Source organism: Actinoallomurus rhizosphaericola (assembly GCF_024055675.1).
GTDB classification, from domain to species: Bacteria; Actinomycetota; Actinomycetes; order Streptosporangiales; family Streptosporangiaceae; genus Actinoallomurus; species Actinoallomurus soli.
Genome location: NZ_JAMXMW010000012.1, coordinates 173,014 through 229,984 on the forward strand (window position 1 = coordinate 173,014; position 56,971 = coordinate 229,984).

50 protein-coding genes (1 of these 50 cut by a window edge) are annotated in these 56,971 nt (G+C 71.9%); 34 read left to right on the forward strand and 16 right to left on the reverse strand.

All coding sequences use genetic code 11. The features are described from left to right. Positions 1 to 14 precede the first annotated feature (14 nt). The 3 genes from NE234_RS25900 to NE234_RS25910 all read left to right on the forward strand — a co-directional run bounded on the left by NE234_RS25900 (position 15) and on the right by NE234_RS25910 (position 4,082). Entirely contained in the window at positions 15 to 467 is a 453-nt protein-coding gene (locus tag NE234_RS25900; RefSeq protein ID WP_252783238.1) for a MarR family winged helix-turn-helix transcriptional regulator, read from the forward strand. 87 nt (positions 468 to 554) lie between these two features. Further along, positions 555 to 2,153: an acyl-CoA carboxylase subunit beta gene (locus NE234_RS25905; protein ID WP_252783239.1), complete on the forward strand. Its 1,599-nt coding sequence runs from the start codon at positions 555 to 557 to the stop codon at positions 2,151 to 2,153. Positions 2,154 to 2,156: 3 nt separating this feature from the next. Next, positions 2,157 to 4,082 (forward strand): acetyl/propionyl/methylcrotonyl-CoA carboxylase subunit alpha, encoded by a 1,926-nt coding sequence (locus tag NE234_RS25910; protein ID WP_252783240.1) that lies wholly within the window; start codon positions 2,157 to 2,159, stop codon positions 4,080 to 4,082. Positions 4,083 to 4,110: 28 nt separating this feature from the next. Here NE234_RS25910 and NE234_RS25915 read toward each other — a convergent pair whose 3' ends face one another. After that, entirely contained in the window at positions 4,111 to 5,025 is a 915-nt protein-coding gene (locus tag NE234_RS25915; RefSeq protein WP_252783241.1) for an NmrA family NAD(P)-binding protein, read from the reverse strand. A gap of 87 nt (positions 5,026 to 5,112) precedes the next feature. Between NE234_RS25915 and NE234_RS25920 the strand changes: the two genes are divergently transcribed. From NE234_RS25920 to NE234_RS25945, 6 genes are all read left to right on the forward strand, one after another. Next, positions 5,113 to 5,883, forward strand: coding sequence for a TetR/AcrR family transcriptional regulator (locus NE234_RS25920; RefSeq protein WP_252783242.1), 771 nt, complete (start codon positions 5,113 to 5,115; stop codon positions 5,881 to 5,883). Positions 5,884 to 6,198: 315 nt separating this feature from the next. Beyond that, the gene (locus NE234_RS25925) at positions 6,199 to 6,951 is read left to right on the forward strand and encodes an enoyl-CoA hydratase-related protein (RefSeq protein ID WP_252783243.1); all 753 of its coding nucleotides are present in this window, start codon (positions 6,199 to 6,201) and stop codon (positions 6,949 to 6,951) included. After that, positions 6,939 to 7,724, forward strand: a complete 786-nt coding sequence (locus tag NE234_RS25930; protein WP_252783244.1) for a CPBP family intramembrane glutamic endopeptidase — start codon at positions 6,939 to 6,941, stop codon at positions 7,722 to 7,724. The genes NE234_RS25925 and NE234_RS25930 overlap by 13 nt, the downstream gene beginning before the upstream one ends. Before the next feature lie 241 nt (positions 7,725 to 7,965). After that, a complete protein-coding gene (locus tag NE234_RS25935) occupies positions 7,966 to 8,991 on the forward strand; it encodes a LacI family DNA-binding transcriptional regulator (protein WP_252783245.1) in 1,026 nt (341 codons plus the stop codon). A gap of 79 nt (positions 8,992 to 9,070) precedes the next feature. After that, complete coding sequence (locus tag NE234_RS25940) at positions 9,071 to 11,992, forward strand: glycoside hydrolase family 48 protein (protein WP_252783246.1); 2,922 nt, start codon at positions 9,071 to 9,073, stop codon at positions 11,990 to 11,992. 151 nt (positions 11,993 to 12,143) lie between these two features. Further along, on the forward strand, positions 12,144 to 13,871 hold the full coding sequence (locus tag NE234_RS25945) for a glycoside hydrolase family 6 protein (RefSeq protein WP_308206931.1): 1,728 nt from the start codon (positions 12,144 to 12,146) through the stop codon (positions 13,869 to 13,871). Positions 13,872 to 14,195: 324 nt separating this feature from the next. Here the strand turns inward: NE234_RS25945 and NE234_RS25950 are convergent, their stop codons facing one another. Further along, entirely contained in the window at positions 14,196 to 14,717 is a 522-nt protein-coding gene (locus NE234_RS25950; protein WP_252783247.1) for an ADP-ribosylglycohydrolase family protein, read from the reverse strand. A 270-nt stretch (positions 14,718 to 14,987) separates the two neighbouring features. Here NE234_RS25950 and NE234_RS25955 point away from each other — a divergent pair, with 270 nt between their 5' ends. From NE234_RS25955 to NE234_RS26000, 10 genes are read left to right on the forward strand one after another with little or no spacing between them, the layout of a single operon-like run. Next, positions 14,988 to 15,995: a LacI family DNA-binding transcriptional regulator gene (locus NE234_RS25955; RefSeq protein WP_252783248.1), complete on the forward strand. Its 1,008-nt coding sequence runs from the start codon at positions 14,988 to 14,990 to the stop codon at positions 15,993 to 15,995. Beyond that, entirely contained in the window at positions 15,992 to 16,939 is a 948-nt protein-coding gene (locus tag NE234_RS45485; RefSeq protein WP_252783249.1) for a carbohydrate ABC transporter permease, read from the forward strand. Before NE234_RS25955 ends, NE234_RS45485 begins: the two co-directional genes overlap by 4 nt. Continuing rightward, on the forward strand, positions 16,936 to 17,754 hold the full coding sequence (locus NE234_RS25965) for a carbohydrate ABC transporter permease (protein ID WP_252783250.1): 819 nt from the start codon (positions 16,936 to 16,938) through the stop codon (positions 17,752 to 17,754). Before NE234_RS45485 ends, NE234_RS25965 begins: the two co-directional genes overlap by 4 nt. 13 nt (positions 17,755 to 17,767) lie before the next feature. Then, positions 17,768 to 19,066 (forward strand): ABC transporter substrate-binding protein, encoded by a 1,299-nt coding sequence (locus NE234_RS25970; protein WP_252783251.1) that lies wholly within the window; start codon positions 17,768 to 17,770, stop codon positions 19,064 to 19,066. Further along, positions 19,063 to 20,052: an ADP-ribosylglycohydrolase family protein gene (locus tag NE234_RS25975; RefSeq protein ID WP_252783252.1), complete on the forward strand. Its 990-nt coding sequence runs from the start codon at positions 19,063 to 19,065 to the stop codon at positions 20,050 to 20,052. Before NE234_RS25970 ends, NE234_RS25975 begins: the two co-directional genes overlap by 4 nt. Before the next feature lie 16 nt (positions 20,053 to 20,068). Beyond that, positions 20,069 to 21,100: an ADP-ribosylglycohydrolase family protein gene (locus NE234_RS25980; RefSeq protein WP_252783253.1), complete on the forward strand. Its 1,032-nt coding sequence runs from the start codon at positions 20,069 to 20,071 to the stop codon at positions 21,098 to 21,100. Beyond that, positions 21,097 to 22,230, forward strand: a complete 1,134-nt coding sequence (locus NE234_RS25985; protein ID WP_252783254.1) for an ADP-ribosylglycohydrolase family protein — start codon at positions 21,097 to 21,099, stop codon at positions 22,228 to 22,230. The genes NE234_RS25980 and NE234_RS25985 overlap by 4 nt, the downstream gene beginning before the upstream one ends. Next, a complete protein-coding gene (locus NE234_RS25990) occupies positions 22,230 to 23,570 on the forward strand; it encodes an ADP-ribosylglycohydrolase family protein (protein ID WP_252783255.1) in 1,341 nt (446 codons plus the stop codon). The genes NE234_RS25985 and NE234_RS25990 overlap by 1 nt, the downstream gene beginning before the upstream one ends. After that, the gene (locus NE234_RS25995) at positions 23,567 to 24,778 is read left to right on the forward strand and encodes a CaiB/BaiF CoA transferase family protein (RefSeq protein WP_252783256.1); all 1,212 of its coding nucleotides are present in this window, start codon (positions 23,567 to 23,569) and stop codon (positions 24,776 to 24,778) included. Before NE234_RS25990 ends, NE234_RS25995 begins: the two co-directional genes overlap by 4 nt. 31 nt (positions 24,779 to 24,809) lie before the next feature. Further along, entirely contained in the window at positions 24,810 to 25,634 is an 825-nt protein-coding gene (locus NE234_RS26000; RefSeq protein ID WP_252783257.1) for an HpcH/HpaI aldolase/citrate lyase family protein, read from the forward strand. A 15-nt stretch (positions 25,635 to 25,649) separates the two neighbouring features. Here NE234_RS26000 and NE234_RS26005 read toward each other — a convergent pair whose 3' ends face one another. The 7 genes from NE234_RS26005 to NE234_RS26035 form a co-directional block, all read right to left on the reverse strand. Then, positions 25,650 to 26,465: an SAM-dependent methyltransferase gene (locus NE234_RS26005; RefSeq protein WP_252783258.1), complete on the reverse strand. Its 816-nt coding sequence runs from the start codon at positions 26,463 to 26,465 to the stop codon at positions 25,650 to 25,652. Between the two features lie 117 nt (positions 26,466 to 26,582). Next, entirely contained in the window at positions 26,583 to 27,608 is a 1,026-nt protein-coding gene (locus tag NE234_RS26010; RefSeq protein WP_252783259.1) for a Gfo/Idh/MocA family protein, read from the reverse strand. A 23-nt stretch (positions 27,609 to 27,631) separates the two neighbouring features. Beyond that, positions 27,632 to 28,762: an NAD(P)/FAD-dependent oxidoreductase gene (locus NE234_RS26015; RefSeq protein ID WP_252783260.1), complete on the reverse strand. Its 1,131-nt coding sequence runs from the start codon at positions 28,760 to 28,762 to the stop codon at positions 27,632 to 27,634. 70 nt (positions 28,763 to 28,832) lie between these two features. Further along, positions 28,833 to 29,933 carry a LacI family DNA-binding transcriptional regulator gene (locus NE234_RS26020; protein ID WP_252783261.1) on the reverse strand — a complete coding sequence of 367 codons (1,101 nt, stop codon included), beginning with the start codon at positions 29,931 to 29,933 and terminating at the stop codon, positions 28,833 to 28,835. Then, positions 29,933 to 30,676 carry an amino acid ABC transporter ATP-binding protein gene (locus NE234_RS26025; protein ID WP_252783262.1) on the reverse strand — a complete coding sequence of 248 codons (744 nt, stop codon included), beginning with the start codon at positions 30,674 to 30,676 and terminating at the stop codon, positions 29,933 to 29,935. Before NE234_RS26025 ends, NE234_RS26020 begins: the two co-directional genes overlap by 1 nt. A gap of 88 nt (positions 30,677 to 30,764) precedes the next feature. After that, positions 30,765 to 31,514 (reverse strand): amino acid ABC transporter permease, encoded by a 750-nt coding sequence (locus tag NE234_RS26030; protein ID WP_252783263.1) that lies wholly within the window; start codon positions 31,512 to 31,514, stop codon positions 30,765 to 30,767. 3 nt (positions 31,515 to 31,517) lie between these two features. Beyond that, positions 31,518 to 32,366: an ABC transporter substrate-binding protein gene (locus tag NE234_RS26035; RefSeq protein WP_252783264.1), complete on the reverse strand. Its 849-nt coding sequence runs from the start codon at positions 32,364 to 32,366 to the stop codon at positions 31,518 to 31,520. Positions 32,367 to 32,754: 388 nt separating this feature from the next. On the opposite strand from NE234_RS26035, the gene NE234_RS26040 reads away from it, so the two are divergent. From NE234_RS26040 to NE234_RS26055, 4 genes are all read left to right on the forward strand, one after another. Beyond that, the gene (locus NE234_RS26040; protein WP_252783265.1) at positions 32,755 to 33,594 is read left to right on the forward strand and encodes a class I SAM-dependent methyltransferase; all 840 of its coding nucleotides are present in this window, start codon (positions 32,755 to 32,757) and stop codon (positions 33,592 to 33,594) included. Between the two features lie 149 nt (positions 33,595 to 33,743). After that, positions 33,744 to 34,370, forward strand: a complete 627-nt coding sequence (locus tag NE234_RS26045) for a TetR/AcrR family transcriptional regulator (protein WP_252783266.1) — start codon at positions 33,744 to 33,746, stop codon at positions 34,368 to 34,370. Between the two features lie 155 nt (positions 34,371 to 34,525). Further along, positions 34,526 to 35,458: a Ppx/GppA phosphatase family protein gene (locus tag NE234_RS26050; protein ID WP_252783267.1), complete on the forward strand. Its 933-nt coding sequence runs from the start codon at positions 34,526 to 34,528 to the stop codon at positions 35,456 to 35,458. A gap of 157 nt (positions 35,459 to 35,615) precedes the next feature. Continuing rightward, entirely contained in the window at positions 35,616 to 37,685 is a 2,070-nt protein-coding gene (locus NE234_RS26055) for a glycoside hydrolase family 31 protein (RefSeq protein WP_252783268.1), read from the forward strand. Positions 37,686 to 37,780: 95 nt separating this feature from the next. Here NE234_RS26055 and NE234_RS26060 read toward each other — a convergent pair whose 3' ends face one another. The 3 genes from NE234_RS26060 to NE234_RS26070 form a co-directional block, all read right to left on the reverse strand. After that, positions 37,781 to 39,034 carry a glycosyl hydrolase family 8 gene (locus NE234_RS26060; RefSeq protein ID WP_252783269.1) on the reverse strand — a complete coding sequence of 418 codons (1,254 nt, stop codon included), beginning with the start codon at positions 39,032 to 39,034 and terminating at the stop codon, positions 37,781 to 37,783. A 186-nt stretch (positions 39,035 to 39,220) separates the two neighbouring features. Continuing rightward, positions 39,221 to 39,379, reverse strand: coding sequence for a hypothetical protein (locus NE234_RS26065; protein WP_252783270.1), 159 nt, complete (start codon positions 39,377 to 39,379; stop codon positions 39,221 to 39,223). Between the two features lie 145 nt (positions 39,380 to 39,524). Next, entirely contained in the window at positions 39,525 to 40,823 is a 1,299-nt protein-coding gene (locus NE234_RS26070) for a helix-turn-helix domain-containing protein (protein WP_256529356.1), read from the reverse strand. Positions 40,824 to 41,266: 443 nt separating this feature from the next. Here NE234_RS26070 and trxA point away from each other — a divergent pair, with 443 nt between their 5' ends. Beyond that, positions 41,267 to 41,626 carry a thioredoxin gene (gene trxA / locus NE234_RS26075; protein ID WP_252783272.1) on the forward strand — a complete coding sequence of 120 codons (360 nt, stop codon included), beginning with the start codon at positions 41,267 to 41,269 and terminating at the stop codon, positions 41,624 to 41,626. Positions 41,627 to 41,684: 58 nt separating this feature from the next. Here the strand turns inward: trxA and NE234_RS26080 are convergent, their stop codons facing one another. After that, entirely contained in the window at positions 41,685 to 42,755 is a 1,071-nt protein-coding gene (locus NE234_RS26080; protein WP_252783273.1) for a sodium:calcium antiporter, read from the reverse strand. Positions 42,756 to 43,039: 284 nt separating this feature from the next. Between NE234_RS26080 and NE234_RS26085 the strand changes: the two genes are divergently transcribed. Together NE234_RS26085 and thrS are read left to right on the forward strand one after the other, a co-directional pair. Beyond that, positions 43,040 to 44,935 carry a PIG-L family deacetylase gene (locus tag NE234_RS26085; RefSeq protein WP_252783274.1) on the forward strand — a complete coding sequence of 632 codons (1,896 nt, stop codon included), beginning with the start codon at positions 43,040 to 43,042 and terminating at the stop codon, positions 44,933 to 44,935. Positions 44,936 to 45,101: 166 nt separating this feature from the next. Further along, complete coding sequence (gene thrS / locus NE234_RS26090; protein ID WP_406567075.1) at positions 45,102 to 47,132, forward strand: threonine--tRNA ligase; 2,031 nt, start codon at positions 45,102 to 45,104, stop codon at positions 47,130 to 47,132. A 71-nt stretch (positions 47,133 to 47,203) separates the two neighbouring features. Here thrS and NE234_RS26095 read toward each other — a convergent pair whose 3' ends face one another. After that, positions 47,204 to 47,467, reverse strand: a complete 264-nt coding sequence (locus NE234_RS26095) for a hypothetical protein (RefSeq protein WP_252783276.1) — start codon at positions 47,465 to 47,467, stop codon at positions 47,204 to 47,206. A 297-nt stretch (positions 47,468 to 47,764) separates the two neighbouring features. Between NE234_RS26095 and NE234_RS26100 the strand changes: the two genes are divergently transcribed. From NE234_RS26100 to NE234_RS26135, 8 genes are all read left to right on the forward strand, one after another. Then, positions 47,765 to 48,316 carry an HIT family protein gene (locus NE234_RS26100; protein ID WP_252783277.1) on the forward strand — a complete coding sequence of 184 codons (552 nt, stop codon included), beginning with the start codon at positions 47,765 to 47,767 and terminating at the stop codon, positions 48,314 to 48,316. Between the two features lie 72 nt (positions 48,317 to 48,388). After that, positions 48,389 to 49,003 (forward strand): RNA polymerase sigma factor, encoded by a 615-nt coding sequence (locus NE234_RS26105; RefSeq protein ID WP_252783278.1) that lies wholly within the window; start codon positions 48,389 to 48,391, stop codon positions 49,001 to 49,003. Then, positions 49,000 to 50,211 (forward strand): beta-propeller domain-containing protein, encoded by a 1,212-nt coding sequence (locus tag NE234_RS26110; RefSeq protein WP_252783279.1) that lies wholly within the window; start codon positions 49,000 to 49,002, stop codon positions 50,209 to 50,211. Before NE234_RS26105 ends, NE234_RS26110 begins: the two co-directional genes overlap by 4 nt. A 110-nt stretch (positions 50,212 to 50,321) precedes the next feature. Next, positions 50,322 to 50,723, forward strand: coding sequence for a thiol-disulfide oxidoreductase DCC family protein (locus NE234_RS26115; RefSeq protein WP_252783280.1), 402 nt, complete (start codon positions 50,322 to 50,324; stop codon positions 50,721 to 50,723). 208 nt (positions 50,724 to 50,931) lie between these two features. Further along, positions 50,932 to 51,879 carry an ABC transporter ATP-binding protein gene (locus tag NE234_RS26120; protein ID WP_252783281.1) on the forward strand — a complete coding sequence of 316 codons (948 nt, stop codon included), beginning with the start codon at positions 50,932 to 50,934 and terminating at the stop codon, positions 51,877 to 51,879. A 32-nt stretch (positions 51,880 to 51,911) separates the two neighbouring features. Beyond that, positions 51,912 to 52,694 carry an ABC transporter permease gene (locus tag NE234_RS26125; RefSeq protein ID WP_252783282.1) on the forward strand — a complete coding sequence of 261 codons (783 nt, stop codon included), beginning with the start codon at positions 51,912 to 51,914 and terminating at the stop codon, positions 52,692 to 52,694. Between the two features lie 21 nt (positions 52,695 to 52,715). Continuing rightward, positions 52,716 to 54,038 (forward strand): sensor histidine kinase, encoded by a 1,323-nt coding sequence (locus NE234_RS26130; protein WP_252783283.1) that lies wholly within the window; start codon positions 52,716 to 52,718, stop codon positions 54,036 to 54,038. Further along, positions 54,035 to 54,697: a response regulator transcription factor gene (locus tag NE234_RS26135; protein ID WP_252783284.1), complete on the forward strand. Its 663-nt coding sequence runs from the start codon at positions 54,035 to 54,037 to the stop codon at positions 54,695 to 54,697. The genes NE234_RS26130 and NE234_RS26135 overlap by 4 nt, the downstream gene beginning before the upstream one ends. Positions 54,698 to 54,725: 28 nt before the next feature. Here NE234_RS26135 and NE234_RS26140 read toward each other — a convergent pair whose 3' ends face one another. Continuing rightward, positions 54,726 to 55,553, reverse strand: a complete 828-nt coding sequence (locus NE234_RS26140; RefSeq protein ID WP_252783285.1) for a polysaccharide deacetylase family protein — start codon at positions 55,551 to 55,553, stop codon at positions 54,726 to 54,728. Positions 55,554 to 55,679: 126 nt separating this feature from the next. After that, positions 55,680 to 56,971: the 3' portion of an elongation factor G-like protein EF-G2 gene (locus NE234_RS26145; protein ID WP_252783286.1), read on the reverse strand. The gene runs 853 nt beyond the window's last position; 1,292 of the gene's 2,145 nt are visible here — the last part of the coding sequence; the start codon falls outside the window, past its right edge; its stop codon occupies positions 55,680 to 55,682.

Consider the following 56,971-nt stretch of genomic DNA (forward strand, 5'->3'; position numbering starts at 1 on the left):
TGTATGATCCGGTCATGGGCATGCCGCTGGACGAACGCCTTGGAATGGACCTCAAGCGGGTCGAACAGGAGCTCATGGCGGCCAAGCACGCCGCCGTGAAGGTCGCCGGGCTGACCGTGCCGCAGTACGCCGCGCTCTACGGCCTCGCCGACGCTCCCGGGATCTCGGGCGCCGCCCTCGCCCGCGCCTGCATGGTCACCCCCCAGGCGATGACGGGCGTGCTGAAGAACCTCGAGGAGCGGGGGCTGGTCGAGCGCACCCCGCATCCCTGGCATCGCAACGTGCTGGAGACCCGCCTCACCGACCAGGGCCGTGCCGCGCTCGAGAAGGCCGACGCGCGGGCGTCCGCGATCGAGCGTCGCATCTTCGAGGAGTTCACTCCGGAGGAGCGGGACGCCCTTCGCGCCCTGTTGGCCCGGGTCGGCAAGGCCGTTCGGGCGCAGGCGGCGGAGCAGGCGACCGAATGAGATTCGACTCACGCGGCCGGTGATCTTCCGTCGCGCCACCGCGGTTGGACATACTCGACGCACGGCTCACGGTGACGGAGGGACGGGATGACGGTTCTCACCAGCGCGCTGGACACCGCCGGGCCGGACTATGCCGCCCGGCGGGCGGCGATGCTGGCCAGACTGGCGGAGCTGGACGCCGAGCACGCCAAGGCGGTCGCGGGCGGCGGGCCCAAGTACGTCGAGCGTCACCGCAAGCGCGGCAAGCTGCTGGCCCGCGAGCGGATCGAGCTGCTCCTCGACCCGGACTCACCGTTCCTCGAGCTGTCGCCGCTGGCCGCCTGGGGCACGGACTTCACCGTCGGGGCCAGCGTGGTCACCGGCATCGGCGTGGTCGAGGGCGTCGAATGCCTGATCTCCGCCAGCGACCCGACCGTACGGGGCGGCTCCAGCAACCCGTGGACGATGCGCAAGTCGTTCCGCGCCGCCGAGATCGCGCTGCGGAACCGCCTGCCGGTGATCAACCTGGTGGAGTCCGGCGGCGCGGACCTGCCGACGCAGAAGGAGATCTTCATCCCGGGCGGCCGTACGTTCCGCGACCTGACCCGGCTGTCCGCCGCCGGCATCCCGACGATCGCGCTGGTCTTCGGCAACTCCACCGCCGGCGGCGCGTACCTGCCCGGCATGAGCGACTACGTGGTCATGGTGAAGGACCGCGCCAAGGTCTTCCTCGGCGGACCGCCCCTGGTCAAGATGGCCACCGGTGAGGAGTCCGACGACGAGAGCCTCGGCGGCGCCGAGATGCACGCCCGCACCAGCGGCCTGGCCGACTACATGGCCGCCGACGAGTACGACGCGCTGCGCATCGGCCGCCGCATCGTCGCCCGGCTGAACTGGCGCAAGCAGGGCCGCGAGCCGCTTCCCGCGCGCCCGCCCGCGTACGACGAGGACGAGCTGCTCGGCATCGTCCCCGAGGACCTGAAGATCCCCTTCGATCCGCGGGAGGTGATCGCCCGGATCGTCGACGGCTCGGACTTCGACGAGTTCAAGCCGCTGTACGGCGCCAGCCTCGTCACCGGATGGGCGACGTTGCACGGCTACCCGATCGGCATCCTCGCCAACGCGCGCGGCGTGCTGTTCAGCGAGGAGGCGCAGAAGGCCGCGCAGTTCATCCAGCTGGCGAACCAGAGCGGCACGCCGCTGCTGTTCCTGCAGAACACCACCGGCTACATGGTCGGCGCTGAGTACGAGCAGGGCGGCATCATCAAGCACGGCGCGATGATGATCAATGCGGTGTCCAACAGCCGGGTCCCGCACCTGACCGTGGTGATGGGCGCGTCGTACGGCGCGGGCAACTACGGCATGTGCGGCCGGGCGTACGACCCGCGCTTCCTGTTCACCTGGCCGAGCGCCAAGTCGGCGGTGATGGGCCCGGCCCAGCTCGCCGGCGTGCTGTCCATCGTCGGACGCCAGGCCGCCCAGGCCCGCGGCCAGGTCTACGACGAGGAGGCGGACGCCCGGATGCGGGCGATGGTCGAGCAGCAGATCGAGGCCGAGTCGCTGCCGTTCTTCCTGTCCGGGCGGCTGTACGACGACGGCGTCATCGACCCGCGCGACACCCGTACCGTCCTCGGCCTCTGCCTGTCCGCGATCAACAGTGCCCCCGTCGCCGAGCGCCCGGAGGGCTTCGGCGTGTTCAGGATGTAGGCGATGATCTCTCGACTGCTCGTCGCGAACCGTGGCGAGATCGCCCGCCGGGTCTTCCGCACCTGCCGCGATCTCGGCATCACCACGGTCGCCGTCTTCTCCGACCCCGACGCGTCCCTGCCGCACGTCGGCGAGGCCGACCTGGCCGTACGCCTGCCGGGCGCGGCCCCCGCCGAGACGTACCTCGACGGGGAGGCGATCGTCGCGGCGGCCAGGGCCGCCGGGGCGGACGCGGTCCACCCCGGCTACGGCTTCCTGTCGGAGAACGCCGCCTTCGCCGAGGCCGTCATCGCCGCCGGGCTGACCTGGGTCGGGCCGCCCCCGGCGGCGATCGCCGCGATGGGCTCGAAGATCGAGGCCAAGCGGCTCATGGGGGAGGCGGGGGTGCCCGTCCTCCCCGAGCTCGACCCCGCGACGGTGAGCGAGTTCCCCGTGCTGGTCAAGGCGTCGGCGGGCGGCGGCGGCCGGGGCATGCGGATCGTCCGCGCCGCCGGGGACCTGCCCGGTGCCGTCGAGGCGGCCCGGCGGGAGGCGGCGTCGGCGTTCGGCGACCCGACGGTGTTCTGCGAGCCGCTGCTGACCGGCGCCCGGCACATCGAGGTGCAGGTGCTCGCGGACTCCCACGGCACGGTGTGGACGCTGGGGGAGCGGGAGTGCTCCATCCAGCGGCGGCACCAGAAGGTCATCGAGGAGGCCCCGTCCCCGGCGGTGGACGCGGCGCTGCGCGAGCGCCTGTCGGAGGCGGCGGCCGCGGCCGCCCGCGCGATCGGCTACACCGGCGCGGGCACCGTGGAGTTCATGCTCACCCCCGGCGGGGAGTTCTTCTTCCTCGAGGTCAACACCCGGCTGCAGGTCGAGCACCCGGTCACCGAGTGCGTGTACGGCGTGGACCTGGTCGCGCTGCAGCTCGAGGTCGCCGAGGGCGCCGCGCTCGGCGACCCGCCCCGGCCGCGCGGCCACGCCATCGAGGCGCGGCTGTACGCCGAGGATCCCGCCGAGGACTACCGCCCGTACAGCGGCCCGCTGCACGCCTTCGAGATCCCGGGCGTGGACGCGGAGTTCGCCGTCCCGCCGGGGCACGGGCTGCGGCTGGACGCCGGCGTCGTCTCCGGCAGCGTCGTCTCGACGCACTACGACCCGATGCTCGCCAAGGTCATCGCCTACGGCCCCACCCGTGCCGCCGCGGTCCGCCGCCTGGCCACCGCCCTGGCCGAAGCCCGCATCCACGGGCTCGTCACCAACCGCGACCAGCTCGTCACCACCCTGCGTCACGACGCCTTCCGCGCGGGCGACACGGACACCGGCTTCCTCGACCGCCACCCGACGACCGCGCCGCTCGCCGGCGAGAAGGCCGTACGCCTGTCGGCGCTCGCCGCCGCCCTCGCCCGCGCCGTCGCGAACCGCCGGTCTGCGCCCGTCCTGCGCGGCCTGCCCAGCGGCTGGCGCAACGTCGTGTCCCAGCCGCAGCGCGCCGTCTTCGAGGAGGCGGAGGTCGCCTACCGTCTCACCCGCGACGGCCTGGCCGCCGACGGCCACCCCGACGTCGCGCTGGTCTCCGCGGAGCCGGACGCGGTGGTCCTCGACCGCGGCGGCGTACGGCTCCGGTTCGCCGTGGCCTGGTACGACCGGCGCGTGCACGTCGAGTCCGTCCTCGGGCCCGTGACCCTCACGCCCGTCGAGCGGCTGCCCGACCCCGCCGAACAGATCGCCCCGGGCACGCTCCTCGCCCCGATGCCCGGCTCGGTCGTCCGGGTCGCGGTGCGCGAGGGCGACACCGTCGAACGCGGGCAGCCGGTGCTGTGGCTCGAGGCGATGAAGATGGAGCACCAGATCCTCGCCCCGGCCACCGGGGTCGTCACGGCCCTGCACGCCGAGGCCGGCCGCCAGGTCGAGACCGGCGCCGTCCTCGCCGTGGTCACGGAGGGCTAGTCAGTACCGCGACGGCGCCGCTTCGGTGTCATGAGGCGGTGAGACGGTCGCGGAGGGCGGTGGCGCCGGACTCGGCGAGCCAGTCGGAGAGGGTGCGCAGGCCGGGGTGGATGACGCGCAGCGCCTCGATGTCGGCGTGCCAGCGGTGACCCGCCTCCCATTGCTTCTTGATTCCGGCGATTCCCGGGCCGAGCGCGGCGGCCTCGTCGTCGGTGAGCTGCTCGTACCGGACCGGGATGCCGGTGGCCTCGGCGATCGCGGCGGCGGCCTCGACCGGCGTCGGTTCGTCGCCGGCCAGTTCCAGGGTCCGTCCGGCGAACCGGGCCGGGTCCGCGAACGCGAGCGCGGCGAACTCGGCGATGTCCTCCAGCGCGATGACCTGCATGGGCTTGTGCGGTGAGAAGAGGTGCCGGTGCACGCCGTGGGAGATGCCGTCGAGGCCGCGAGCTCCGGCGGCAAGATAGTTGGTCATGAACCGGACCGGGCGCAGCACGGTGGGCAGCGCGATGTGGTCGCGCAGGTACTCCTCGATCAGCGCCTTGCCCTTTGAGCCCCACGACCCGGCCGACGCCGAGGCGACGGTGCTGAACACGACCTGCTCGATTCCCGCCGCGGCCGCGGCGTCGATCAGCGCCCGACCGCGGGCCGCTTCGAGGTCTGTTTCGGGTCCGGCCGGCCCGAAGGCCACGGGCGGGATGCCGAACACGGCGACGGCGCCGTCGAACGCGGGACGCAGGCTCGCAGGATCGTCGAAGTCGCCGCGCACGAGTTCGGCGCCCGCGGCGGCCAACTTGACGGCGGCGGGTGCGGTCAGGTCGCGGACCAGGGCCCGCACCGGCCACCCTCCGGCGAGCAATCGCCGGGCGGTGACGCCGCCCTGCTTGCCGGTGGCGCCGGTGACGAGGATGGGGGAGTCGAGGTCGGCCGGGTTCGCGGTGGTCATGGGTGTCCTTTCCGGAGATGGTGCGGGATACTCAAGTGATCCGGAATGCTCCACCCGCTTCAACCTCGTGGACAAGGATTTCGTGACATGACAGCAGGACCGGCGCCGGCACCCGCCGGGCGCGCCGACGCCCGCCGCAACCGAGAGATCGTGCTGCGCACGGCGATGCGCGTGTTCGCCGAGGAGGGGCTGGAGATCTCACTCGGCCGGATCGCGCAGCGCGCCGGGGTCGGCGCCGGGACCGTCTACCGGCACTTCCCGAGCAAGGAGATCCTCATCGAGGCGGTGCTCGCCGAGCACATCGAGGGCCTGGTGGCCGCCGCCGACGGGTGGGCCGCCCGCGCCGCGCCCGGTGACGCGCTGTTCGGCTTCCTCCTGGAAGTGATCGAGAAGTCGGCGGGCCGGCAGCACATCTGCGACGCGCTCACCGCCGACCGGGGCTGGCCGCGCGTCGTGATGGCCGCTGCGGGCCGGCGGTTCCGTGAGGCGCTGGAGCGCCTGCTGCGCGACGCGAAAGAGGCCGGTGCGATACGCGCCGACGTACGGGCCGACGACCTGTCCGCGCTGGCCGTCGGCGGCGCCGCGCTGCGTTCGGCGCACCGGGACCCGGTGCGGGGCACCCTGCTGGTGCGGCTGCTGCTGGACGGACTACGCCCCGGGGCGGTCACGAAATACGATGCGTTCCGTGACTCATCCTCCCTTCCGCGTCACGGAACCGCCGCCGAGAGGCACTGCGTCGAATGCGGCGCTCGGCTGCGCGTCCGTGCCACCGGACGGCCGCCCCGCTACTGCGGCCCGGCCTGCCGCCAGCGCGCCCACCGGCGCCGCCTCGCAGTCCAGCCGCCGTCGCAGTCCTAGAGGGCGCTCCAGGTCGCGCGGGCGTCGAGGAGCGCGGGTCGCCCTCCGGACATCGGATGATTCTGGCGGGCCACTTCGCGTTCGTCGACGAGAGCGAGGATCCGAAGCACCACCGGACCCTGGCCGCGATGACCGCCTGATCGCGGGGCGGCGGGCCCCGCTGCCGGAGGACGGCGGCTGCGTAAGATGTGACCGCGCCGATCACGCGGACGCGTGCGGCGCCTGAAACCGTCACTGTGGGCCGGGACGGATCTTCCTGAGGCCGTGGCCCGGCCATCGGCAGGGGACGCCTCCCGGGTCCGTCCGGGGAGGGCCATGGAACCGCTCGTCCGTCTCACCGCCGAGGCCGGGATCGCGACCGTCACGCTCGACTCGCCGCGCAACCGCAACGCGCTGTCGAGCCGGCTCGTCGCCGAGCTGCGCGAGACGCTCACCGCGGTGACCGCGGACGACTCCGTGCGCGTCATCGTCCTGACGGGCACCGGCCCGGTGTTCTGCGCGGGCGCGGACCTGAAGGAGCAGCGGGCGGGCGGGGCCCCGCCGGACGTCCCCGGCCTGCTGACGCTGATCTGGGAGAGCCCGAAACCCGTCGTCGCGCGGCTCAACGGACCGGCGCGGGCCGGCGGGCTGGGGCTGGTCACCGCCTGCGACATCGCGGTCGGACCGGACACCGCGACGTTCGCGTTCAGCGAGGTGCGGCTCGGCGTGGTGCCGGCCATGATCGCGGTGACCTGCCTCCGCCGCATGGAGCCGCGCGCCGCCGCCGAGTACTTCCTGACGGGGGAGGTCTTCGACGCCCGGCGCGCGCAGGAGATCGGGCTGCTGAACCGCGCCGTGCCGCCGGAGGAGCTGGACGCGACCGTCGCCCACTACACCGGGATGCTCCTGCGGGGCGCTCCGGAGGCCCTCGCCGTCGCCAAGCGGCTGCCGCGCATGGTCCCGGGCGCGTCCGTGGCGGAGGACTTCGCGCGGATGGCCGAGCTGTCCGCGGAGCGGTTCGCGTCGGAGGAGGCACGGGAGGGGATCGCGGCGTTCCTGGAGAAGCGCGATCCGCGGTGGATTCCGTGACCGTGGCCGACGTCCGCGCCGTACCGGCGAGCCGGCGGCTGCTCACCGCCGAGATCTGGGTGGTCTTCGCCGTCTCGCTGGGCGCCAGCGGGGTCCAGGCGCTGCTGCAGCTGATCGCCTCGCTCACCGCGCCGAAGGCGCTGTCGCACCAGCAGGCACTGATCGTCGGGTCCTACGCGCCGGGAAGGCCCTGGATCGACCTGATGTTCCAGCTGTTCGGCATCGTGAACGCCCTGACGCCGGTCGCGCTCGTCGCCTACCTGCTGCTCCGCTCCGGGGAGTCCCTGGCGACGCTCGGCGTGGACCGCCGGGACCCGCTGCGGGACACCCTCCGGGGCGCGGCGCTGGCCGCGGTCGTCGGCGGAGCCGGGCTGGGGTTCTACCTCGCCGCCTACTACTCCGGTGCCAACCTCGCCGTCGTGCCGGCCCGGCTCCCGGACGTGTGGTGGCGCATCCCGGTGCTGCTGCTGTCCGCCGCGCAGAACGGCGTCCTCGAAGAGGTCATCGTCGCCGGCTACCTGCTGCACCGGCTCTCCCAGCTGGAGTGGTCGCCCGGGCGCGCGCTGACGCTCAGCGCGGTGCTGCGCGGGTCGTACCACCTGTACCAGGGGTTCGGCGGGTTCGCCGGCAACGTGATCATGGGCCTGATCTTCGGGCGGCTGTACCAGCGGTGGGGCCGGGCGACGCCGCTCATCGTCGCGCACACACTGATCGACGCCGTGACCTTCGTCGGATACACGCTCCTGCACGGGCACGTCCCCTGGCTGCCCTGAGCGCCACCCCTTTCTTCCTCTTTCATCGATTTTCACCGTCCAGGGCGAGGCGCCTCCGGAGGCCCGGCGGGAAAGCGGCCTGCTCGTGAGCGTGGACGAACGCGCCGCGATCATCACCGTGAAACTCCCCGTTTACATAGGCGATACATTCCCCTTGACAACCCTTTCGCGCGCCTTGGATTGTGGGAGCGCTCCCACACCCCCGCCGCTCGAGCCATAGCGCCCGAAGGGAGTCATTTCCGTGAACGGAAGGGAACTCTCCGCACCCTCCTGCACCATCGAGACGCCGACGCTAGCCCACGTCGCCGCTCTCGCCGGAGTCTCGCCCGCCACCGCCTCGCGTGTGATCAACGGGACCGCACGGGTCAGCCCGCGCGCCCGTTCCCGCGTGGAAGAGGCCGTGCAACGCCTCGGTTACGTGCGACACCGCGCCGCCCCCGCGGACCGTCGCAGTGGATCGATCGCCGCGGTGGTATGCGAGGACGACGCCCGTGTCTTCACCGATCACTTCTTCGCCCGTCTGTTCTCCGGCGTCCGGCGCGAGCTGGGCGACGACCGGGAACTCGTCGTCCTGGTGGTCGGCCGCGCCGGCCGCTGGGGCACCGTCGCGGAGTACCTGCGCGGTGGTCGTGCCGACGGCGTGCTGCTGATCAGCGCGCACGGCGCCCCCGCGATGGCCCTCCGGCAGACGGGCGTCCCCGTCCTGCTGGCCGGGCGGCCGCTGTGGACGACCCCGCTGCCGTACGTCGACGCCGACAACCGCGGCGGCGCGCGTACCGCCGTGGACTACCTGCTCAAGTGCGGGCGCCAGACGATCGGGACGATCGCCGGGCCGCCCGACCGGGCCGTGGGCGTCGACCGCCTGGCGGGCTACCGCGCCGCCGTCGGCGACGCCGGCCTCCCGACCTCCGGTCTGATCACCTACGGTGATCTGCACCAGGCGTCGGGTGAGCACGCGATGAACCGCCTGCTGGACCGCAGGCCCGACATCGACGCCGTGCTGTGCGCCTCCGACCAGATGGCCGTCGGGGCGCTGCGCGCGCTGCGCCGTACCGGGCGCCGGGTCCCCGAGGACGTCGCCGTCGTCGGCTTCGACGACTCACCCATCGCCGGCCGGGTCCGCCCCCGGCTGACGACGGTCCGCCAGCCCATCGAGGACATGGGCGTGCGAATGGCCCGGGAGCTGCTCGGCCGCATTGCCGGGGAGTCGTCCTCCGGGCAGGGCGTCGTGCTGAACACGAAGCTCATCATTCGCGACTCCGCGTGATCATCCGGCCGCGCAGGCCGACCCCCTCAGCAGCCGGCCCGGCGGGCCGGTGGTGCTCCCCGTCAGGAGGAATCCGCCCATGAAGAGACGGCAAAGGTGGCGACCGTTCCTGGTCGTCCTGTCGCTCCTGGCCGGCATGTTCGCCGCCGGCACAGGCGCGCACGCCGCCGATGTGCAGTGCAAGGTCGACTACTCGGTCAACGACTGGGGCTCGGGCTTCACCGCCAACATCACGCTGACCAACCTCGGCCCCGCCATCAACGGCTGGACCCTGAAGTACTCCTACTCCGGCAACCAGAAGCTGAGCCAGGGCTGGAGCGGCAACTGGACGCAGTCCGGTCAGGACGTCACCGTCACGAACCTGAGCTGGAACGGCGCGATCGCCACGAACGCCTCCGTCAGCTTCGGCGGTAACTTCACCTACAGCGGCACGAACGCCAAGCCGACGTCCTTCTCCGTCAACGGGACGGCCTGCAACGGCGCGCACAAGGCGCCGACCGTGTCGCTGACCAGCCCGGCCGCCGGCGCGACGTACAGCGCGGGCGGGACGATCCCGCTGGCCGCGACCGCGAGCGCCAACGACGGCGCGACGATCAGCAAGGTCGAGTTCTACAACGACACGACCCTGCTCGGCACCGCCACCTCCTCGCCGTACTCCTTCAACTGGACGAACGTGCCGGCGGGGGACTACTCGCTGTACGCCAAGGCGTACGACAGCCAGGGCGCGACGGCCGAGTCCACGCCGGTCGGCGTGCACGTCACCAGCGGCCCCGCCGTCGTAGCGAGCCCGACCGCGCTGACCGTGCAGCAGGGCAAGACCGGGACGTTCGGCGTGAAGCTGTCGAGCCAGCCGTCCGGCAACGTGACCGTCACGGTCGCGCGCGACAGCGGGAACTCCGGCCTGACGGTCTCCGCGGGCGGCACGCTGACCTTCACCCCGTCCAACTGGTCGACCGCGCAGAACGTCACGATCAGCGCGGACTCCTCCGGCACGGGCGCGGCGACCTTCACCGCCAAGGCGACCGGGTACGACACCGCGAGCGTCACCGTCACCGAGATGAAGTCGAACGGCGCGTACGAGGACCGGTTCCTCACGCTCTACAACAAGATCACCGACCCGGCCAACGGCTACTTCAGCAAGGAGGGCATCCCGTACCACTCGGTCGAGACGCTGATGGTCGAGGCGCCGGACCAGGGGCACGAGACCACCTCTGAGGCCTACAGCTACATGATCTGGCTGCAGGCGATGTACGGGAAGGTCACCGGCGACTGGAGCAAGTTCAACAACGCCTGGGCGATCATGGAGAAGTACATGATCCCGTCCCACGCGGACCAGCCGACCAACAGCTACTACAACGCCGGCAAGCCGGCGACGTACGCGGCCGAGCACGACCTGCCGGACCAGTACCCCTCGCAGATCGACTCGAGCGTCACGTCCGGGCAGGACCCGATCGCCGCGGAGCTGAAGTCCGCCTACGGCACCGACGACGTCTACGGCATGCACTGGCTGCAGGACGTCGACAACGTCTACGGCTACGGCGACACGCCCGGCGGTGGCTGCGAGGCGGGCCCGAACACCAACGCCCCGTCCTTCATCAACACCTACCAGCGCGGCCCGCAGGAGTCGGTGTGGGAGACGATCCCGCAGCCGACCTGCGACAAGATGGCCTACGGCGGCAAGAACGGCTACCTGGACCTGTTCATCAAGGACTCCAGCTACGCCAAGCAGTGGAAGTACACCGACGCCCCGGACGCCGACGCGCGCGCCATCCAGGCCGCGTACTGGGCCGACACCTGGGCCAAGCAGCAGGGCAAGGGCTCGGACGTCTCCGCCACGGTCGCCAAGGCCGGCAAGATGGGCGACTACCTGCGGTACTCCTTCTTCGACAAGTACTTCAAGAAGATCGGTAACTGCACCAGCCCGAGCTGCCCGGCCGGAACCGGCAAGGACAGCGAGCACTACCTGCTGTCGTGGTACTACGCCTGGGGCGGCGCGACCGACACCAGCGCCGGCTGGGCCTGGCGGATCGGCGACAGCGCCTCGCACTCCGGCTACCAGAACCCGATGGCGGCCTACGCCCTCACCAACGACTCGGCCATGGCGCCGAAGTCCGCGACGGGCGTGGACGACTGGAAGAAGAGCCTGCAGCGGCAGCTGGAGTTCTACCGCTGGCTGCAGTCCTCCGAAGGCGCCATCGCCGGCGGGGCGACCAACAGCTGGGGCGGCGCGTACGGCACGCCGCCGTCCGGCGACTCCACCTTCTACGGCATGGCCTACGACTGGGAGCCGGTCTACCACGACCCGCCGAGCAACCAGTGGTTCGGCTTCCAGGCGTGGTCGATGGAGCGGGTCGCCGAGTACTACTACGTCACCGGTGACGCCGCCGCCAAGACCGTGCTGGACAAGTGGGTGGCCTGGGCCACGGCGAACACCACGCTGAACCCCGACGGGACCTACCAGATCCCCTCGACCCTGCACTGGAGCGGCCAGCCCGACACCTGGAACCCGTCCAGCCCCGGGTCCAACGCCGGCCTGCACGTCACGATCGCCGACTACACCAACGACGTCGGCGTGACCGCGGCCTACGCCAAGACCCTGGCCTACTACGCGGCGAAGTCCGGGAGCACCACGGCCAAGGCGACCGCGCAGACGCTGCTGGACGACATGTGGACCAACGACCAGGACGGGATCGGCATCTCGGTGCCGGAGACCCGTACGGACTACAACCGGTTCACGCAGGCGTACAGCACCTCCAACACCAACCACGACGGCGTGTACGTGCCCTCCGGCTGGACCGGCACGATGCCGAACGGCGACAAGATCGACAGCAACGCGACGTTCCTGTCGATCCGCTCCTGGTACAAGCAGGACCCCTCCTGGTCGAAGGTCCAGTCGTACCTGAACGGCGGAGCGGCGCCGGTCTTCAACTACCACCGGTTCTGGGCGCAGGCGGACATCGCGATGGCGATGGGCACCTACGGCCAGCTCTTCAACCAGTGATCGACCGCTCCGGGGGCGCCGGCCGGCGCCCCCGGAGCCTCCACCGTGCCCCTCCTGACCCCCGACCCACCGACCCGACCCTCCGCCCCCGCCCAATGGAGCCGTTCCGACCCGTGGAGCGACTCCCGAACCGTCCGAGGAGGACACACCCTTGTTGAAACTCAACCCCCGCCGCGGCGTCGCGCTGCGGATGGACCGGGCGGGCGTGGCGATCGCCGCGCTTGTGCTCGGCCTCGTATCCGTGCTGTTCGGCATGGGACGGGCCCACGCGGCCGCCGGCTGCAAGGTGACCTATTCGGTGAACCAGTGGAACAACGGCTTCACCGCGAACCTCGGGATCACCAACCTCGGCGACCCGCTCAGCTCCTGGACCCTGGAGTGGGACTTCGCCGGTAACCAGCAGGTCACCCAGGGCTGGAGCGGGACGTTCTCCCAGTCCGGCAAGCACGTCACCGTGAAGAGCCTGTCCTACAACGGCAGCCTCGCCACGAACGCGTCGACGTCGCTCGGCTTCAACGCCTCCTACTCCGGGACGAACGACGCCCCGACGTCCTTCAAGGTGAACGGCACCACGTGCAACGGGACCCCCGGCGGGCCGACGGACACCCCGACGCCGACCCCCACCGTCACCCCGACGCCGCCTCCGGGTGGCGGATCGCACGTCGACAACCCGTTCGCGGGCGGCAAGGGCTACGTCAACTCCGAGTGGTCGACCGAGGCCAAGAACGACGGCGGCAGCGCGATCGCCAACCAGCCGACCGCCGTGTGGCTGGACCGCATCGCGGCGATCAACGGTGTGAACGGCGGGATGGGCCTGAAGGCCCACCTCGACGCCGCGGTGGCGCAGGGCGCGAACTACGCGCAGTTCGTCATCTACGACCTACCTGGTCGTGACTGCGCGGCGCTGGCCTCCAACGGCGAACTCGGCCCGACGGACATCGGCCGCTACGAGACCGAGTACATCGACCCGATCGCCTCGATCATGAGCGACTCGAAGTACGCGAACCTCAAGATCATCACCTACATCGAGCCCGACTCACTGCCGAACCTGGTCACCAACGTCAGCGGCAACACCGCGACCACCAACTGCCAGACGATGCAGCAGAACGGCAACTACGTGAAGGGCGTCCAGTACGCCCTGAACAAGCTGCACGCGATCAGCAACGTCTACACCTACCTCGACGCCGGTCACCACGGCTGGCTCGGCTGGGACAGCAACTTCGGGCCCGCCGCGCAGCTGTTCGCGACGGTCGCCAAGGGCACCACGGCGGGCGTCAACAGCGTCGACGGTTTCGTCATCAACACCGCCAACTACTCGCCGACCACCGAGCCGTACCTGCCGGTCAACTCCCAGACCCGCGCGTCGACGTGGGTGGACTGGAACTACTACGTGGACGAGTCGAGCTTCGGCGCGGCCTTCCGCCAGCAGCTGATCTCCGACGGCTTCCCGTCGAGCATCGGCATGGTGATCGACACCTCCCGCAACGGCTGGGGCGGATCGGCCCGGCCGACCGGCCCGAGCTCGGCGAGCGACATCAACACCCAGGTCAACGCCGAGCGCGTCGACCGCCGGCCGCACGTCGGCGACTGGTGCAACCAGGCCGGTTCGGGTCTGGGCGCCCGGCCGACCGCCGCTCCGGCCGCCGGTTTCGACGCCTACGCGTGGGTCAAGCCGCCGGGTGAGTCCGACGGGTCGAGCACCAGCATCCCGAACGACGAGGGCAAGGGCTTCGACCAGATGTGCGACCCGAACTACGGCGGGAACGTGCGGAACGGCAACAGCCCGACCGGCGCCATGGCGAACGCCCCGCTGTCCGGTCACTGGTTCTCCGCGATGTTCCACCAGCTCCTGCAGAACGCCTACCCGCCGGTGCAGTAGGGCACCGGTCGCCATGACGCGGGCCTGACCCGCGCCACCGACGCCGGGCGGAGGCGATGCCTCATGTCGCCTCCGCCCGGCCCACCACTCGACAAGCCGATGTCCGCCCGGGAGAGAACCTCCGGGCGATCGATGGACTGGGCGCCGGGGTCGGACCCAACGGTGGGAGCGCCGTGACCCCGGCGCCCTTTCGTCGTCCCTGAAAAATGTCGATCCGGCGGCAACCTTCCACGGGCCCGGGACGACTGGAGGGATAGAACGCCGGGGCCGCCACCGAACGGTGTGGGAGCGCCGGGCGGCCCCGGCGTCTCTCCCGATGATGACTCAGCGACGCGCCCCGGACTCGGCGATCCGGCCGGGCAGGGGCTCACGGGCCGCGACCGCGCCGGCGACGCCCTCGGGGTGCGCGTGCGTGACGACGGCCGAGGCCGCCGCCTCCAGCGCGACGCGTTCGAGGTCGCCGGGGTAGAACGCGCCGAGCGGCGCGGCGCGCATGGCGGCTTCGTTGCCCATCGATCCCCGGCCGCCGAACTGCGCGGGCGAGACCGCGCGCCAGGACGCGCCGTCGCGCAGCGCCCGCAGGAGGACGACCGTGCCCGGTCCGTATCCGCGGTAGGGGTCGTACCCGTCCGCGAAGGCGGCGGCGAGGGCGTCCCGGTCCACCTCGCCGTGCCGGTGCAGGACGTCGACGAGGTTGCAGGCCATCTCGGTGTCGTCCGTCCACGGCCAGGTGCCGGGCGGCACCGCGGTCTCGTCGAGGAGCAGCCGGCGGTTCTCGACCGCGAAGAACTGGGCGCCGAACGCGTCCGCGACGGAGAGACCGGTGAGAGAGGCGAGAGCGCTCATCGCCCGTCACGGTAGCGGACGCCGGCTGAAACTTACTACGTAAAGGCCGTCGGCCCTGCGGTCCGGACCCTGGCCGGACGCCGCGGCGCCCGAGGGGGAGGACGGTCCTCGGGGCCGCGCTCTTGACGTGGACGGTTTCCGGCGTGTTTCATACTCCTCACTCCCGTAAACGTTTACGGAAGACGCTTCAGCGGTCTGTAAACGTTTACGGCGATGATGACGACTCTCGCGAGTGCTCCCCGCACTCGTGGGCGAGGCCGGAGGGAAGCCGTGGCTCAGGGACCGACGATCACGACGATCGCCGCGCGTGCGGGGGTCTCGATCGCCTCGGTGTCGCGCGTACTGAACGGGCTGCCGACCCGCGAGGAGACCGTGCGCAAGGTGATGGCCGCGGCCGACGAGCTCGGCTACGTGCCGAACGCCGTGGCCCGCTCGCTCAAGTCCAACCGCACCTACCAGGTCGCGTTCGCGATGGCGGACATCGGCAACCCGACGTACGTCGCGATGGTCCGGGAGATCCAGCCCGTGCTGAAGGCCGCCGGGTACCGCCTGGTCCTGCACTCGACCGACGGCGACGTCGACGACGAACTCGACGTGCTCCGGCGCCTCGGGGAGCGGTACGTCGACGGTCTCATCATCAGCCCGCTGCGCGGCGTCGCGCAGCGGCACCTCGACCTGCTGACCTCCGCGCCCGCGCCCGTCGTCGTGATCGGCTCGGTGCCCGAGGGCACGCCGGTCGACAACGTACGGGCCGACTCACGGGCCGGCGTGCGGCTGGCCCTGGAGCATCTGCACGGCCTCGGGCGGCGGAGGATCGGCCTCCTCAACGGCCCGCTCGACACGGTCCCGGGCGCGGCGCGCGCCGCCGCCTACACCGACGCGCTCGCCTCGCTCGGCCTGCCGTACGACCCGGACCTGGTCGAGGTCGGTGACTTCTACCGCGCCGAGGGCGCCCACGCGGCACGCCGGCTCCTCGAACGGGCCCGGCCGGACGCACTCCTGTGCGCCAACGACCTGATCGCCCTCGGCGCGCTCGACGTCCTGAGGGAGGAACGGCTGCGGGTGCCGGAGGACGTCGCGCTCGTCGGCATGGACGACACCGAGCTGGCGACCGCGGCCTGGCCGACGCTCACCAGCGTCGGACTCGGGTCGGCCGAGCGCGGCCGGCGGGCCGCCGAACTGCTCCTCGACCGGTTGAACGACGGCGCCGCCGCGCCCCGGATCGTCACGGTCGAGCCCACGCTCGCCGTACGCGCCTCGACGGAGGGGGCTCCGTGAGCCACGTGACCGCCACACCGACCGCGGCCCGCCCGTCACGGGCCGGGCGCCCGGCGCCGGGCCCGAGGCCGCGCGCCGGAGGCGACCGGGGGACGCTGATCCTGCTGCTGCCGGCGCTCGTGCCGGTGCTGCTGTTCAGCGTCGGGCCGCTGCTGTACGGCATCTACCTGTCGTTCACGGACGCGCGCGGCGGCCGGAACGCCGTCATCTCCTTCATCGGGCTGAAGAACTTCGGCGACGTCCTCGCGGACACCGACTTCTGGTCGTCGTTCAAGATCGGCCTGATCTGGGCGGTCAGCGTCACCGTGCTGCAGTTCCTGGCCGCGCTCGGCCTGGCGCTGCTGCTGAACCAGAACCTCCGTCTCCGCACGCTCGCCCGGGTGCTGGCGATGGCGCCGTGGGCGATGCCGCCCATCGTGATCGGGCTGATGTGGCGGCTGGTCTACCACCCCAACGCCGGCATCCTCAACGCCGTCCTGCAGGACGTGCACCTGCTCGACCACAACGTCGACTGGCTCAACGACTTCGGAACCGCGCTTCCGGCGATCATCGTCGTCGGCGTCTGGACCGGGATGCCGCAGACCACGGTGGTGCTGCTCGCCGGGCTGCAGGGCGTGCCGAAGGAACTGCACGAGGCGGCCGCCGTCGACGGCGCGAGCGTGTGGCGCCGCTTCTGGAACGTGACACTGCCGCAGCTGCGGCCGGTGATCGTCACGATCACCGCACTGGACTTCGTGTGGAACATCAACCAGTTCGCGATGGTCTACGCGCTGACGCAGGGCGGCCCCGGCGGCCGTACCCGCCTGCCGATGCTCTTCGCCTACGAGGAGGCGTTCCGCTACGGGTTCTTCGGGTACGCGGCGGCGCTCGGCGTCGCGATCACCATCGTCGTGCTGGTGGTCCTCGGCTTCTACCTCTGGCGTCAGATGAAGGAGAGCCGGTGAAAACCACGCTGAAGTACGCCGGGCTGCTCGGCTACCTCGTCTTCCTGGTCTTTCCGCTGCTGTGGCTGCTGTCGACGGCGTTCAAGACGCCGCGCGAGATGGCGACCCTGCATCCGCGCTGGATCCCGCACCACCCGACGCTGCGCAACTTCAGCGACGCCTTCGCCGCGCAGGACCTGACCGGCAGCGCCCTCCGCAGCCTGATCGTCGCGGTCTCCGTGGCGGTGCTCACCGTCGCGATCGCGCTCCCGGCGGCGTACGCGCTGGCACGGCGGCGTTCGGTGCTGAACCGGATCGCGATCGGCTGGGTGCTGGTCAGCCAGGTCTTCCCGGTCGTGCTGATCATCATCCCGCTCTTCATCATCCTGCGCCGGCTCGATCTGGTGAACACGCTGCCGGGGCTGGTCCTCGTGCACGTCACCTTCGTCCTGCCGTTCGCGCTGTGGATGCTGCAGGGGTACGTCCGCGGCGTGCCCCGCGAACTGGAGGAGGCCGCCGCCGTCGACGGCGCCGGGCGGATCAGGACCCTGGTCGACGTCGTCGCGCCGCTGCTCGCCCCCGGGGTCGTCGCCGCCCTGCTGTTCTCCTTCATCTCCTCCTGGAACGAGTTCTTCTTCGCCCTGGTGATCCTCAAGGACCCGGACAAGGCGACCCTGCCGCTGACGCTGGTGAAGTTCACCGGCGCGGAGCAGGCCGCCCGGCTCGGCCCGCTGGCCGCCGCGTCCCTGCTGGCCACCGTCCCCAGTCTCGTCTTCTTCGCCATCATTCAACGCCGGCTCCGCTCGGGCCTCACCGCCGGCGCCGTCAAGGGTTAGTAGGAGGTACCCCATGCGTCGCGGTCTTCGCTCCGCGCTCGCGGTCGCCGCCGCCACCGTGCTCGGCCTGACCGCCGGGTGTTCCGGGGGCGGCAACGACTCCGGCAAGCCGGTCACACTGAAATTCCTGAGCCTGGCCTGGCAGAAGGACTCCCTGGCCGCCAACAAGCGGCTCGTCGGGGAGTGGAACAAGGCCAATCCGAAGATCCAGGTCCAGTACGTCCAGGGCAGCTGGGACAACGTCAACGACCAGCTGGTGACCTCCTTCGAGGGCGGCGACCCGCCGGACGTCATCCACGACGACTCCTCCGCCCTCGCGGGCTTCGCCGGGCAGGGGTACCTCGCCGACCTGACCAAGCTGATCCCGACCGAGCTGAAGAACGACATCCCGGACGCCGCCTGGGGCACCGCGACGTTCGACGGGCAGGGCCGGCAGGGGATCTACGGGGTGCCGTTCCTGCAGGAGTCGCAGGTCATCCTCGCCAACAAGAAGATGCTCGACGCCGCCAAGGTGCGCATCCCCACGGCCGACAACCCGTGGACCTGGGACGAGTTCCAGCAGATCACCAAGAAGCTCACCGTCGGCAAGCGGTACGGCATCGCGTGGCCGCTCAAGTCGCCGGTGAACAAGGTGCTCAACCTCTCGCTGAACTTCGGCGGCACCTTCTTCCAGACCTCCGGCGGCAAGACGACGGTCAAGGTCGGCCCGCAGGAGAAGGAGGTCCTGCAGCGGATCCACGACCAGCTCTACAAGGACAAGACCGCCGACCCCTCGACGCTCGGCATGGGCACCACCGACCCGCTGCCCGGGTTCTACGCCGGCAAGTACGCGATGGTGCCCGCCGGGATCTACCTGCGCCAGCAGGTCGTCGAGCAGGCGCCGAGCGGCTTCCAGTGGGTGACGATCCCGCCGCTGAAGGGCCAGACGACCCAGCAGGGCGCGATCTCGCAGACGCTCTCGGTCGCGGCCGACAGCAAGCACCCCAAGGAGGCGATGCAGTTCATCTCCTGGTTCCTGAACGGGAAGCATCAGGTGGACCTCGCCAAGGGGGACTGGCTGATCCCGACGAGCAAGACGGCGGCCCAGGACCCGACGCTGACCACGGACAAGTACGGCTGGAACGTCGCGACCGCCTCGGCCAAGAGCCTGATCCTGGCGCCGTACCTGAAGGTCAACGGCTTCGACGAGTTCAAGAGCAAGGTGGCGACGCCGGCCCTGCAGTCCTACTTCGCCAACAAGATCACCATTGATCAGCTGGCGCAGAAGCTGACCCAGGACGGCGACAAGGTCCTGGAGCGCTACAACAATTGAGCGAGTTCCGCGACCGCGCCCGTGGGTGCCTGCTCGGCCTGGCGGCCGGCGACGCCCTCGGGCGGCCCGCCGAGAACCTCACGCCCGAGGAGATCACCCGGCGCTGGGGCCGCCTCACCGAGCTGGAGCCCGGCCCGGACGGTGGCCCGGCGGGCACCGACGACACCGAGTACGCGATCTTCGCGGCGTCGCTGCTGACGGCGCATGGGTCGGCACTCACGACCCAGGACGTCGTCGCGGCCTACCGGGAGCAGGTCCTGCCGATCGACGGGCCGATGAAGGGCGCGGGCTTCTCCGAATTGGGAATGGTCCAAGCACTGCGGCGGGGACTGACCCCGCCGCTGACCGGGCGCCGGCACGACCACGGCTGGTCCGACGGCCTGGCGATGCGCGCCGCGCCGTACGGGGTGTTCGCGGCGGGCGACCCGGACGAGGCGGCACGGCTCGTGACCGTCGACGGCGCGGTCAGCCACAGCGGCGAGGGGATCCTCGGCGGACGTGCCGTCGCGGCGGCGGTCGCCGCCGCCATGACCGGCGCGCCGCCCGCCGACGTCGTGGCCGCCGGCCTGGGCGCGATCCCGGACGACTCCTGGACCGCCCGCAGCGTCCGCGCCGCCGTGCGGATCGCCGCGGGCCGGGACCGGGATCGCCTGGCGGCGGACCTGCACGAGGCCGTCGTCGCGCGGCACTACCCGTGGACCGACCTGGCCCCGGAGGCGGTGGCGCTGGCGTTCGCCGCGTACCTGGCCGGCGGCGGCGACGTCGAGGAGGCCGCGGTCACGGCGGTGAGCCTGGGCCGCGACGCCGACACCACCGCCGCCATCGCCGGGGCGCTCGCGGGCGCGGGCCGCGGTGAGGGCGGCGTTCCGGAGCGCTGGGCGCGGGCGATCGGCCCGGTCCGGGGAGCCTGCCTGCCCGCCGTGGCGGGCAGGAATGTCCGCGAGGTCGCCGACGCGCTGGCACGGGCACGTACGACGCACGGCTGAACGAGCGAGGAGACAGATGGCATCGGGGGATCCGCGCGACCGGGTACGCGGCGCGTTCGCCGGGCTGGCGATCGGCGACGCGGCCGGCTGGCCGGCCGCACGGCACAGGTGGGGCCTGCTGGCCCCGTGGACCCGCCGGCTCGGCCGCGAACTCGACGGCTTCGCCGAGGAGCACCGGGTGACGACGCTGCCGGTGCCGTTCGCCCTGAACCAGCCGGTCGCCGCCCTCGCGGTCGGCCCGTCCGACGACGCGGAGTGGCTGGCCTGGACCGCGCGCACGCTGGGCACCGACCGCCGCGCGGCGTTCGAGGCCCTGGGCGACGACGTACGCGCCCGGATCTCGGTGCGCACCGCGCTGGACAACCTGGCGCGCGGCGTCGAACCGCCCGCGAGCGGCCATGACAACCCGCACTTCTTCGACGACGCCGCGGCCGTGCGGGCGGTCGCGTTCGGGGCCGCTCATCTGGGCGCGCCGGAGGACGCGTCCCGGGCCGCGCGCGCCGACGCGGCGATCACCAACGCCGAGGACGGCGTGCACGCGGCCGGGGCGATGGCCGCCGCGACCGCCGTCGCGGTGGCGGGCGCCCCGGCGGGTGACGTCGTCGCCACCGCCCTGGCGGAACTGCCCCCGGGCACCGCGATCCACGGGGCGGCGGCCGACGCGCTCGACCTGCCCGGCGACGCGTTCGCCCTCGTCCCGAGCCTGGACGCGGCCCTCCAGGACCACGTGTACAGCTACGGCGTCGCGGCGGCGCGGACGGTGCCGGTGGCGCTCGCCCTCACCCGCGCGTCCGACGGCGACCTGGCCAGGGCCGTTCCGGCCGCCGCCTGCCTCGCGTCGCTGGCCGACTCGGCGCCCGCGCTCACCGGCGCGCTGACCGGGGCGATCACCGGATGGGCGGCCCTCCCGGAGACCTGGCGGGAACGCGCCCGCCACCTCGCCGGATGCTGCCTGCCGGAACTCGCCGGCGCCGACCTCGTCGCCATCGCCGATCGACTCAGCGGTCCCGGACCGTCCGGGACCGCGCACCAGGAAGGAACGGGATGACTCCGTTGCAGGACAAGGCCGTCGGCGCGCTCGTGGGCGCGGCGGTCGGGGACGCGCTCGGCGGGGCGACGGAGGGCTGGACCCCCGAGCAGATCCGGGAACGCTACGACGGCCCCGTGACCGGCATCGTCCCGCCGTACTTCGCCGACTGGCGGAACGCGCGCCCCATCGCGCCGTACCACAAGGGCGACGGGCACGTCACCGACGACACCCTCATGACGCACGCCCTGGTCCGGGTGTACGAGCGGGCGGGCGGCCACCTGGACGCGTACGCCGCCGCCGAGCACCTCGTCCCGGAGATGATGGGGGAGAAGCGCTGGATCCCCGAACTGGAGGCGGAGGCGCTGCCGCTGCAGCGGGTGTTCCTCGCCGAGAAGTGGCTCGTGCTCCGGCTGCACTACGGCCACGTCGACCCGCGTGAGGCGGGCGTGGGCAACATCGTCAACTGCGGTGCCGCGATGTACATGGCGCCGGTCGGCGTCGTCAACGCCGCCGACCCCGACGGCGCGTACGCCGAGGCCATCGACCTCGCCGGGGCCCACCAGTCCAGCTACGGCCGGGAGGCCGCGGGCGTGTTCGCCGCGGCCGTGGCCGAGGCGATGCGGCCGGGTGCCACGCCGGACTCGGTCGTCTCGGCCGCCGTACGGCTCGCCAAGGACGGCACCAGGGCGGCGATCGAGGCGGTCTGCGAGCGGGCCCGCGGCCACGCGCACTGGGAGGGCTCCTTCGACGCCCTGCGTGACGCGATGCGGCCGTACGACACCGTCGCCGACACCTACCGCGACCAGGGCCTGGCCGCGCGACGCCCCAGCCGCGTCCACAGCATCGAGGAACTGCCGCTCGCGCTGGCGTTCCTGCTCATCGCGGGCGGCGGCTACCGCGAGACCGTGCTCGGCGCGATCAACTACGGCCGCGACGCCGACTCGATCGCCAGCATGGGCGGTGCGATCGCCGGGGCGCTGGGCGGGAAGGCGGCCGTGCCCGCCGACTGGCGTGAGGACGTCGCGGTCGCCAGCCGCCTGGACCTGGAGGCGCCCGGCCTGGCGATCGCGGCGGTGGCCGAGCGCGTGCACGCCGCCGACGTGGCCCGGCGGCGCGCGCACGAGCAGGCGTTCGCGGAGCTGCTGTGATGCGGCTGACCTGGATCCAGCCCGAGGACCTGATCGGGCACGAGCTCCGCCAGGCCGCGCAGGACGGCCGCGACGCCGCCGACGTCGCCGCGCGCTGGCACGCCGCCGGCGGACACGACGCGCCGCCGCGCGCGGGGGCCTCGCCGGAGCCGGCGTCGCCGCAGCTGCGGACGCTGGCCGAGCAGCTGCTCGACGAGCTCGCGGCGATGCCGTCACCGTACGACGAGCCGACCGAGCTCGACGAGATCATCGCCGCCTGCCCGGACTGGCCGGCGGGCGGGCCCCGCCCCGTGGCCTTCGACCGGCTGCACGGCGCGTGGCTCGGCCGGGCCGCCGGGTGCGTCCTCGGCAAGCCCGTGGAGAAGATCCCCCGTGCGGGCATCCGGGAGATCGCCGAGGCGACCGGCAACTGGCCGATCCGCGGCTGGTTCACCGCCGAGGGTCTTCCCGCCGAGATCGCCGGACGGTGGCCGTGGAACCGGCGCAGCGCGGCGACCAGCCTCGCCGAGAACCTCGACGGCACCCCCGAGGACGACGACCTCAACTTCCCGATGCTCGCCCTGGCGATCCTGGAGCGGTACGGGCGGGACTTCACGACCGACGACGTCGCGCAGGCGTGGCTGGACGAGCTGCCGGGCGGCCGGGTGTTCACCGCCGAGCGGGTCGCGTACCGCAACCTGCTGCTCGGCGTCGAGCCGCCGCGCACGGCGACGTACCGCAACCCGTTCCGCGAGTGGATCGGCGCGCAGATCCGCGCCGACGTGTACGGCTGGGTCAACCCCGGCGATCCGGCCGCAGCCGCGTCGATGGCGCACCGGGACGCCCGGCTCAGCCACACGGCCAACGGCGTCTACGGCGCGATGTTCGCCGCGGCGATGTGCGCCGCAGCCCTGACCGCCGACACGGTGGACGAGGTCGTCGAGGCGGGGCTGGCGGTGGTGCCGCCGGAGTCCCGTCTGGCCCGGGCCGTACGCCGGGCCGTCGCGTCGGCCCGTGCGGAGACCGACGTCGAACGGGTCGTCGACGGGCTGTACGAACGCCACGGCGACCTGCACTGGGTCCACTCCGTCAACAACGCCGCGCTCGTCGCCGCCGCTCTGGTCCACGGCGCCGGCGACTTCACCCGGTCGATCGCGGCCGCGGTGGCGGGTGGCTGGGACACCGACTCCGACGGCGCGACGGTCGGATCGGTCGCCGGCGCCCTGCTCGGCGCCGGTCGCCTGCCCGAGCGGTGGACCCGGCCGCTGCGCGACCGGGTCGCCAGCAGCCTGACCGGATTCGACGGGGTGCGCCTCACCGACCTGGCCGCCCGGACCGCCGCCCTCGCGGAGCGGCGATGACAGAACGAGAGGGATCGGCGATGACCCGCCCGCTGGACGGCGTCCGCGTCCTGGACCTGGCGACGCTGTTCGCCGGGCCGATGGCCGCGATGTTCCTCGGCGACTTCGGCGCCGAGGTCGTCAAGGTCGAGCACCCCCGCCGGCCCGACCCCGCGCGTGGGCACGGGGCGGCCAAGGACGGCATCGGCCTGTGGTGGAAGATGCTCGGCCGGAACAAGCAGACGATCACCCTGAACCTGTCGGAGCCGGAGGGACAGGACGTCCTGCTCCGCCTGGCCCGCGACGCCGACGTCGTCATCGAGAACTTCCGCCCCGGCACCCTCGAACGCTGGAACCTGTCCTACGAGCGGCTCCAGGAGGCCAACCCCGGCCTCGTGCTCGCCCGGGTCACCGGCTTCGGGCAGTTCGGCCCGTACGCCCGGCGCCCCGGCTTCGGCACGCTCGCCGAGGCGATGAGCGGGTTCGCGGCGATGACCGGGGAACCGGACGGGCCGCCGACGCTGCCGCCGTTCGGGCTCGCCGACGGCATCGCCGCGCTCGCCACGGCGTACGCGGTGATGACGGCGCTGCGGGCCCGCGACCTGACGGGCCGGGGGCAGGTCGTCGACCTGTCGATCCTCGAGCCGATCCTCACCGTGCTCGGCGGCCAGCCGACCGCGTACGACCAGCTCGGGCTCGTCCCGCCGCGCACCGGGAACCGCTCGGTCAACAACGCGCCGCGCAACACCTACCGCTGCGCGGACGGCTCCTGGGTGGCGGTCTCCACCTCGGCGCAGAACATCGCCGAGCGGGTGATGCGCCTGGTCGGGAGGCCGGAGTACGTGGACGAGCCATGGTTCGCGACGGGCGCCGGCCGGGCCGCGCACGCCGACGAGCTGGACGCGGCGGTCGCCGCGTGGGTGGGCGAGCGGACCCGGGAGCAGGTGCTCGCCGAGTTCGACAAGGCCGAGGCGGCGGTCGCGCCGATCTACGACGTGCGCGACCTCATGGCCGACCCGCAGCTCGCCGCGCTGGACGCGATCACGACCGTCGACGACCCGGACTTCGGGCCGCTGCGCATGCAGAACGTCTTGTTCCGGCTGTCGGCGACGCCCGGCGCGCTGCGCTGGACCGGGCGCGCGCACGGTGCCGACACCGACCGCGTCCTCGGCACGGCCGGCCTGACCGCCGACGAGATCGACGCGCTCCGCGCCCGCGGGGTGATCTGAGCGTGCCCGGCGCCCGTGAGGTGATCCGCGAATGACGACGCTGCTGTACGTCCCCGCCGACCGGCCCGACCGGGTGGCCAAGGCGCTCGCCACCGACGCGGACGTGGTGATCCTCGACCTGGAGGACGCCGTCGCCCCGGCGCACAAGGACCGGGCACGAGAGCACGTCGCCGCCCTGCTGGCGGAGCCGACGCGCCCGGTCCAGGTCCGCGTCAACGACGTGCGGTCCGACTGGGGCCGCGCCGACCTGACGGCCCTCGCCGGACTGCTTGCAGCGACGGACGGCGTCCGCCTGCCGAAGATCGAGTCCGTGGACCAGGTACGGCGGATCGCGGATCTCGTCCCGGGGACCGGCCTGCACCTGCTCCTGGAGTCCGCGCTGGGCGTGGAGCGGGCGCACGACCTGGCGACCGCCCACCCGGCGGTGGCCTCCATCGGGCTCGGCGAGGCCGACCTCAAGGCGGACCTCGGCGTGGCCGACGAGACCGGGCTGGCGTGGGCGCGGTCACGGATCGTCGTGGCGGCGCGGGCCGCCGGTCTGCCCGCTCCCGTCCAGTCGGTCCATCCCGACATCCGCGACCTGGACGGGCTGGCCGCGTCCTGCCGGCTCGGCCGCGCCCTCGGGTTCCGGGGGCGGGCGGCGATCCACCCCGCCCAGCTGCCGGTGATCGCCGAGGTGTACCGGCCGACCGCCGAGGAGGTCGCCGCCGCCCGCCGGATCGTCGCGGCCTACGAGGAGGGCGACGCGACGGGGACCGGGGCCGTGGCCCTCCCCGACGGCGGTTTCGTCGACCTCGCCGTCGTCCGCCAGGCGCGGAACGTCCTCGCGGAGGTCTCCGGCGAGCGGTCAGCCTGACCGGACCCCGGCGGCTCAGGGCTTGCGGGCGACGCCGCCGAGGGTCGCGACCTCCCTGGGCGGGCCGAACGGGTCCGGTTCGGGGCGCCACCGCTGAATCGGCACGACGCCCGGCTCGACCGGCTCCAGGCCCGCGAAGAAACCGGTGATCTGCTCCGGCGTGCGCAGGTGGTAGGGGATCGCGCCGCTGTCCTTGTAGCGCCGGCTCGCCTCCCGGTGGGCCGCTCCGACGTCGACGCTGTCGGCGAGCGCGAGGAAGCTGCCGGAGGGGAGCGCGTCCATCAGCCGCCGGACGATCGACCGGGCCTCCTCGTAGTCCTCGAGGTGGCCCAGCACGCCCATGAAGATCAGCGCGACGGGGCGGGTCAGGTCGAGCGTGCCGGCCGCCGCCTGGACGATCTTCTCGGGCGCGCGCATGTCGGCGTCGATGTAGTCGGTCCTGCCCTCGGCGGAGCTCGTCAGCAGCGCGCGGGCGTGCGCGAGGACCAGCGGATCGTTGTCGACGTAGACGATCCGGCAGTCGGACGCGACGCGCTGCGCCACCTCATGGGTGTTGTCGACCGTCGGCAGGCCGGTGCCCACGTCGAGGAACTGCCGAATGCCCTCCTCACCGGCCAGGTGCCGTACGGCGCGGGCGAGGAAATGGCGGGCGGCGCGGGCGGTGTCGACGATGCCGGGGAAGATCTCCCGGTACTGGTCGCCGGCCGCGCGGTCGACCGGATAGTTGTCCTTACCGCCCAGCCAGTAGTTCCAGACGCGGGCGGAGTGGGGGACGCTCGTGTCGATCTCCGGCGTCGGCGCCGGTCGGGGGCTGGTGGAACTCTCGCTCACGGGCATCCCTCACTGCCGTCCGATGGGTCTGCGCCCTATCCTGTCAATTTCTCCCGGTTCGCCGCGATCATCTTCTGAGCGCAAGTGCGGTCGATCGAAGTACCCCGCGCCTCCGGATCAGAGAAGGCGGACCACGTCGCCGGTCGTCGCGCTGGCGCGCGCGGCGTCGAGGACCGTCGCCGTCGCGACCGCGTCCCACGGGTCGACGGGGAGCGGGCCGGTCCCGCGCACCGCCGCGGCGAACGCCGGATAGAACCGATCCCACCGGCCGCGCTCCGACGGGACGGTCTCGGCGTGGTCCCCGCGCAGTACCCGTCCCCAGCGCTCCTCCGGCTCGGCGCCCCAGCGATCGCCCTCCGAGGCCGGGGAGGCGCCGGCGAGCAGCAGCGCCTCCTGACCGTCCACGCCGTCGACGATGTACGCGCCGGCGGTGCCGCTCGCGCGGAACCGCGGGCCCGGCGCCCCCTGCCGCCAGCTGCCCCACAGGTGAGACCGCGCGCCGTCCCGGTGGGTCAGCGCGACGAACACGTCGTCGTCGAGCCCGCCATCGCCGACGTGCCACTCGGCGTACACCCGCTCGACCGGACCGCACAGCACGAGCGCCTGGTCGACGAGGTGACTGCCGAAGTCCAGCAGCGTGCCGCCGCCCGCGGCCGGCGGCCCCGGGTCGGGCGCGAACCGCTCGAACCGCGACTCGAACCGCGTCAGCGTGCCGAGCGTCCCCGCGTCGACGAGCCGCCGCAGCGTGCGGAAGTCGGAGTCCCAGCGGCGGTTCTGGTAGACCGTCAGGGTGACGCCCAGCCGTTCGGCCAGCTCCACGGTCTGCCGTGCGGCGCCCGCGTCCGGCGCGAAGGGCTTGTCGCAGACCACCGCGAGACCGAGTTCGAGCGCCTGCCGCGTCAACGGGATGTGGGTGTCGGCCGGTGTCGAGATCGCCACCGCCTCGGCCCCGGCGGCGGCCAGCTCCTCCAGCGACGCGTACGCCGGCCGGTCCAGCTCGGCGGCGACCTGTTTCCGCCGCTCGGGGGAGGTCGTGACGACCCCCAGGAACGCGCACTCCGGGGCCGAGGCGAGCAGCGGCGCGTGGAAGTACCGGCCGCCGAAGCCGTATCCGGCGAGGCCGATGCGCAGCGGTGCGGTCATGGTGGATCCGTCCTTTCTCGGTGTCACTGGAAACGGCCGGGGCGGAACGCCTCGAGCAGCGGGTTGGCCTCCCCGGTCACGATCTCGTCGGCGAGCAGCTCACCGGCGATCAGCCCCAGCGTCGCACCGCTGTGTGTGAAGGCCACGTGCAGGCCCCTCACCTGGTCGAGCTCGCCGAACACCGGCTCACCGTCGCCGGGGATCGGCTTGCGGCCCACCCCGTAGGAGTCGAGGACGAGCGCGGGGTTACCGGCCAGCACCGCGGACGCCTCGCGCAGCAGCCCCTCCACGGTGGCCTCCTTGACCTCGTACGTGCCGTCGGCCTGCTCGACGACCTCTCGCGCGGCGGCGTCGGAGTCCATCATCAGCGCACCGCCGGGAGCCGGGCGTACGGCGACCCGCGGAGTGTTCAGCACGGCCCGCAGCTCGGTGCCGGCCGGCCTGGCGCGCACGAGCAGCGCCGGCGGCGTCGCGTCGTCGATGGCCGCGCCGAACTCCCGGGCCATGCGCGGAACGTCCGCTCCCGTCGCCACCAGGGCGGCGTCCACCTCGATCCGCTCGCCCGACGCCGTCCGCACCGCGGCGACCCGGTCGCCTTCGACGGTGACGGACGCGGCACCGGCGCCCTCGACGACGCGGCCGCCGGCCGCCGTGAGGTCGTCCACGAGCCACGAGATGAGCGGCACCAGGTCGACCCAGCCCTCACCCGGGTTGAAGATCGCCCCCTCGTCGGAGATCGCGGCCGGGTCGACGCCGGGCGTCCAGTCGGCCACCTCGTCCCGGGCGAGCCAGTGCGCGTCGTACCCGTTGCGCCGCATGTGCTCGAACGCGGCCCGATGCCCGTCGGCCTCCCCGGGAGGCGCCCAGGTCAGGCCACCGTCGAACTTGAGCCAGCCGGCGGAGGCCGGAACACGGTTCGCGAACGTGCGGTACCGGTCGATCCCCAGCACCCGCAGCCGGTGGTACGCCTCGGAGCGATCGCCGCCGAAGGAGTTCAGCCACGACAGTGAGCGGCCGCTCGCCCCGTCGGCCGGCCGGCCCGCCGTGACCAGGACGACGTCCGCTCCGCGCCGGGCGAGCCGCGCCGCGGTCGACACTCCGATGATGCCGCCGCCCAGGACGGCGACACGCGGCCGGGACAGGGAAGTACGCATGACAGAGCCTTTCAATGATCGAGTGGCGATGCCGTACGGAGACGGCGCGCATGAACCGACGCGGGGCGCGTCAGAGCGGGGTGGTGCTGGACCGGACCTCGAGGCGGGTCGGGAGAACGATCCGCTCGCCCGGCTGGTCCTCTCCCTTGATGCGGCGGAACAGGCGCTCGGCGGCGGTGCGGCCCATGTCCATGGGGGACTGGGCCACCACGGTCACGGGCGGGTCGACGAGGGCGGTCCAGTCCAGGTCGTCGAAGCCGACCAGCGACATCTCGGTGGGGATCTTCACGCCCCGCTTGCGCGCGGCCGTGAACGCCCCCTGGGTGGTGACGTTGTCGGCGGCGAACACGGCCGTGGGCGGCTCGGCCAGGGCCAACAGCGCGTCGGCCTCCGCCTCGGCGGACCCGACCGCGTCGAGGTACGTGAAGCGGACCAGCTCTCGCGCGGAGACGGCGTCGTAGGCGTCCAGCGCGGCGAGGTATCCGCGGACGCGGTCGATCGACGGACGCGCCGCGCCCCGTACGCCCAGCCGGCCGGTGTCCTCCCGCACGAACAGCTCCGGCCTCTCGTGCGGGACCACGGACGCGACCAGGCCCACCCGTCGGTGCCCGAGTTCCAGCAGGTGCGCCACCGCGTCGTAGGCGGCGGCCTCGTTGTCGATGACGACGCTGTCGGCGTTCATCCCGGCGCCGGTCCGGTCGAGCAACACCACCGGGACGCCGCGCTCCTGGGCCCGCCGGAGGTGGCCCATGTCGGTCACCGAGATCGGCGACACGACGATGCCGTCGATCTGCTTCTCCAGCAGGACCTTGATCGCGTTGCGTTCGACGTCGAGCCGGTCGTCGACGTTGAACAGGATCGCCTCGTAGCCCTCCTCGTGGGCGACGTCGCACACCCCGCGCATCGCGGCGGCGAAGTAGGGGTTGGCGATGTCCGCCGCGACGAATCCGATGCTCCGGGTGCCGCCGGAGCGCATGCTGCGCGCGACGACGTTCGGCTCATACCCCAGCCGCGCGGCCGCCGCCTGGACACGTTCGCGCAGGTCGTCGCGGACGCGGCCGTAGTTTCCGAGCGCGCGCCCGGCCGTGGCCACCGAGACGCCGGCCTCACGGGCGACGTCGGCCACGGTCGGGCGTCGCCGGCCGTTCCTGGCGCCTGTACCGCCTGCCATCACAGGACCTGCGCCAGGAACTTCTTCAGCCGGGGCGACTCGGGCGCGTCGAAGATCTGCTCGGGCGGACCGGCCTCGACGACCACACCGGCGTCCATGAACACCACCGTATCGGCGACCTGACGGGCGAAACCCATCTCGTGGGTGACGACGACCATCGTCATCCCCCCACGGGCGAGTTCGGCCATCAGCTGGAGCACGCCCTTGACCAGCTCCGGGTCGAGCGCGCTGGTCACCTCGTCGAACAGCATGACCTCGGGCTCCATCGCCAGGGCGCGGGCGATGGCGACGCGCTGCTGCTGGCCGCCGGACAGCTGCGCGGGCCGGTGCCCGCTGCGGTCGGCCAGGCCGACGTCCTTGAGGCGCTGCATGGCGGTCGCGGTGGCCTGGTCCTTCGACATCTTCTTGACGGTGGTCAGAGCGAGCGTAACGTTCTGCAGCGCGGTCTTGTGGGGGAACAGGTTGAAATGCTGGAAGACCATGCCGATGCGCTGCCGCAGCACGTTGACGTCCAGGGCCGAGGTGTCCTCGCCGTCCAGCAGCACCTGCCCGGCGGTCCGCGTCTCCAGACCGTTGAGGCACCGCAGCATCGTGGACTTGCCCGAGCCGGAAGGGCCGATGACGCACACGACCTTCCCGGCGGGAGCCAGGAGGTCGGCGCCGCGCAGGACCTCCAGCGGACCGAACCTGATCCGGATGTCGCGGGCCTCCAGCGACGAGCCTTTGTAACGCCGCCCGGTCATGGAGCCTCCTTCGTCGGCCCCATGACCAAGGTGCCGTGCCAATTGATGCCCTCGCTTCGCTCGGTCATGGCGGACGGCTCTGACGACGTCACGCGAGCGCTCCTTCCGCGTTGACGGCCGGCGCCTCATCGGCGACCAGGGCACGGCGTGAGCCCTCGCGCAGCCGGCGGTCGATGTGGTTCACCAGGTGGGTCAGGGGGACGGTCAGCAGCAGGTAACACAGGCCGGTCGCCAGCAGCGGTGACAGGTTCCCGGTGGCCACCGAGCTGTCCTGACCGATGCGGAACAGCTCACGCTGGCTGGTGACCAGGCCGAGGAAGTAGACGAGGCTGGAGTCCTTGATGATGGCGATGAACTGGTTGACCATCGCCGGCAGCACCCGCCGCACGCCCTGGGGCACGACCACCAGGCGCAGCGCCTGTCCGTGGGTCATGCCCAGGGCCCGGCACGCCTCCCCCTGGCCCTTCTCAACGCTCTGGATCCCGGATCGGAAGATCTCTCCGATGTAGGCGGCGGACATCAGGCTCAGCGCCAGAATGGCCACCGGGTACGGCGACGCCAGCCAGCTGACCTGCGCCGAGAACACGCCCTCACCGACCATGAGGATGGTCAGCGCCGCGGGCAGGCCACGGAACAGGTCGGTGTAGATCCGGGCCGGCAGCCGCAGCCACCAGCGCTGCGACAGACCCATGATGGCCAGCACCATCCCGATCACGCTGCCCAGCAGTGAGGACGCGATCGCGAGGACCAGCGTGTTGCGCAGGCCGTAGGTCAGCAGGTCCGGCAGGACCTGGCGGATCAGCTGCCAGTCGAAGAAGTTCCGGAGAAGGTCGTTCACGACTTACCCCTTGGCGGTGTACGGGGGCAGCTGGCTGCCGGTGGGCACCGGATCCTGCGGGAAGTACTGCTTGTACAGCTTCAGCCAGGTGCCGTCGGCCACGACCTGCTTGAGCGCGCCGTTGAGCGCGGTGACCAGCTTGGTGTTGCCCTTGCGCACCGCCCAACCGGCGGGGAAGGCCGTCGCCGGGATGGTGATCGGCTGGACGAGGTGCAGGTCGGAGTACTTCTTGATGATGGCCAGGTTCGGGTCGAAGTCGTTGAAGAACGCGTCGACCCGCTTGTTCTTCAGGGCCAGGTCGGCGGAGTTGTCGTCGGGGAATCGCACGATGTTCGCGCCGGGGATGAAGGTGCCCGTGTTCGCGTCCTCGATCGAGCCTTGCAGGACCGCGACCTTCTTGCCCTTCACGGAGCCGACGTCGGAGGTGATGCCGCTGTCGGGGCGGGTCAGCACGCCGAAGTAGCCGGCGAGGTAGCCGTCGGAGAAGTCGACCATCTTCTTGCGCGGCGCGGTGATGCCGACGGCCGCGGCGGCCGTGTCGAACTGCCGGTTGTTGACGGCGGGCAGCAGCGCGGAGAAGTCGAGGGAGACGAAACTCGTCTTGAGGTTCAGTTTCTGCGCGACGGCGTCGATCAGGTCGATCTCGAAGCCGGCGAGTTTGCCGTTCTCTTCGTAGGAGTACGGCTTCATGTTGTTGGTGGTGCCGACCTTGAGGACGCCCGCCTTGGCGACGCCGGTGGCGGTGCCCGCCTGCGCGGACTGTGTCTTCGAGCCGGAGCCGCAGCCGGTCACCGTGAGCAGGGACACCGCGAGCGCGGCGACCGCCGCTCGTGCCGCGGGAAGCTTTCTCATCGATTCTCCAATGCTTCGGGGAGACGGCGTGATGCCGGGAGGTCGAACGGGGCTGGTGGAGGGGAGAAGGCACCGCACACAGTGCTGAGTTCACGCGCGTTGTCGAAGGCCGAACGACGCTGGTCGGCGCTCTAGAGAACGTTCTCTCGTCTCGATTGCAGAGAACGTTCTCACGCAACTGGTCCGTCGTCAAGACCCTGCGGACGCGACTTATGGAAACCGCTGAGCACCCTCATTCGGGCGTGAGGCGCCGGGGTGGTCGCCGCTGCCTTGGGGGTGCGGTTCGGCGGGTGTGCGGCCCCGGGGTCCTTGACGATCGGCCGCGCCCCGGATCATCATGAACGCATGTTCATGAACGTGTGTTCATTTCGTTGATCGAGGAGCCGTGATGTCGCAGATCGTCAACGCCGCGCAGGCCGAGGCGTGGAACGGGTACGAGGGGCAGCACTGGGCCGGTCACGCGGACCGGTACGACGCCGTGAACAGCGGCTTCAACCGGTTCGTGCTGGACGCGGCCGCGATCGGGGAGCGGGACCGGGTGGTGGACATCGGCTGCGGCAACGGGCAGCTGACGCGACTCGCCGCCCGTACGGCCCGGTCCGGCCGGGTCCACGGGATCGACCTGTCCGCGCCCATGCTCGCCCGAGCTCGCTCCCGGGCCGCCGAGGAGGGCCTGGCCAACGTGACCTTCGAGCAGGCGGACGCCCAGGTCCACGCCTTCCCCGTGGGCGGCTTCGACGCGGCGATCAGCCGGTTCGGCGTGATGTTCTTCGCCGATCCGGTCGCCGCGTTCGCCAACGTCGGCCGCGCGCTCCGGTCGGGCGGGCGCCTGGCCTTCGTGTGCATGACCGGTCTCGAGGGCACCGACCTGGGTGCCGTCTTCGGGGCCATGGCCGCCCACCTGCCGCGGCCCACCGGGCCCGACGGCACCGGCCCGACGTCGTTCGCGGACCCCGCACGCGTACGGCAGGTGCTGACCGAAGCGGGATTCGGGGAGATCGCCTGCACGCTCGTCGAGGCGGAGCAGGCCTGGGGTCGGGACCTCGCCGACGCCGCCGGGTTCATCCGCGACTGGGGGCCGGTCAGGTACCAGTTGCGCCAGGCGGGCGCGGAGGCGGCCGCCCGGGCGAGTGACGCGCTCACGACCGCCCTCCGGCCCTTCGCCCGGCCCGACGGCGTCCGGCTCCGCGGCACGGCCTGGCTCGTGACCGCTCGCCGTCCCGCCTGAGGCCCGCGCGCCGCCGAGCGGCCCCGTCTCGCCCGAAGGGCCGCGCCCGGCCTGAGGCTCGTGCACCGCCGAGCGACCCTGCCCCGTCGAGGGGCCGCGGTCCGTCTGAGGGGCCGTCTCCCGGCGCGGCTTCACTACGATGCGTGCCGATGGCACCGAGAAGAGCGGCGGCGCTCCGCGACGGCGGCGGAGAGCAGAGCCTGCGCGCCCACCTGATCGCCACCGCCGAACGCCTGATCTCCGAACGCGGCACGGCCGGGCTCACCGTGCGCGCGATCGCCCGCGCGGCCGGGGTCGCCGACGGAGTGCTCTACAACCACTTCGCCGACAAGGAGGAGCTGCTGGCCCACGCTCTGCAGGCGCGGGTACGGGCCGTCGAGAGCGCCCTCGGCGCGCTTCCCGAGCCGGGCGGTGGAACGGTCGAGGGCAACCTGCGCGCCTACCTCGCCCACGGCCTGGACCTGCACCGGGCGATCCTCCCGGCGTTCGCCGGGTTGCTCGGCCGGCCCGAGGTCCTCGCCAGGTTCGCCGACCTGGCGCGGCCGGGGGACGACTGGCGCGATCGGCTGGTCGGCTACCTGCGGGCGGAGCGGGACCTGGGGCGGCTGGCGCCGGACGCGCCGGTGGAGCCGGCGGCCCGGATGATGGTCGGCGTCTGTCACGAGGCGATCCTGTCTTCGCTGCTGCGCAGCTCCGCGGCACCGGACACCGCTTCCGTTCCGCAGGAGGAGATCGACGCCGTGGTCGCCGCCGTACTGCGGGGCATCGGCCGCTGATCCGGACCATCGCCCGTGGCCGTCGCCCAGGACCGTCACTCCGGACTGTCGCTCGGGGCCGTTCCTCGTGCGGCGGCCCGGCCGAATCGGCCCGCGGCCGGGTGCGGCCGGACGCCGCCGGGCGGACCGGGCCAAAGGGCCGGTAACGTGCGGCCATGAGACTCGGTGTCCTGGATGTCGGATCGAACACCGTTCACCTGCTGGTGGTCGACGCACACCACGGCGCGGCGCCGCTGCCCGCCTTCTCCCACAAGGAAGAGCTGCGGCTGGCCGCCCACCTGGAGGGCGACCGGCTGTCCGAGGAGGGGGCGGCGCTGCTGGAGAGCTTCGTCGCGGACGCCGTGCGCATCGCCGAGGACAAGGGAGTGGAACGCCTCATCGGGTTCGCCACCTCGGCGGTCCGCGAGGCGGCCAACGGTGAGGACGTCCTCGCGAAGGTGCGCGCCGAGAGCGGCGTGGACCTTCGGGTGCTCCCCGGCGAGGAGGAGGCGCGGCTGACCTTCCTGGCCGCACGCCGGTGGTTCGGCTGGTCGGCCGGTCGCCTGCTGCTCCTCGACATCGGCGGCGGTTCCCTCGAGATCGCCGCGGGCGCCGACGAGGACCCGGACTTCGCGACGTCCGTGCCGCTGGGAGCGGGGAGGCTGACCCGTGACTGGTTCACCGCCGATCCGCCGCCGCCCGAGGAGGTGCGCGCGCTCCGCAAGTACGTCCGGGCGGCGATCGCCCGCGAGGTCTCCGGGGTGACGCGGCGCGGCACGCCGGATCACGCCGTGGCGACCTCCAAGACGTTCAAGCAGCTCGCCCGGATCGCCGGAGCCGCGCCGACCGGGCAGGGCCCGCTGGTCCAGCGGGTGCTCAGTCACGCGGATCTCGTCGAGTGGGCCGAACGGCTGGCCGGGATGAGCGCGGACGAGCGCGCCGAGTTGCCGGGGGTGTCGCCGGGCCGGGCGCCGCAGCTCGTCGCCGGGGCGATCGTCGCGGACGCCGCGATGGACCTGTTCGAGCTGTCCGAGGTCATGGTCTGCCCCTGGGCGCTGAGAGAGGGCGTCATCCTGCGTCATCTCGACACGCTGCCCGAGTCGCCCTGACCGCCGGAGAGGCGAAGCCGCAGTACGCGTGAGCAGGACAACCACCCTAAACGTTGACATGTGCGCGTTTGAGGCCAAAACTGAGCACGATCGATCATGATCAGGCACGGGCCGGAATGGGGGCACCAGCCCGCAGACCCCTCTCGGGAGGTACCGGGTGCTGTCATGGCGTGACCGACCGGTCGCGATCGCCGTCTCTCTCGCAACGCTGACGCTGGGCTCCCTCGCCGCGGTGCCCGCCGCGGACGCCGCCGCCGGTCCGCGGGTGACCCACGATGCCCGCTCGGTGACCCTCAGAGTGCCCCCCTCGGCCGGAGCGCCGGGGTACTCCGTCAAGGTCGCCACCGAATCACTGACCATCACGACCACGCGGGGCGGGCGCACGGTCCTGGCCACCGCGGGCGGCACGACCGGCGGCCTGCGCTTCCGCGACGGTGGGACCTGGCAGCGGGCCACCCGCGTCACCGGCTGGTCCTGGAAGAACGGCGTGCTGCGCCTCGACACCGCCACCACGCGGGACGGCGTCACCGCCGAGGCGCTGATCACGCCGAAGCCCGACCGTTACGCCCTGTCCTGGAGCGTCAAGGGCGGCGCCGCCGACCGGCTGGGCCTCGCCTTCGACCTGAAGTCCGCGGGTCACTGGTACGGCCACGGCGAGACGGCGACCCCGGGCGGCGGTCCGTACACCGACCAGCCGTGGCCACTGGACGCCGGCGACGTGCACGACGACGCCTTCGGGCCGGCGTCGTACGAGGTGGTCGACCCGTTCTGGTACACCTCCAGCGCCACCGGGCTGCTCGTCGACACCGACGAGGTCATGGACGTCGCCATCAACGACGCGAAGGACGGCCTCGGCCGCTTCACCGTCGACTCCGGCGGCACCTACAACGCCACCGTCTTCGTGGAGGCGGACCCCTTCCAGGTCTACCGCGACCACACCGGCGTGGTGGGCAAGCCCGCCAAGAGCGACGCCACGTACACGCAGTTCGCCGAGCCGCTGTGGAACTCCTGGGCGCAGTTCTACACGAACGTCGACCAGGCCAAGCTCCTCGACTACGCGCAGAAGCTGCACGACGACGGCATCCCCGGGCACACGATCCAGCTCGACGACCGGTGGGAGTCCAACTACGGCAACCTGACCTTCGACACCAGGACCTTCCCCGACGCCCGTGCGATGTCGGACCGGATCCACGCGATGGGCTACGACTTCGGCATCTGGGTCACCCTGTGGATCAACCTGGACTCCACCAACTACCGGTACGCCGCCGACCACGGCTACCTGCTGAAGGACAAGGCCGACCCCGCCAAGCCCTGCACGGTGAGCTGGTGGAACGGCACCGCCGGCATCGTCGACCTGGCCAACCCCGACGCCAAGGCCTGGTACGTCGCGAACCTGAAGAAGCTGATGAGCACCTACCGGGTGGACGGCTTCAAGTTCGACACCCGCTTCTTCGACGACACCTGCGCCCCCGATGAGGGCTACCAGCGCGCCGACTACCAGCGGCTCGGCGCGCAGCTCGCCGACCAGTTCGATCTGCAGGGCGCCGGCATCCGCGTGCACTGGAGCGGATCGCAGCAGACCGGCTTCGTCATCCGCCAGGTCGACAAGGGGACCGGCTGGGACTCCCTCGCCGCCTCCGTGGCGCAGAACCTCGCGATCTCCACGATCGGCTACCCGTTCGTCGAGACCGACATGGTCGGCGGCTCGCTCGGCCAGCCCGCCCCGACCAAGGAGGTCCTCATCCGGTGGGCCCAGGCGGCCTCGCTGATGCCGTTGATGTACTCCTCGACGTCCCCCGCCGGAACCAACGACACGACGACCGGCAAGCCGGTCTCCTACGACCAGGAGACGATCGACCGGTACCGCGACGCCGTCCAGGCGCACGGCCGGCTCGCGCCCTACATCTGGGACCAGGTGCGGCACAGTGTCGCGACCGGCGACCCGATCATGCGGCCGCTGTTCTTCGACTTCCCGAAGGACGCGAGGGCGTACACGGTGAACGACGAGTGGATGCTCGGCCCGGCGGTTCTCGCCGCGCCGAAGCTGAGCAGCGGCGTCACCCGTGACGTGTTCCTGCCGACGGGGAAGTGGTTCGACGTCAACCGCGGCACCGTGATCCACGGCCCGGTGACCCTGCGCGGCTACAGCGTGCCGCTCGACGTCACGCCGGCGTTCGTCGATCTGAAGGCCCCGGGCGCCGCCACGGCGATCCGAGCGCTCAAGTAGGCGCCGGCCGGTCGGCGGCGTGCCGACCGGAGCGGTACGGGCGACGACCGCGGCCGGTGACCAGGGTCACCGGCCGCGGTCCGCTTCGTGCCGCCTCAGCTCACGGGCGACCAGTAGTCACCGGCCATGACGATGTAGACGAGCATCTTGATCGTCTCGCCGTAGTACGTGTCGCCGTACGGGTTGCCGGCCAGGAAGTTCCAGAGCTTGTCGGTCCAGCCCTGGTCTCCGGCGGCCATGGCGGCGACACCGACGGGGTCGTTGGCGGCCTCGGACTGGTCGCCGGTCTGCGTGGGCGTGCCGTCGAGCTTCGTGTGCGGGTAGATCTTGGCGGGGTCGCCGCCGGCGTGGCTCTTGTAGCTCGCGGACTCCTTCGTCGCGACGCCGATGCTCACGGACGAGCCGTACAGGAGGGCGTCGGTGCCGATGTGCCACGGCACGCGCACGGAGTTGTACCCGACGATGTCGTCCGGCTGGCTCTCCTGGTAGTCGGCGGGGGCCGGCTTCGGGGCGGTGGTGTTCGCGTTCACCACGAAGTCCGACAGCAGGTTCGCGGTGGGGGAGTACTTCGCGGTGAACTCCTGGATCACGGCCTCGGTGCGGGTGACGACCTTGTTCCAGTCGTGCGCGGGGTCGTACGCGGCGAAGGCGCGCAGGTGGTCGAGCATGTGGTCGGACGGGCGCGTGTCGGTGGTCGGCCCGTCGTCCTCGCACTTGAGATGGCCGTCGGGGGCCACGTCCGCGGCGTACAGTTTCGCCAGCCAGTCCTTGGCGGCGGTGGTGTAGCCGCCCCACTGCCGGTCGGCGAGGATGAGGCCGTAGCCGACGTCCAGGTCGCCGTCGGTCGCGGCGTCCGGCGTGCCGGAGTCGGCGTACTTACAGGAGCTGCCGTCGATCTTCCACTGCATCATGCCGTGGGAGTCGCGGTGGGTCGACACGACGTGCCACAGCCCGTCGAACTCCGCCTGGGCGTTCGCGTCGTACCCGGCCATCAGCGGCACGATGTTCATGCCGTAGCCCTGCGCCTCGGAGACGGTGCCCTTGTTCGGCGCGTCTCCGGTCGCGTAGACGAGGTATCCGCCGCAGGCGGCGCGCAGGTACTTGCTCTTCCAGGAGTCGTACTGCTTCTTGACGGCGGCGTCCCGCGCGGACTGACCGACGGACGGCAGGACACCGGTCCGGTACGTCACGTGCGCCGGGAAGGGATGGGCGGGGACGGCGGCCGCCCGGACCGGCTCCGAGCCGGCGGCCGACGCGCCGCCGGCTGGGCCGGTCATGGTGATGAGGGGGAGGGAGAGGGCGGCGGTCACGGTCGCGAGGGCGGTCGTCCGGGCCGTTCGGTGGAACATGGCGGGCTCCTCGGAAGGGACACTGCGTGCGTCGCCGGTCCGGCGTGCCGGCACTCCGGCGGTTGTTAGGAAGGTTTCCTAACAAGCTCCGAGGATGAGTCGGTTCCGCACCTACGTCAAGAGGGGAACGCCCGAACGCGGAGGGGCGGGCCGGGGGAGTGGCCCCGGCCCGCCCCGCAGGTCGCGTCAGTGGTGGTGGTGCACCACCACGTGGTGGACGACGTGGTGGTGTACGACGTGGTGGTGCACCACGTGGTGGTGAGAGTGGCCGCAGGCCGACAGCGCGAGCAACGCCGGCACGAGTCCCACGATCGCCGCCGTCGCCAGCCGGATCCGCCGAACCATCACGTCTTCCTCCGAGAGTCGTACCTTCAGGCTTCATCCGGCTTCTCCGGAGAAACCTTTCATTCAACGAGAACACAGACGCGCCGCAGCGCTGATCGGTTCCGGTCAGAATCTCATCGGTCGACGCCCGGCAAGCGTTTCGCGGTCACAGTCCCATGCAGGCGAGGGCGCGCTGGAAGGCCACCTTCTGCCCGTCGGCCTGACCCGCCGCGCCCAGCAGCTCCGCCAGGTCGAACCAGGCGCGCGCCGCGGGCCGGTGCGCCTCCATCTTCTCCAGGTAGTCCACCGCCTGGAACAGGGCGGCCACCGCCTCCTCCCGCTGTCCGAGGTGCGCCTGCGCCTCGGACAGCACCGTGTAGGCCTCCGCGATGTCCTGTCCCGCGGTGTCGCCGAGAAGGTCGGCCGCCCGCCGGGCCAGGCTCGCCGCCTCCACCGCGTTGCCGAGCAGGATCTCCGCGCGCGCCTGGTGCAGCAGGCAGGCGGCGAGGTCCACGGTGCTCGTCGCGGTGGACTCCATCTCGCGCTGGGCCTGGCGGAGCACGTCGAGTGCCTCCTCTGCCCGGTCCGGCCGCGCGCAGAGCAGGAAGTGACCGTAGGCTCCCCGGAGCCGGCTCAGGTTGCGGGCGTCGTCCTCCTCGCCCAGGAGCGCGATGGCGCGCTCGGCCAGTTTGAGGGCGCCGGGGGCGTCGCCGCTGAGCTCCGCCGCCCAGGCGGCGTTCCAGTAGGCGGCCATCCGCGCCTTGGGCGTGCCGATGGCCTCCGCCCGCGTGGTCAGCATGTCGGCGAACTGGCGCGCGTACGCGAGGTCACCGCGGTGGATGTACGCGGCGAGGATCGTGGAGCCGAGCATCACCATCGCGTCGCTCCACTGGCCGCCCATGACGGTGAGCTGGTCCAGAGCCTCCTCGCCGACCTGGATGCTGGTGGTCAGGTCGCCGAGCTGCCGGTGACAGCGGATCAGCGCGGTGTGGACCCGGGCCCACTGGTCGGGCTCGGTGGTGGGCGAGATCATCTCCGCCGCGCGCTCCAGCTCCCCGATCGCCTCCTTCAGTGCGCCGGTCGCCTCGAGCGCGAGGGCGTGCCCCCAGCACGCTTCGTGAGCGAGCCCCGGAATATCGGTCACGGCCGGGTGGGCCAGAACCTCGGCGAAACGGATCCGTGCCTCGTCGGCCGCGCCGTTCTCCAGGGCGATGTGCGCGTAACGCAGGGTCTCCCGGAGGCCCGCGATCGCCTCCTCGCTGACTCCGGTCAGCAGATATGACTCGGAGCAGTCGAGCTTGCGGGCCAGCAACGCGATCATGCTCGGCGCCGGCGTGCGCTTGCCGCTTTCGATGAGTGAGACGTAGCTGTCGGAGAGTTCCGGCCAGGCGAGCTGTGCCTGAGAGAGGTTCTTGCGCAGCCGCAAAGTCCGAATCCGTTCACCGAGTGATTCTTGCTCTGGCATCTCGCCCGCCTCTAGAAGAAAATGACACTGCCACAGGAAAGGATAAGAAAGAATGTCACGTCTGCGCAGGGCCATAGCACTGGTCTTCGTTTCTACTATCGCGTCACTGATCGTGAGCGGCACCGCCGGTTCCGTCACATCGGCGTCCGCCGCGACGGCCCGGTCGAGTGCCTCGGTGACCGTCGCCCTGGCCGTACCGTCACCGGGCGACCTCACCTGCTGCTGACCGGATCCGGAACCGCATCCTCGAAGTAGGAGCGGGAAAGCCCGGATTCTCGGTGGTGTGACCTACCGGGCGGTCACACCACCGAGAACCCCGCTTCCAAGAGACGCCGGCCCGCCGGCCGGGTCGCGGGGGGTGATGGAATCACCGCCCCCACTGCGACGTTGTCGAGTGCGTGGCGGCCCGACGGGTCGCCGGCATTCGATGACGAGGAGCTTCAATGGCCACGACGACACTGACCGCCGAGAACTTCGACAAGACGGCGAGCGGCGACGGCATCGTGCTGGTCGACTTCTGGGCGAGCTGGTGCGGGCCGTGCCGGATGTTCGCGCCGATCTACGAGGAGGCCTCGGCCAAGCACGAGGACGTCGTCTTCGGCAAGGTCGACACCGAGGCCGAGCAGGACCTGGCCGCACGCTTCGACATCACGTCGATCCCGACGATCATGGCGATCCGCGACGGGGTCATCGTGTTCGCCCAGCCCGGCGCGCTTCCCGCCGAGTCGCTGGAGAGCCTGATCGAGCAGGTCCGTGCCCTCGACATGGACGACGTGCGCAGCCGCCTCGCGAACAAGTCCTGACGCCGGCGGCGGGGCGCCGGCCGGTCACACCGGCCGGCGCTCGGCCGCGCTTCGCCGATCAGGCCAGGATCGGGATCAGGCCGAGACCGAAGACCACGTAGAAGACGGTCGCCACGGTCAGCGACCGGGCGGTCAGGCGGCCCCTCCACAGCATCGTCAGCAGGTAGACCATGGCCGCCATCGTCACCAGCCCGGCCAGGAGCAGCGCGGAGTCGAACCGCCACCGCGTGAACAGGATGCCCAGCCCGGACGGCACGGTCGCCTGGATCATCATCGCGCCGCTGATGTTGGCCAGGGCGAGCGGCGTCTTACCCTGGCGGACCCAGATGATCGCGTTCATGATCTCGGGCAGCTCGGTGGCGATGGGAGACAGCAGCAGCGCGGTGACCGCCGCGGGCAGGCCGATCATCGGGCCGATCACGTCGAGCTGGTGGACGAACAGCTGCGACGCGAAGAAGATGATCACGAGGGTGACGAGGGTCTGCACGATGACCGCCCAGGTCGCGGGCACCTCGCGGCGGCGCTGCAGGAGCAGCGGCTCGAGGTCGGCGCCGTCGCCGTGCTCACCGCCGTCGCGCAGCTCCCGCCAGAAGTAGACGGCGTACGCGGCGAAGAACAGCAGGCCGAGCCACGGCTTGAACGCGAAGGCGACCAGCCCCAGCGCGACCTTGACGACGAAGATCGCGAGGAACCAGCGCTGGTCGCGGGCGAGCTTGCGGATGTCGCCGAGATCGTCCCGCGGTGTGTCTCCGGCCGGGGCGTCGGGCGGCGCGGCCGTGGTGGTCCCGCCGCCGACGGGCGCGACCGTACGGGCGACGGCCTGGACCTTCCGCCGTCTCGTCAGCAGCATGAAGCCCGTCACGCCGTAGGCGACGGTGGCCAGGGCCAGGGGACCGCCCATCGCCGCGCCGACGCCGATGTCCTTCTGCTGGGTGCCCGAACCGAACACCACGGCGACGAAGGTGACGACGCTCTCGGGGAGCGCCGTGCCGAACGCGGCCAGCAGGGTGCCGACGGCGAGCGGTCCCACCTTGAGACGGACGCCGAGCCACTCCACGGCGTTGACGAACCATTCACAGGACAGATAGATCGCAACGGCGCAGGCCAGCAGGATCACGACGTGCAGCATGTGTTCCTCGAGAATCGGCCATCGTGAGACAGAGGGACGACCTCGGCTCACGGTGGACAGCGGTCACCGGCAGCCGAAGGTCTCGTCCACCCCTGTCGCGGGGCCCGGGCACCGGGAGCGCTGAGCGCTCCAGTATGTCGACGACCGGCCGGCGGGACTACTCCCCTTCGCCGCGCCAAGCTTACTCGAACGAGCAGGCCCTTCGTTCCCGCCGCAGAAGTGCCCGCATTCGGCGATACTCGTTCGGTTGCCCTCCTTAATCCCGATCTTGGAGACCGTGCCGCATGCCCCCCGAACCGTCCGATCCTGAGCACGTTTCGCCGGGGTTCGGGCGGCGCCGGTTCTTCCTGGTGGGCGCGGTCGCCGCGGCGGCGCTGGGGACGGGTCTCGGCCTGCTCTCGGAGGGGGGCGACCGGCCGGCGAACCGCCACAGCGCGGCCGCGCCGGGCACGGCGGCGGTCCGCGCGCGCTACCTGCAGATCGTCGCGCACGAGGACGACGACCTGCTCTTCATGACCCCCGACCTCTCGGAGTCGCTGCGCGCCGGCTCACCGCACCTGACCGTCTACCTGAGCGCGGGGGAGAGCAAGGCCGGCGTCCCGCCCGACACCCACGACGTGAACGCCTACGTCGCCGACCGGGAGACCGGCGTACGGACGGCCTACGCCCTCATGCTCGGCGTCCGCGACCGGTGGCGGCGGGAGACCCTCACGGTGGGGGCGCTGCGGCTGCTGTCGTACACCCTGGCCGACCGGCCGGACATCCGGCTGGTGTTCCTGCTCGTGCCGGACGGGCGCGACCCGCGGGCGAGCCTGGGATGGCACACGCTGGGCAGACTGTGGAGCGCCACCGGCCACGCGGACCTGTGCGGATGGACGCAGGCCCCGGAGGGATCGCCGTACCGGCGCTGCCTGAGCCGGGAGGACGTGCTGACCGCCCTCACGGGCCTGATCCAGAGCTTCCGCCCGACCGTCGTGCGCTCCCAGGACACCGCGCCGGACGAGAGGTACAGCGCGGACCACCCCGATCACATCGCCGCCGCGCACTTCGCCGCCGAGGCGGTGCGCCGCCACGCCGCGCGCCATCCCGAGCAGCCGCTCCTGCAGGTCAACTACCGGGACTACAACATCCGCAACCTGGCGGTGAACCTCGCCGACGCCGACAACCGGTACAAGCGGCGGGTCTTCGCGGCCTACTCCGCGCACGACTACCGCATCAGCGCCGAGAACCCCCATTGGGACGCCTACGAGGCGCGCATGGTCTACCGCTGGCCGCGCGGCACCGGCTTCACCGCCGCGGACGCCGTGTACGCGGTGGGCGCGGGCCGCCTGCTGGTCTGGCGGCGGGCCGGCGGCCGCTGGTCGGCCCCCCGCTCCCTCGGCGATCCGGGAGGCCCGCTGGCGCCGGCCGTGGCCGCGGCCGGGCCGGTGGTCCTCGGCCTGCGCACCGACACCGGCGAGGTCGTCGCGTACGACCGGCGAGGCTGGCGGTCGCTGGGCCGTCCCGATCCGAAGAAGGTCCGCAACCAGGCCGGGACCCCGGTGGCCGTGGCCGACGGCTCCGGAACGGTCGCCGCGTTCGTGCGCAACGGACGCGGGGGAGTGAGCGCCCGGTTCCTCGGCCCCGGCGGCTGGAGCCCGCGGTGGACCGACCTGCCGGGCGTCGACCTGAACCAGGTGATCTCGCCGCAGCCGAAGAAGAGGCACCACCGGTACGGCGACGTCCAGGACGGCCTGGCCGCGGTCGTCACCGACGACGGGCTGATCGAACTGTTCGCCGCGACCCGCTCGCAGATCCTGTGGTGGCGCCAGCGCGCACCGGGCAAGCCGCCCGCCTTCGCCGGAACCCTGCCCGTGGCGGGCGCGATCGCGCCGCTGGCGGCCGAGGCGGTCGGCGGCCGGGTCGAGGTGATGTTCCGCGAGCCGTGGACCGGCCGTACCCTGGCGATCTCCCGGCTGATGACGTCGAACGTCTGGGACGCCACGGTGCCCGTACGGGCCGCGGCCCACCTCGACGGCGAGGCGCCGGTTGTCGGGGTCCTGCCGCCCACCCGGCTGATCGGGGTGCCCGCGCCGCTGCCGGACGGCACCCAGGTGTGCGCCATCGGCGCCGACGGGCGGCTGCACGTGGCGCCGGGCTCGGCCGCCCGAAAGGCCGCGTGGCGCGCGATCGGGCGCTGATAGCATGGGCTTCATGGCGGCCATGTTCGAGACGACGACGCCGGGCGAGTCCCGGCGCGACGGTCGCCTGCACTGACCTGCACGGCCGAGGCCCCGGGAGCGATCCCGGGGCCTTCCTGCTGTCCCGGGTCGCTCCCGCCACGCGAGAGGAGCGACCATGGAGTCGATGGCGTCCCCCGGACCCGCACAATCGATAGCATTCGATCCCGACATCCCTGACCATCGAGGAGTTCCCGTGTCTGAGCTGCGCATCACCCTCGACGGAAGCGAGCGTGTGGTGGCGGCCGGCACCACCGCCGGAGAAGCGCTCGAAGCCGACGGCCGCACCGTCATCGCCGCCCGCGTCGGCGGCCAGGCGCGCGACCTGGCGTACGTCCTGCGCGACGGCGACGTCGTCGAGCCCATCCAGATCGACTCGCCCGAGGGCCGCGCGATCATGCGCCACTCCGCCGCCCACGTCATGGCGCAGGCGGTGCAGGAGCTGTTCCCCGAGGCCAAGCTCGGCATCGGCCCGCCGGTCGAGAACGGCTTCTACTACGACTTCGACGTCGAGCACCCGTTCCAGCCCGACGACCTCAAGCGCATCGAGAAGCGGATGCGGGAGATCGTCAAGCAGGGGCAGCGCTTCTCCCGCCGCGTCGTCGCCGACGACGAGGCCCGCGAGGAGCTCGCCGCCGAGCCGTACAAGCTCGAGCTGATCGGCCTCAAGGGCAAGGCCGCGGATGAGGAGAGCGTGGAGGTCGGCGGCGGCGAGCTGACCATCTACGACAACCTCGACGCCAAGACCGGCGAGCTGCAGTGGAAGGATCTGTGCCGCGGTCCGCACCTGCCGACCACCCGGGTCATCCCCGCGTTCAAGCTGATGCGCTCCGGCGGGGCCTACTGGCGCGGCAGCGAGAAGAACCCTCAGCTCCAGCGCATCTACGGCACCGCGTGGGAGTCCCGCGAGCGCCAGGACGAATACCTCAAGATGCTGGAGGAGGCCGAGCGGCGCGACCACCGCAAGCTCGGCGCCGAGCTCGACCTGTTCTCCTTCCCCAGCGAGATCGGCAGCGGCCTGGCGGTCTTCCACCCCAAGGGCGGCGTCGTCCGCAGGGTCCTGGAGGACTACTCCCGGCGGCGGCACGAGGAGGAGGGGTACGAGTTCGTCAACACCCCGCACATCACCAAGGGCGACCTGTTCCAGACCTCCGGCCACCTCGGCTGGTACAAGGACGACATGTTCCCGCCCATGGAGCTGGACGGGGCGGACTACTACCTCAAGCCGATGAACTGCCCGATGCACAACCTGATCTTCCGGGCGCGCGGGCGGTCCTACCGGGAGCTGCCGCTTCGGCTGTTCGAATTCGGCTCCGTCTACCGGTTCGAGAAGTCCGGCGTCGTGCACGGCCTCACCCGCGTGCGCGGCATGACCCAGGACGACGCGCACATCTACTGCACCCGCGAGCAGATGGGCGACGAGATCAAGAGCCTGCTCGCCTTCGTGCTCGGCCTCCTGCGCGACTACGGGCTGAACGAGTTCTACCTGGAGCTGTCCACCCGCGACGAGTCGGAGAAGTTCATCGGCTCCGACGAGGACTGGGAAGAGGCCACCGCCGCCCTGAAGCAGGCCGCCGACGAGTCCGGGCTCGACCTGGTCGCCGACCCCGGCGGTGCGGCGTTCTACGGTCCGAAGATCTCCGTCCAGGCCAAGGACGCCATCGGCCGCACCTGGCAGCTGTCCACCATCCAGGTCGACTTCAACCAGCCGAAGCGGTTCGGCCTGGAGTACCAGGCCGCCGACGGCTCGCGGCAGCAGCCCGTCATGCTGCACCGGGCGCTGTTCGGTTCGATCGAGCGGTTCTTCGGCGTGCTGCTGGAGCACTACGCGGGTGCGCTGCCGCCGTGGCTGGCCCCGGTGCAGGCGGTCGGCATCCCCATCGCCGACGACCACGTCGCGCACTTGGAGAAGGTCGCGGCCAGGCTGCGCGAGCGGGGCATCCGGGTCGAGGTCGACACCTCCTCCGACCGGATGCAGAAGAAGATCCGCAACGCCCAGAAGCAGAAGGTTCCGTACATGCTCCTGGCCGGCGACGACGACGTCGCCAAGGACGCCGTGTCCTTCCGCTACCGGAACGGCGAGCAGAAGAACGGCGTCTCCATCGACGAGGCCGTCGAAGAGATCGTCAAGGCCGTCGAGAGCCGCATCCAGGTCTGAGGCCGCCGTGATCCCTGGCGTGTGCCGCCCATAGAGGGCGGTACACGCCAGGGATCATTCTTCTTCGCCGCTCACAGCCATCGCAGGTCGGCGAACATCAGCCGGGCGGCGCTCGCCGGGCCCGACCACTGTCCGACATTGCCCCTGCCGAAGGTGACCGCCCGCCCGTCGGGCAGGGCCATGCCCCAGGCGACGAACTCGGTCCCGTCCCCGTCGTCCTCGCGCACGAGCGCGAACAGCCGGGGCACCTCCGGCCGGCGGCGCAGCCGTGCCATGAGCCGGGTGATGATCCCCCTGCCGTGGTAGACAGGGGGCGCGTCGGATCGTTGGTGCATCGCGACTCCTTCGGTCGGCGTGCAGTCGAGGCGGGTGCCGGGCTCTCCAACTCGGGCACCCGCCTCGACCTTTGTTATTCCCATGCGCATGTGCGTGGGGTAGCTGTACGCCGCGGAGTACCTCCAGCGCGACCTGCCGATGATGGTGGGCGCGCACGCCGGCCCGGACGGTGGGTTCCGACTCATCAAGATGGCGGATCCATTCTCGAGGGTCGCGCATGTCGGCTTGATGGGTGACCGAGCGCTCGGTCGGTACCCGCAGGTGGTTCGGTGCCGGATCGGTCCTATGCTGCTGGCATGACCGAGTCCGACCATGAGGAACAGTACGGAGTCGGGGAGCCCGACCAGTTCCAGCGCCTGTGGACGCCGCACCGGATGGCCTACATCAAGGGTGAGAGCAAGCCCACCGGGGCGGGGGCGGACGACGGCTGTCCCTTCTGCGAGATCCCGAAGATGAGCGACGAGGACGGCCTGATCGTCCGGCGCGGGGACAGTGCGTTCGCCGTCCTCAACCTCTACCCGTACAACTCCGGTCACCTCATGGTTTGCCCGTACCGGCACGTCGCGGACTACACCGAGCTCGACGGCACCGAGACCGCCGAGGTCGCCCGGCTCACCCAGGACGCGATCACCGCGCTGCGCAAGGCGAGCGGCGCGCACGGCTTCAACGTCGGGATGAACCTCGGCACGGTCGCCGGGGCGGGCATCGCCGCCCACCTCCACCAGCACGTCGTCCCGCGCTGGGGCGGGGACACCAACTTCATGCCGGTCATCGGCCAGACCAAGGTGCTGCCCCAGCTGCTGCGCGAGACCCGCCAGATCATCGCGGACGCCTGGCCGCACGACTGAGGTCCGGTCCCGGCCACGGGACAAGTGCCGCGCGGCGAGCAACCTTTCCGGCGTGTCCCGCATGTAAGGGGCATGAGACTGAAGATCGCTGCGGAGCGGGGCGCGACCTGGCACGGGCCGCCGGGCGGCGTGGGCGGCGCATCGCGGGAGGACGCCCTGGCGGCGGAGCCGGTTGCCGGCACGGAACAGGAGGACCACGGCTCGGCCGTGGTCCTGACCACGGTCTTCCGCCGGCACCACCTGGAACTCGTCCGGATGGCGCTGTTCATCGTCGGGGACCAGGCCACCGCCGAGGACGTCGTCCAGGACGCCTTCGCGGCCGTGCACCGACGGATCGACCGATTGCGCGATCCAGGGAACCCTCTCCCGTACATCCGCGCCTCGGTGCTCAACGGCTGTCGCGGGGTACTGCGCAGGCGCGCGGTCGCGCGACGCTTCGGTGGTGATTACGAGCCGCCCATCTGGTCCGCGGAGTCGGCGGCGCTGCTCGGGGAGGACCGCCGGGAGGTCTTCCTGGCCCTCCGGTCGCTGCCGCGTCGCCAGCGTGAGGCGCTCGTGCTGCGGTACTACCTCGATCTGTCCGAAGCCGAGATCGCCGAGGTGATGGGCGTCAGCCGCGGCACCGTCAAGTCGACCACCTCCCGGGCGCTCACCGCGCTCGCCAGGAAGCTCGGGGAGGAATCATGACCGGAATCGAGGAGCGCCTCCGCGACGCCTTCGCCGAAGGGGCTCATGCGGTGCGGCCCGAGACGGTCCGGCCGCTGTCCCTCCCGCAACGACGCCGACGGCGTACCTGGGCGGTGCCGGCGATGAGCGCGGCCGCGGTCGCCATCGCCGTCGCCCTGGTGGTGGCGATCACCGGGCGGCCGCAGCCGAACGCGGCGGCCGGGGGAGGCGGACCGGCCTTCATCGTGGCGGTGACCGGGTTCGGCGAGTTCCCGAAGGGAGCGTCTCGCGTCGAGGTGCGAGACTCCAGGACGGAGAAGCCGTACGACACCAGGGCGGCATCGCAGGGCCTGACCTTCCAGTACGTCACCGCCGCCCAGGACAACCGGACCTTCTTCGTCATGGAGGTGCCGATCCGGCAGACCGCGTGCGACACCATCCGCGTTTACCGCATGCGGGTCGCCGACAACGGCAGGATCGCCTCATTCACGCCGCTCGGAACGCGGATCCAGGGCGGGACGATGCGTCGGGAGGCGCTGCCCGGCGGGCTCGCCGTCTCCCCGGACGGCAGAAGGCTGGCGTACGCGGTGCTGCCCTGCGGCACCCCGGCGGACCGCGTCTTCTACAAGATCGGCGTGGTCGATCTGCGGACCGGCGCACAGCGGGAGTGGACCGACCCAGAGGAGAGCGTGATCTCCAGCCTCTCCTGGACCGCCGACGACCGTAAGGTCGCGTTCCTTCGCCGGGAACCCACTCATCAGCCGGACGACGGAAACCACCGGTTGACCAGGAACGGCGTGGTCAGGCTCCTGAACACGGACGCGAAGGACTCCAGCCTGCTGTCCAGCGCCGTCCTCGTCCGCCGGTCCGCACGGCTGACGGACATCTGGGCGGCCGCGATCAGCGGAGACGGGGACACGATCAGTGTGGTGGGGGAGTACGCGCCGCTCGACGGGACGTACACGATCTGTGAGATCGCCGTTGCCGACGGGCGGGTGCTCCGCACGCTGTACCACGAGTCCGAGGACGGACAGCCTGTGCCGCCGCTGCCCCACTGGTCCGGGCGCGTCTCGCTCCGAACCGATCCGAGCGGGCGTCACCTGCTCTTCCACGACGGCGGGAACACGAACGACTTCGGTTTCGGCCGCATCGACGACGGCCGGTTCCGTACGCTGCAGCACACCGACGCCCATGACGAGGCGTTCGAACCGGACGACCTCGTCTGGTGACGGGAACCGGCTGAGGCGTCGCCGCGGGCCTGACATCGGCAGGGCCGCGGCGGGTCGTCGGCGCCATCCCCGCGGGGCGGCGCCCGATCGGCTCGGGTGAGGATGGGCGCATGACGCGACCGGTTCTGGTGTACGACGGGGACTGCGGGATCTGCACGAAGGCCGTCCGGCTCATCGGGGCCAGGGAACGGCGGCTGCGGGTGCCGGCGGAGGCCGAGGTCGTCCCGTTCCAGCACGCGGACCTCGCGGCGCTCGGCACGACCGCCGAACGCGCCGAGTACGAGGTGCTCTGGATCAAGGACGGCCGGGTGTACGGCGGGGCGCAGGCGGTGGCCCGGCTGCTGATCGACGCCGGTGGGTTCTGGCGGCCGCTCGGTCTCCTCGCGCGGGTTCCGCCGTTCCGCTGGGCCGCGCACGGGGTGTACCGCCTCATCGCGAACAACCGGCACCGGCTGCCCGGCGGCACCCCGGCCTGCGCGCTGCCCGCCGCCGAGCGTCCCGGCACGCGCTGAGCCGGCGCGGCCGCCCGGCGGCCGATGGGCCCGCGATCACGATGGGCGGTCAACCGATCGGTGGATCGGCTCCACCGTCCGGTCCACCGCGCGCCTCCGTCCGTGCGCCCGCGGGATTTCGCCGGGTGGTCGATACCGCGTCCGGGCGGGCTTCGCGAGGCTGAAGGCACGAGGTCGCGACAGACCGGAACGCCGGAAGGGCCACCGCATGCCAGCAGTGATCGAGGTGCACAACCTGCACAAGAGCTACGGGGACACCGTGGCGGTCGATGACGTCTCCCTCACCGTCCAGGAGGGGGAGATCTTCGGGATCCTCGGCCCCAACGGCGCGGGCAAGACCACGACGGTGGAGTGCGTCGAGGGGCTGCGCAGGCCGGACCGGGGCGAGATCAGCGTGCTCGGGCTCGACCCGCAGCGGGACCGCGCCGAGCTCACCCAGCAACTCGGCGTGCAGCTCCAGGACGGCGAGCTGCCCGGCCGGTTGAAGGTCGGGGAGGCGCTCACGCTCTACGGCTCCTTCTACCGGACACCGGCGGACCCGCGTGCGCTGATGGAGACGCTCGGGCTCGCGGACAAGAGCTCGACCAGGTGCGGGAAGCTGTCCGGCGGCCAGAGACAGCGGCTCTCGATCGCGCTGGCGCTGATCGGGAACCCGCGGGTGGCGGTACTCGACGAGCTGACCACCGGCCTCGACCCGCAGGCCAGACGCGACACCTGGCAGCTGATCGAGGACGTCCGCGCCCGCGGCGTCACGATCCTGCTCGTCACCCACTTCATGGAGGAGGCCGAGCGGCTGTGCGACCGGATCGCGCTGATCGACATGGGCCGCACCGTCGTGGTGGACACCCCGGCCGGGCTGACCGAACGGGTCCAGACCGAACAGCGGATCCACTTCCGGCCGTCCGTGCCGTTCGATGACCGGCTGCTGACCGGCCTGCCGGAGGTGACCGGCGTCGTCCACCGGGGCGACGTCGTGGTGGTCACGGGCAACGACAACGCGCTGAACGCGGTCACCTCCGTGCTGGCCCGTAACAACATCGTGGCGCGGCAACTGCGCGTCGAGCAGGCCGGCCTGGAGGACGCCTTCGTCGCGCTGACCGGGCGGCGCCCCGAGAACGAACGGCACGCGAGCCGGAACCGGCCCGGCCGGAACTAGGCCCGGTCACCCCAGGATCAGGAGGCATCATCATGTCCGTCACCACCACCGCGGCGCCGTCGGCGACCACGCCGCGTTCCGCGTTCGGGCGGCTCGTCGTCACCGAGCTGAAGCTCTTTGTCCGCGAGCGGATCGGGCCCATCTGGGGCGTCGGGTTCCCGCTGCTGCTGCTGGTCATCTTCGGTGGCATCCACTCGTTCCGGAAGCCCCGGAAGGACTTCGGCGGCGCCACCACGCTCGAGATCTACGTGCCCGTCCTGATCGCGTTCTCGATCGCGATGCTCGCGCTCAGCGCGCTGCCGATGGTCCTGGCCGGTTACCGGGAGAAAGGCGTCCTGCGCCGGCTGCGGACGACGCCGATGGGCCCGGTCCGGCTGCTCGCCGCCCAGCTCGCGGTCAACGCCGCCGTGACCGTCGTCGCGGTCGTCGCGATCCTCGTCGTGGCCAGGGTCGCCTACGGCGTGGCCCTGCCGAAGCAGCCGGTGGGGTTCGTCATCGCCGTGTTGCTCGCCGCGGCCGCGCTCATGGCGGTCGGCCTGTTCGTCGCCGCGACGGCCGCGAGCGGACGGGCCGCCCAGGCGATCGGCACGATCCTGTTCTTCCCGATGATGTTCTTCGCCGGACTGTGGGTGCCCATCGCCCAGATGCCCCCGCTTCTGCGTCACATCAGCCACGGCACGCCGCTCGGCCCGGCGGTCCAGGCACTGCGGCTGGCGGCCGAGGGGCACTGGCCACACCCGCAACAACTGCTCGTCATGGCCGCGTACGCGGTGGTGTTCGGGCTCGCCGCCAGTAGATTGTTCCGCTGGGAGTAGGGCGCAGCCGGAAGGATGCGAATGAGCGATCCGACGCCGCACACCCGGCAGGGCCTAGGGAACCGGCGATGGCTCCTGATGACGACCGTCGTGCCCTACCCGCTGCTGGCGGTCCTGACCGGTGTCACCGTGGCGATGAGACGGTCCAACGGCGACTCCTTCACCGTCGACCTCACGCTGTGCGCGCTGACGGCGGCGTGGATGCTGTGGATGTTCACGCTGCATCCGGCCTGGCGGGAGCGCCCGCGGGTCATGGGGTCGTTCGTGGGCGTGCTGATCGTGCTCGTGGCGATCCTGGTGCTCAGGAATCCCTGGTTCTCGCTGTTCACGCCCGCCTGCTACTTCTACTCCTTCCGGCTGCTGCCCTGGCCGTGGGAGCTGGCCGCCATCGCCGGCGTGGCGATCGTGGCGGGCACCGCGCAGGCATCCCCGATACCCAAGACGAACATCTATGGCGTGCTCGGCTACCTGGCCGTGCTCGCCGTGAACGTCCTTCCCATGTGCGGTCTCGCCTGGCTCGGCCGGAAGAGCGATGAGCACGACGAACTGCGTGAGCAGGCCCTCGCGGAGGTGCGCGAGGCGAACCGCAGGCTCGAGGCGAGCATGGCCGAGAACGCCGGCCTGCAGCAGCAGTTGCTGACTCAGGCGAGGGAGGCCGGAGTGTCCGACGAGCGGCAGCGGATGGCCCGCGAGATCCACGACACGCTGGCGCAGGGGCTCACCGGGATCATCACCCAGCTGCAGGCGGCCGAGCAGTTCGCCGATGATCAGGCGCAGTGGCGCCGGCACGTGCAGGCGGCGACGCGGCTGGCCAGGGAGAGCCTGTCCGAGGCGCGGCGGTCGGTCCACGCGCTGCGCCCCGAGGCGCTGGAGGCGGCACGGCTGAGCGAGGCGCTGGCCGACGTGGCCGGGCGCTGGTCGGCGCTGCACGGCATCGAGGTCCAGGTCGTCACCACCGGCAAGGCGCGGCCGATGCCGCCGGAGGCCGATGTCGCGCTGCTGCGCACCGCGCAGGAGGCGCTGGCGAACGTCGCCAAGCACGCGCGGGCCACCAAGGTCGGGCTGACACTGTCCTACATGGAGAACGAGGTCGCGTTGGACGTGCGTGACAACGGCAGGGGTTTCGAACCCGACGGGCTCGGCGACGGCGCCCGCCCGCCGGGCGCCGGGGACGAGGGTCCGCGGCGCCCGGACGCGGGCGCGCAGAGCGGCGGGTTCGGCCTCGTCGCGATGCGGCAGCGCATCGAGAGCCTGTCCGGGACGCTCCAGGTCGAATCGGAACGCGGCGTCGGCACGGCCGTCTCGGCCTGCCTCCCGGCCGCGCCCGCGGGGACCGGCGCATGAGCCATGCGACCGGTGCGCCGATCAGGCTGGTGATCGCCGACGACCACCCCGTGGTCAGGGACGGGCTGAGCGGCATGTTCGCGCGCGACCCGGGCTTCGAGGTGCTCGGCGAGGCCGGCGACGGCGCCGAGGCGATCCGGCTCGCCCAGGTTCTCGAACCCGACGTGATCCTGATGGACCTGCGGATGCCCGGCGTGGACGGCCTGACCGCGATCACCGAGCTGGCCCGGCGGGGCGTCGCCGCGCGCGTGCTCGTGCTGACCACCTACGACACCGACAGCTACGTCCTGCCGGCGATCGAGGCCGGTGCCACCGGATACCTGCTCAAGGACGCCCCCCGCGACGAACTGCTGCGGGCGGTACGCGCGGCCGCCCACGGCCAGGCGGTGCTCTCCCCATCGGTGGCGACCCGGCTGATGAGCCGGGTCCGGGAGCCCGAGACCAAGCCGCTCAGCCGGCGGGAACTCGAGATCCTGGAACTGGTCGCGGCCGGGACCACCAACCGGGACGCGGCGGCCAGACTGCTCATCAGCGAGGCCACCGTCAAGACCCACCTGCTGAACATCTACGCCAAGCTCGGGGTCGGCGACCGTGCCGCGGCGGTCGCCGAGGCGTTCAACCGGGGCCTGCTCATCCCCGACCGGCCGGAACGGCCGTGACGCCAGGGCGGCCCGCCGCCCTCGGCCGTCACTGCGCCGGGTGCGTGCCCGGCGCGGAGGCGCCCGCCTGGATCAGCTCGGAGACGGTGACGAACTCGAAGCCCTTGGTGCGCAGCCCGCGGATCATCGCGGAGAGGTTGCGCAGGGCGACGAGGCGGTCCGGGTGGCCGGTGTCGTGCGCGAGCAGGATCGTGCCCGGCGCGGAGTTGGTCACGATGTAGTCGACCAGCTTGGGCGGGTCCTTCTCGAAGGTCTTCTCCAGCATCTTGATCGACCACAGGACGAGGTTGTAGCCGAGGACGCCCGCCGCGCTGAGCGTCGTGCCGCCGATGTTGCCGTACGGCGGGCGCAGATGCCGTGGCTCCCGGCCGGTGATCTCGGCGATCGCGGCGTGCGCCCGCTTCATCTGGGTCAGCGCCGCCTGATGGTCCAGTTGGGCGAGGTTGCGGTGCGCCCAGGTGTGGTTGCCGGCCTCGTGGCGGTCCATCCGGCCGTGCACGAGGCGGGCGTTGCGCACGAGGCGCTGGCCGACGAGGAAGAACGTGGCCTTGACCTTCTCCTCGTCGAGGATGTCGTGGACCATGGGCGTCCAGTTCGGCATCGGGCCGTCGTCGAAGGTGAGGGCCACCAGCTTCTGGGAGGTGTTCACCGCCCAGGTCACGTCGACGTGCCCCTCGCCCGGCCGCCAGGGCCCCGCCGACGGCACCGCCATCGCCGAGCGCGGCGTGGCGGGCGCCGCCTCCGCCGAGTCGATCGCCGCTCCGGCGGCGAGCCCGACCGCCGTACCCGCGCCGCCGAGAGCGACGGCGCGCAGAACCGTGCGCCTGCCGTGCTCCCCAGCCCCCGTGTCAGCCATGCTGCGATCATCTCAAACGTTCGGTTAACAAAGCGTCATTCCGGAGGATGATCGTTTCGTCCTCCGGACGGCCCGGCGCGGCGGTGCCGCCCGTACGGCGGGCGTACGGGCGGCCCGGTGCGAAGGTCACTCCCTCGACTCGGCGGCGACCTTGTCGGCCAGATGCGACGGCAGCGGTTCGTACCGCAGGAACGAGCGGCTGAACGTCCCCGTGCCGTGCGACATCGAGCGCAGGTCGATCGCGTACCGGGTGATCTCCAGCTGCGGAACCTCCGCCCTGATCAGGGAACGGCCCCCGGCGATGGTCTCGGTGCCGAGCACCCGCCCGCGCCGGGACGACAGGTCCGACATCACCGCGCCGACGTAGTCGTCCGCGACGAGCACCGACACCTCGTCCACCGGCTCCAGCAGCAGGACCTGCGTCTTGCCCGCGGCGTCCTTGAGCGCGAGCTGTCCCGCCGTCTGGAAGGCCATGTCGGAGGAGTCGACCGAGTGCGCCTTGCCGTCGTGCAGGGTGACGCGGATGTCGACGAGCGGGTAGCCGGCCAGGACCCCGCGCTCCATCTGGATGCGCAGGCCCTTCTCGACCGACGGGATGAACTGCCGCGGGACGACCCCGCCGACGATCTTGTCGATGAACTCGAACCCGCCGCCCGACGGCAGCGGCTCGACGTCGATGTGGCAGATGCCGTACTGCCCGTGACCGCCGCTCTGCTTGACGTGCCGGCCCAGGCCCTGCGCCCTGCCACCGAACGTCTCGCGCAGCGGCACCCGCAGCGGCACGGTCTCCACCTCGACGCCGTACCGGCTGCGCAGCCGCTCGAGGAGCACGGCGGCGTGCGCCTCGCCCATGTTCCACAGCACGAGCTGGCGGGTCTCGGAGTTGTTCTCCAGCCGCAGCGTCGGATCCTCGGCCACCAGCCGGGCCAGCGCCTGGGACAGCTTGTCCTCGTCGGCCTTCGACTTGGCGCGGATCGCCGTCGGCAGCAGCGGATCCGGCATCGACCAGGGCGCCATCAGCAGCGGGGACTCCTTGGAGGAGATCGTGTCGCCCGTCTCGGCGTGGGTGAGCTTGGCGACCGCGCAGATGTCCCCCGCGATGCAGGAGGACATCGTGCGCTGGGCCTTGCCCAGCGGAGAGCTGATCGCGCCGACCCGCTCGTCGATGTCGTGGTCCTCGTGGCCGCGGTCCTCTAGGCCGTGCCCGGAGACGTGCACGGTGTCGTCCGGCCGTAGCGTGCCGCAGAACACCCGGACCAGCGAGATCCGGCCGACGTACGGGTCGGAGGTGGTCTTGACGACCTCGGCGACCAGCGGCCCGTCCAGGTCGCACGTGAGGTCCTTCGCGGGCGAGCCGTCGACCCTGGTGACCGCCGGGATGCCGTGCTCGAGCGGCGACGGGAACGCCTGGGTCATCA

What these genes read in the sequence shown, in the direction of transcription:
- NE234_RS25900 (WP_252783238.1), top strand. Translation starts at nt 15, where the DNA reads ATGGGCATGCCGCTGGACGAACGCCTTGGAATGGACCTCAAGCGGGTC.
- NE234_RS25905 (WP_252783239.1), top strand. Translation starts at nt 555, where the DNA reads ATGACGGTTCTCACCAGCGCGCTGGACACCGCCGGGCCGGACTATGCC.
- NE234_RS25910 (WP_252783240.1), top strand. Translation starts at nt 2,157, where the DNA reads ATGATCTCTCGACTGCTCGTCGCGAACCGTGGCGAGATCGCCCGCCGG.
- NE234_RS25915 (WP_252783241.1), bottom strand. Translation starts at nt 5,025, where the DNA reads ATGACCACCGCGAACCCGGCCGACCTCGACTCCCCCATCCTCGTCACC.
- NE234_RS25920 (WP_252783242.1), top strand. Translation starts at nt 5,113, where the DNA reads ATGACAGCAGGACCGGCGCCGGCACCCGCCGGGCGCGCCGACGCCCGC.
- NE234_RS25925 (WP_252783243.1), top strand. Translation starts at nt 6,199, where the DNA reads ATGGAACCGCTCGTCCGTCTCACCGCCGAGGCCGGGATCGCGACCGTC.
- NE234_RS25940 (WP_252783246.1), top strand. Translation starts at nt 9,071, where the DNA reads ATGAAGAGACGGCAAAGGTGGCGACCGTTCCTGGTCGTCCTGTCGCTC.
- NE234_RS25950 (WP_252783247.1), bottom strand. Translation starts at nt 14,717, where the DNA reads ATGAGCGCTCTCGCCTCTCTCACCGGTCTCTCCGTCGCGGACGCGTTC.
- NE234_RS25970 (WP_252783251.1), top strand. Translation starts at nt 17,768, where the DNA reads ATGCGTCGCGGTCTTCGCTCCGCGCTCGCGGTCGCCGCCGCCACCGTG.
- NE234_RS25980 (WP_252783253.1), top strand. Translation starts at nt 20,069, where the DNA reads ATGGCATCGGGGGATCCGCGCGACCGGGTACGCGGCGCGTTCGCCGGG.
- NE234_RS25985 (WP_252783254.1), top strand. Translation starts at nt 21,097, where the DNA reads ATGACTCCGTTGCAGGACAAGGCCGTCGGCGCGCTCGTGGGCGCGGCG.
- NE234_RS25990 (WP_252783255.1), top strand. Translation starts at nt 22,230, where the DNA reads ATGCGGCTGACCTGGATCCAGCCCGAGGACCTGATCGGGCACGAGCTC.
- NE234_RS25995 (WP_252783256.1), top strand. Translation starts at nt 23,567, where the DNA reads ATGACAGAACGAGAGGGATCGGCGATGACCCGCCCGCTGGACGGCGTC.
- NE234_RS26000 (WP_252783257.1), top strand. Translation starts at nt 24,810, where the DNA reads ATGACGACGCTGCTGTACGTCCCCGCCGACCGGCCCGACCGGGTGGCC.
- NE234_RS26010 (WP_252783259.1), bottom strand. Translation starts at nt 27,608, where the DNA reads ATGACCGCACCGCTGCGCATCGGCCTCGCCGGATACGGCTTCGGCGGC.
- NE234_RS26015 (WP_252783260.1), bottom strand. Translation starts at nt 28,762, where the DNA reads ATGCGTACTTCCCTGTCCCGGCCGCGTGTCGCCGTCCTGGGCGGCGGC.
- NE234_RS26020 (WP_252783261.1), bottom strand. Translation starts at nt 29,933, where the DNA reads ATGGCAGGCGGTACAGGCGCCAGGAACGGCCGGCGACGCCCGACCGTG.
- NE234_RS26025 (WP_252783262.1), bottom strand. Translation starts at nt 30,676, where the DNA reads ATGACCGGGCGGCGTTACAAAGGCTCGTCGCTGGAGGCCCGCGACATC.
- NE234_RS26035 (WP_252783264.1), bottom strand. Translation starts at nt 32,366, where the DNA reads ATGAGAAAGCTTCCCGCGGCACGAGCGGCGGTCGCCGCGCTCGCGGTG.
- NE234_RS26040 (WP_252783265.1), top strand. Translation starts at nt 32,755, where the DNA reads ATGTCGCAGATCGTCAACGCCGCGCAGGCCGAGGCGTGGAACGGGTAC.
- NE234_RS26045 (WP_252783266.1), top strand. Translation starts at nt 33,744, where the DNA reads ATGGCACCGAGAAGAGCGGCGGCGCTCCGCGACGGCGGCGGAGAGCAG.
- NE234_RS26050 (WP_252783267.1), top strand. Translation starts at nt 34,526, where the DNA reads ATGAGACTCGGTGTCCTGGATGTCGGATCGAACACCGTTCACCTGCTG.
- NE234_RS26060 (WP_252783269.1), bottom strand. Translation starts at nt 39,034, where the DNA reads ATGTTCCACCGAACGGCCCGGACGACCGCCCTCGCGACCGTGACCGCC.
- NE234_RS26065 (WP_252783270.1), bottom strand. Translation starts at nt 39,379, where the DNA reads ATGGTTCGGCGGATCCGGCTGGCGACGGCGGCGATCGTGGGACTCGTG.
- NE234_RS26070 (WP_256529356.1), bottom strand. Translation starts at nt 40,823, where the DNA reads ATGCCAGAGCAAGAATCACTCGGTGAACGGATTCGGACTTTGCGGCTG.
- trxA (WP_252783272.1), top strand. Translation starts at nt 41,267, where the DNA reads ATGGCCACGACGACACTGACCGCCGAGAACTTCGACAAGACGGCGAGC.
- NE234_RS26080 (WP_252783273.1), bottom strand. Translation starts at nt 42,755, where the DNA reads ATGCTGCACGTCGTGATCCTGCTGGCCTGCGCCGTTGCGATCTATCTG.
- NE234_RS26085 (WP_252783274.1), top strand. Translation starts at nt 43,040, where the DNA reads ATGCCCCCCGAACCGTCCGATCCTGAGCACGTTTCGCCGGGGTTCGGG.
- thrS (WP_406567075.1), top strand. Translation starts at nt 45,102, where the DNA reads ATGGCGTCCCCCGGACCCGCACAATCGATAGCATTCGATCCCGACATC.
- NE234_RS26095 (WP_252783276.1), bottom strand. Translation starts at nt 47,467, where the DNA reads ATGCACCAACGATCCGACGCGCCCCCTGTCTACCACGGCAGGGGGATC.
- NE234_RS26100 (WP_252783277.1), top strand. Translation starts at nt 47,765, where the DNA reads ATGACCGAGTCCGACCATGAGGAACAGTACGGAGTCGGGGAGCCCGAC.
- NE234_RS26105 (WP_252783278.1), top strand. Translation starts at nt 48,389, where the DNA reads ATGAGACTGAAGATCGCTGCGGAGCGGGGCGCGACCTGGCACGGGCCG.
- NE234_RS26110 (WP_252783279.1), top strand. Translation starts at nt 49,000, where the DNA reads ATGACCGGAATCGAGGAGCGCCTCCGCGACGCCTTCGCCGAAGGGGCT.
- NE234_RS26115 (WP_252783280.1), top strand. Translation starts at nt 50,322, where the DNA reads ATGACGCGACCGGTTCTGGTGTACGACGGGGACTGCGGGATCTGCACG.
- NE234_RS26120 (WP_252783281.1), top strand. Translation starts at nt 50,932, where the DNA reads ATGCCAGCAGTGATCGAGGTGCACAACCTGCACAAGAGCTACGGGGAC.
- NE234_RS26125 (WP_252783282.1), top strand. Translation starts at nt 51,912, where the DNA reads ATGTCCGTCACCACCACCGCGGCGCCGTCGGCGACCACGCCGCGTTCC.
- NE234_RS26130 (WP_252783283.1), top strand. Translation starts at nt 52,716, where the DNA reads ATGAGCGATCCGACGCCGCACACCCGGCAGGGCCTAGGGAACCGGCGA.
- NE234_RS26135 (WP_252783284.1), top strand. Translation starts at nt 54,035, where the DNA reads ATGAGCCATGCGACCGGTGCGCCGATCAGGCTGGTGATCGCCGACGAC.
- NE234_RS26140 (WP_252783285.1), bottom strand. Translation starts at nt 55,553, where the DNA reads ATGGCTGACACGGGGGCTGGGGAGCACGGCAGGCGCACGGTTCTGCGC.